Raw genomic sequence first — 54,574 nt, 5'->3', positions numbered from 1 at the left:
GTCGCCGTCCGGGAGGCCGGGTGTGGCGCCCGCCGTGATCAGCAGCTCCACGATCTCCTGGTGCGCGCGCCCGCCGTCACCGAGGATCACGGCCTCCAGCAGGGCGGTCCAGCCGAGGCGGTTGACGTGGTCGACGTCGATGTCGGTCTCGCGCAGCACGGCCCGTACGTAGTCGACGTGACCGCGTTCGCAGGCCGGGATGAGGGAGATGCCGCCGAACCGGTTGGTGCGCCTCAGGTCGGGGCGCGCGGGCAGCAGGGTCCGCATCATGGCGACGCTGCCGGTGACGCCGGTGACCAGCCACGGGCTGTCGTCGCGGTCGTCCTGGGCGTCCGGGTCGGCGCCCGCCGCGAGCAGCGCCGCGGCGACCGGTACGTGGTCCCCGATCGCCGCGAGCAGCAGCGGGGTGCGGCGGTGCCGGTCGCGGGCCTCGACGCGGGCCCCCGCGGCGAGCGCGGCGCGCACGGAGTCGGCGTCACCCTGTTCGGCGGCGGTCAGCAGGGTGCGGTCGGCTTCGCTGAGGGTGGGCATGACGGTACTCCAGGGAGCGCGCTCGGGGACGTACGGGAAGAGGGGCGGCGGCACACGGTACGGGGAGGGGCCGTGTGCCGCCGCTCGCGAGGGGCCTCGGGGCTTGCCGGGGGCTACTTGCCGAGCGCGTCCACACCGGCGCGGGCAAACTTCTCGTCCAGGTCGCCTGAGGGGGCACCGGCCACGCCGACGCCCGCGATCGGGGCGCCCCCGGCGGCCACCGGAGCGCCGCCGCCGAGGAACAGCGTGCCGGGGATGTCCTTGAGGGTCGGCGCCTTGTCCAGCCTCTTGACCAGCTCGGACGTGGGGGCGTTCCAGGAGACGGCGGTGAACGCCTTCTTCTGCGCCGCCTCGTAGGCCTGCGGTCCCGCGCCGTCGCCGCGCAGCGTCAGGATGGTGTTGCCGTCGCGGTCGACGACGGCGACGGAGACCTTCTGGTTCTCCTTCTTCGCGGCGTCGAGCGCGGCCTCGGCGGCCTTGGTGGCGGACGCCAGCGTCAGGTGCGTGGTCGTCGTCGTGGTGCTGCCCTTGGCGGCGGCGGCGGCGGTGGCGGTGGCGGCGGCCGGGGCGGCCGGGGCCGAGGCGTTCGCGGAGACGGCACCGACCGTACCGGCGGCGACGGCGGCGAGGACGGCACCGCCGGTGAGGACGGTGGAACGGCGGGAGAGCTTCTGCACGGTGACTCCTGGGCTCGGGGAGGGCGGGTTCGTCTGCTCTCAAGCCTGGGCCCGCCGACGGGCCCGGGCCGTCGGCGTTCCGGCTGCTCAGGGGCTGCCGAGCGGTCGACACGGGGGTCATCCGAACGGTTGACCCCGGGGGCGGGGACGCCCTCGACAATGGAAGGGTTCGGTCGCCGGAACCGTGCGAGTCGAAGGAGGTGCGGGTGGCCGTGGCCGAGAACCAGCGGACGTCCGTCGACCGGCTCGACGACAGCTTCGAGACGGACACCCGGCGCCTGACGGCCGTCATGCACGCCGCGTTCTGCCTCCTGCTGGCCGCCGCCCTCGCCCGTTTCCTGCTGCGTCACCCCGCCGACGGCCGCACCCCGTGGATCATCGCCCTCTGCGCCCTGCTGGCCCTCGTCTACGTCACCGGGCTCACGCGCGACATCGCGGAGCGGTCCACGGTGGGGCAGCGGATCTGGCTGACGCTCGTGGTCGTCGTCTGGGTGGTGCTCGTCGCGCTCGCCCCGAGCTTCGCCTGGTGTGCGGTGCCGCTCTTCTACACGGGTCTGCGGACGCTCCCCGTGCGCGCCGCACTCGTCCTCGTCACCCTGCTGACCGCCCTGGTCGTCGCGGCCCAGGTGCGGCTGGCCGGCCGCTGGGACCCGGACCTGGTGCTCGGGCCGCCCGCCGTCGTCGTGGTCGCCACCGCCGTCTTCCTCCAGATGCGGCGCCAGGCCGTACGCCAGCGCGCCCTCATCGACGACCTGCTCCGCACCCGCCGCGAACTCGCCGCCGCCGAGCGCCGCGCGGGCACCCTCGCCGAGCGCCAGCGCCTCTCCATGGAGATCCACGACAGCCTCGCGCAGGGCATGTCCAGCCAGCGGATGCTGTTGCAGGCGGCCGAACGGGTCTGGGAGTCCGACCCGGCCAAGGCCCGCGCCCACGTACGCGCCGCCGGGTCCGTCGCCGAGCACAACCTCGCCGAGGCCCGCCGGTTCGTGCACGACCTGGCCCCCGCCGACCTGGCCCACGCCCAGGACCTGGAGGGAGCGCTGCGGACCGTCGCCGCCCGCGAGAGCGGCGAGCACCTCACGGTCCGCGTCCACGTCGACGCGGCGCACGAAGCCGCGCCCCGGCTGCCCGACCGCATCCAGTCGGCGCTGCTGCGGATCGCGCAGGGCGCGCTCGCCAACGTACGGGAGCACTCCGGGGCCGCCACCGCGGCGCTCACCCTCACGCTCCTCGACGACCAGGTCGTCCTGGACGTCGCCGACGACGGCCGCGGGTTCACCCCGGCGTCCCTGCCCGGGACACCGCACGGGGTACGCGGCCACGGACTCCCGGCGATCCGGGCCCGGGTCCGCCAGCTCGGCGGGACCCTCACCGTCGAATCGTCCCCGGGCGAGGGAACGGTCCTGTCCGCGTCCGTCCCCCTGCCCCAGGAACCCGGCCCGACAGACCCCCACGGAGGACCCCGCCCATGACCGGACCGGACACGGCACCGACGACCCGGATCCTGCTCTGCGACGACCACGCGGTGGTACGCGCCGGGCTGCTCGCCCTCCTCGACAGCGCCGAGTCCATCGAGGTCGTCGGCGAGGCGGGCACGGGCGAGGAGGCCCTGGCGCTGGCCGCGCGGCTCACCCCCGACGTGGTCCTGATGGACCTCCAGCTCGGCGCGGGCATCGACGGGGTCGAGACGACCCGCCGGCTCACGTCCGGGCCCGGCGCACACCCGCACGTCCTGGTCCTGACCACCTACGACACCGACGCCGACATCACCCGCGCCATCGAGGCGGGCGCGACCGGCTACCTGCTCAAGGCCGAACGCCCGGAAGAACTGTTCGCCGCGATCCACGCCGCCGCGCAGGGCCGTACGACCCTGTCCGCCCCCGTCGCCAGCCGCGTCATGGCGCAGATGCGCACCCCGCGCCCGACCCTCACCGACCGTGAGCGGGACATCCTCGCGCAGCTCGCGCACGGCCTGGGCAACCGGGAGATCGCCCGAGCCCTGTTCATCAGCGAGGCCACGGTCAAGACCCACCTCGGCCGGATCTACGACAAGCTGGGCGTGGACACGCGGGCGGGCGCGGTCGCCGTGGCCAAGGAGCAGCGGCTGCTGCCCTGAGGGCCCCCTCCCCCTCGTCTCGCGCGGCGGGTCCACCGGCCGGGGCATGACACCATTTCCCCGTGCTCGACATCGGTTACGCCCTCTCCCGCCGCTTCCCGGACCCGCCGCAGACGGACTACCGCCGCGCGGACGTCCACGCGCTGCGCCACGACCTGTTCTGCGGCGACGTGTACCTGGCCGACACGAAGGCGGACCGGGAACTGTCCACAGCCTGGGGATGGGTGCCCGTGCTCGACTTCGCCTGGGCGCTGTGCGACATCGTCGAGCAGCTCGACCGCGACCCGCGCGGCAGCCGCAGCGCCACCCCGCAGTACGCGGACCTGGACTTCACCGAGTCCACGGACCGCATGCTGTTCGAGCGCCGCTTCGGCTGGGTCGACGTGGAGGCCGACTGGATGCCGGGCCACGAACCCCCGCTGACCTTCTCCCACGCCGAACTGCGCCGCGAGGCACGGGACTTCCTCCACGACCTCGTCGCCGACCTCGCCGACATGCATGAGGACCTGGCGGAGAACCCGGTGATCTGGGACCTCCAGGCCCGCTTCCCCCGCGTCCCCGACCGGCCCTGAGAGCCTGTCTAACCGACCACCCGCACCCCGAGCTGCGCCGCGAACGCCGGTGCCAGGTCGAAGAGCTGGGGCGGGGAGATCACCGCCCCGCCCAGCCGGTCCACGCCCCGCGCGATCCCCAGCTCGGCCGCGCCCCGCAGGTCGACGTCGGTCATCGTCACGCCCGTGAGGTCCGCCCCCTTGAGGACGCAGCCGGGGAACTCCACCCGCTCCAGGCGCGCGCCCCCGAAGTCCGGCTCGACCAGCACACAGCCGTCGAACACCACGTCCTTCAGCCGCGCTGTGCGCAGGTTCAGATAGTCGATCTTGCCGCCGCGGACGACCACGCGCTCCAGCACGCCGCCGTGCAACTGCACCCCGCCGAGCCGCGCGTCCGTCACCTCCACGTCCCGCAGCGTCGCCTCCGACAGGTCCGTGCCCACGCCGCGGATGCCGGTCAGCGTCGAGTCCAGGAAGCGCGCACGGCGCAGCGCCGTCCCGTCGAGGCCGCACGCCACGAGCGCGCAGTCCATGAACCGCGCCCCGGCCCCCTCCTGGCCGCCGAGGTCCGCGCCGCCGAACTCCAGGCCGTCGTAGTCCCCGTCCGGTTCGAGCCGGGCGCCGTCCTCCCAGGGCACCAGCGGGGGCAACCGCACCTGCGCCCGCCGCGCCCCACGCACCTTCGCCGCCGCTGCACCGCTCCTGTCCACCATGCCCCCATGCTGCCCGCCGCCACTGACACCGGACCGGGCCCGCCGGAATGTCGGTCACGCCGCCGCCCCCTCCCACGTGCCTGAATCGACCATGCGCCTTTTCCTGCGCCGCCTGCGCACGTCCGCGTGGTCGTACGTCCGCCGCGCCCCCGGCACGTACCTCTGGCTGCTCGCGCTCTGCGTCACCACGGTCGCCGTGCACCACATGGACCCCCACGTCGAACACGACTTCCTGCGGCAGCGCTCCACCAACCTGCACGAGCTGTCGCAGCACCCGATCCGCGTCCTCGTCTCCTCGGCGCTCTGGCTCGACGGCGCCGACTGGTGGCCCTACGCCCTGCTCTACACCCTCCTGCACGCCCCGGCCGAACACTGGCTCGGCACCCCCCGCTGGCTCGCCGTCGTCGCCGCCGCGCACGTCCTCGCCACCCTCATCAGCGAGGGCGCCCTGCTGTGGGCCATCAGCGTCGGCCACGCCCCCGCGTCCGCCGTCAACACCCTGGACGTCGGCGTGAGTTACGCCCTCGCGGGCAGCATCGGCATCCTCACCTACCGCCTCGTCCCACCCTGGCGCCACCTCTACCTCGCCGTGGTCCTCACCCTCTACGCGGCCCCCCTCGTCACCGGCCGCACCTTCACCGACCTCGGCCACTTCACCGCCGTCCTGATCGGCCTCGCCTGCCGGCCGCTCTGCCGGGGCCGCGACCACCCCCTGCCGCGAACCCGCCCCGCCCAGTAACCTCCACCGCCATGAGCAGCGAGAACAGCACCACCGGCGGCGGAACGGGCCCCGTCAACGGCGGCATATCGTTCTGGTACGCCGACGACGGCATCCCCCGGGCCCGCGAACCCCTCACCGGCGACGCGACCGCCGACGTCGTGATCGTCGGCGGCGGCTACACCGGCCTGTGGACGGCCTACTACCTGAAGAAGGCCGCGCCCTTCCTCCGCATCACCGTCCTGGAACAGAAGTTCTGCGGCTACGGCGCCTCGGGCCGCAACGGCGGCTGGCTCTACAACGGCATCGCCGGCCGCGACCGCTACGCCGCCCTGCACGGCCACGACGCGGCCGTCCGCCTCCAGCAGGCCATGAACGACACGGTGACCGAGGTCATCGACGTGGCCCGCGCCGAGCACATCGACGCGGACATCCACCACGGCGGAGTCCTCGAAGTGGCGTACACCCCGGCCCAGTTGGCCCGCCTCAAGGCCTTCCACGCCACCGAGCTCGGCTACGGCGAGAAGGACCGCACGCTGCACGGCGCCCGGGAGACGACCGACCGCGTCCGCGTCGCCGGCGCCGTCGGCTCCACCTGGACCCCGCACGGCGCCCGCCTCCACCCGGTGAAGCTCCTCAAGGGCCTGGCCCGGGCGGTGGAGGCCCTGGGCGTCACCCTCCACGAGTCGACGCCCGTCACGGAGATCAGGCCGAAGCACGCCGTCACCCCCTACGGCACCGTCCGCGCCCCCTACATCCTGCGCTGCACCGAGGGCTTCACCGCGTCCCTCAAGGGCCGCCGCCGCACCTGGCTCCCCATGAACTCCTCCATGATCGCCACGGCCCCGCTCACCCCCGCCCAGTGGGCGGACATCGGCTGGGAGAACCGGGAAACGCTCGGCGACATGGCCCACGCCTACATGTACGCGCAGCGCACCGCCGACGGCCGCATCGCCCTCGGCGGCCGGGGCCGCCCCTACCGCTACGCCTCCCGCACCGACCACGACGGCCGCACCCACCCCGCCACCGTCGACGCCCTCACCACCATCCTCTTCCGCCTCTTCCCCCAGCTCACCGGCGTCCCCGTCACCCACGCCTGGTCCGGCGTCCTCGGCGTCCCGCGCGACTGGTGCGCCACCGTCACCCTGGACCGCTCCACGGGCCTCGGCTGGGCGGGCGGCTACGTCGGCTCCGGCGTCGCCACCTCCAACCTCGCCGCCCGCACCCTGCGCGACCTCGTCCAGCAGGACTCCGGACAGGGCGGCCCCACCGACCTCACCACGCTCCCCTGGGTCGGCCACAAGGTCCGCAAGTGGGAGCCCGAACCGCTCCGCTGGCTCGGCGTCCACGGCATGTACGCCACCTACAACGCCGCCGACCACCGCGAACGCACCACCCACACCCCGCACTCCAGCCGCCTGGCCAAGGCGGCGGACCGCATCGCGGGCCGGGGCTGACACACGACAGAAGCCCAGGTCACGAGGTGACCTGGGCTTCTGGACGGAGCCCCCTATCGGATTCGAACCGATGACCTACGCATTACAAGTGCGTTGCTCTGGCCAACTGAGCTAAGGAGGCGGGGCGCGGCGCGAGGCGGCGCGCGATCCGAGTCGCTCCACCTTACACAGAGAGCTTTTCCCGGTGCCACGACGTTGTGGTGCCACCGGTACGAACCCGGCCGGTCGCGCGGGTTCGTACAACCTTTATCAACTGTGCGCGGTCTCCTGTGCGTCACCTGTTCACCCGTGCATCACCTGTTCGCATGCGTCACGGGTGTCCACAGTTCGCCAGAACCTCCGGAGACCTCTCGTGCATCAACGCTTCCGTACCGCTCTCGCCACCGGCGCCGTCGTCGCCCTGACCGGAGGGCTGCTCGTCGGCGCCGCCGGGGCGGGGTCCGCCGCCTCGCCGAAGGTGGAGAGCGACTTCAACGGTGACGGCTACCGCGACGTCGTGGTGTCCGCACCCGGCGCCCGGGTCGCGAACCTCCCCCGGCCGGGCACCGTCTCCGTGCTGTACGGGTCGGCGAACGGAGCGAGCGCCGCCCACCACCAGACCCTCGACCAGAACACCCCGGGCATCCCGGGCGCGGCCGAGGCCGGGGACTACTTCGGCACGGCGACCGCCGCGGGCGACTTCGACTCCGACGGGTACGCGGACCTCGCGATCGGCGTCACCAAGGAGGACGTCGACGGCGACACCGACAACGGCCTCGTCCAGATCGTGTGGGGCTCGCCGTCCGGGCTGACCGGCGGCGCCGACGTGGTCGACCCGGCACCGACCCAGCACGACCGCTACGGCCAGTCCCTCGCGGCCGGCGACTTCGACGGCGACGGCCGCACCGATCTGGCCGTCGGCACGTCCTCCGGCACCCTGCACGTCTTCTCCAAGGGCATCTCCCGCAAGGGCAAGCCAGGCGCCCGGGCCGCCCTCACCCTGCCCCTGTACTCCAACACCCACGCCGGCATCCTCAACCTGGTGGCCGGCAGCGTGAACAAGGACGGCCGCGCCGACCTCCTCGTCACCGGCCAGAGCCGCAACGTCTCCGGCGGCAAGCACCACGAGGTCAACTACTACCTGCCCGGCGCGAGCGGCGGCCCCAAGGCGTCCGCCGCCAAGCTGATGCCCAGCGGCTCCAACAGCGCGATCGGCGACATCGACGGCGACGGCTACGGCGACATCGCCACCGGCACCTGGTGGGCCACGGCCGGTCCGGACAAGCTCCCCGGCGGCAAGGTCGTCGTCACGTACGGCGGCAAGAGCGGACCCTCCACGCGCACCCAGACCATCACCCAGGCGTCCGGGGCGATCCCCGGCGACCCCGAGGCGTGGGAGAAGTTCGGCGCGGACGTCGCGCTCGGTGATGTCGACGGCGACGGCAGGATGGAGCTGGCCGTCGGCACCCCCGACGAGAACCTGCGGGTGGCCCCCGGCGGCAGCGGCGTGATCTACGGGGCGGGCACCGTGACCGTGCTGCGCGGCTCGGCGTCCGGCGCCGACACCACGAACGCCGTGCAGTGGCTGTGGCAGGGCACTGCCGGTGTTCCCGACAGCGGCTGGCGCTCCGGGAGGTTCGGCGGCGAGGTCCACCTGGCCGACCTGGACAAGGACGGCAAGGCCGACCTGCTCTCCGGCGCGCGCGGCGACAACAACTCGGACGGCTCGCTCACCACGCTGCCCTCCGACGGCACGGCGATCGGGACGGCCGGCGCCCAGTACATCGGCCCGAAGGACCTCGGCATGGACTGGGTCGGCATCCCGCAGCTCGGCACGGCCGTGAACGGCTCGCGCCCGGTGGACACCGTCTACTGACCGTCGCCGAATTCGCCTGCTCCGCACTACTGACAGACGGACCCCCACCGGGTACCGTCCAGATCAGTTCACCCGCGTGGACTACACCAGTTCCTCCTCTACAACGGATCGTCCGGCACGTTCCTGCCGGTGAAGGGGGCTTCACAGCCATGGCTTCTGTCACGTTCGACAAGGCGACCCGCGTCTACCCGGGTTCCACCAAGCCCGCCGTCGACGGTCTGGAGATCGAGATTGAGGACGGCGAGTTCCTCGTCCTCGTCGGTCCATCCGGTTGCGGCAAGTCGACCTCCCTGCGCATGCTCGCGGGCCTCGAGGACGTCAACGGCGGAGCGATCCGCATCGGCGACCGCGACGTCACGCACCTGCCGCCCAAGGACCGGGACATCGCCATGGTGTTCCAGAACTACGCGCTCTACCCGCACATGTCCGTCGCCGACAACATGGGCTTCGCGCTCAAGATCGCCGGTGTGAACAAGGCGGAGATCCGGCAGAAGGTCGAGGAGGCGGCGAAGATCCTCGACCTGACCGAGTACCTGGACCGCAAGCCGAAGGCGCTCTCCGGTGGTCAGCGCCAGCGGGTGGCGATGGGCCGCGCGATCGTGCGTGAGCCGCAGGTGTTCCTCATGGACGAGCCGCTGTCGAACCTCGATGCCAAGCTCCGTGTGTCGACCCGTACGCAGATCGCCTCGCTCCAGCGCCGTCTCGGCATCACCACGGTCTACGTCACGCACGACCAGGTCGAGGCCATGACGATGGGCGACCGCGTCGCGGTCCTCAAGGACGGTCTGCTCCAGCAGGTCGACAGCCCGCGCAACATGTACGACCGCCCGGCCAACCTCTTCGTCGCGGGCTTCATCGGCTCCCCCGCCATGAACCTGGTGGAGGTCCCGATCACCGACGGCGGCGTGAAGTTCGGCAACTCGGTCGTGCCGGTCAGCCGTGAGGCCCTCAAGGCCGCCTCCGACAGGGGCGACACCACGGTGACGGTCGGTGTCCGCCCCGAGCACTTCGACATCGTCGAGCACGGTGGCGAGGCCGCGAAGACCCTCACCAAGGACACCAGCGACGCCCCCGCGGGCCTCGCCGTCTCGGTGAACGTCGTGGAGGAGCTCGGCGCCGACGGCTACGTCTACGGCGCCGCGCAGGTCGGCGGCGAGCACCAGGACCTGGTCGTCCGCGTCAACGGCCGCCAGGTGCCCGAGAAGGGCGCCGAGTTGCACGTCGTGCCGCGTCCGGGCGAGACCCACGTGTTCTCCACCTCGACGGGCGAGCGCCTCTCCGACTAATACGCTTCTCACAGCGAGGGCCCCGCACTTCGGTGCGGGGCCCTTCGCGTGCGCCCGCGGTGTCGACAAATACCCCGGCAAGTAAGACATATAGGCCACTGGCGTCAACGCGTAAGCAAAGAAACCTAGTTACCCGTCCCTCGGTCGAGTGACTAAATGTCGCCAAATCATCACCGACCGCTACGCTCACTCGCGTGACGCACTCCGCTGACTACACCCAGAAGCCGCGCCGAGCCCGGGGCCAGGGCCCCGCCCGCCGCGCCGCCCGCACGCTCGCGTTCGTCCTGCCGGTGATGTTGGTGCTCTCCGGGACCCTAGCGGTCACCCGAGTCAACTGGTCCGGGAGCTCATCGGACTCCATCCTCACGGCTTCCTCACACGATGTCTCGGCCCGCGCCAAGTCGCGCGCCCCCCAGGACGTCCTGCGCGACCGTCTCCTCCAGGAACTTCAGGAGGAGAACCCCGGTGTCGCGCTCACCCATCTCCAGCAGGAGGTCGACCGGCGTCCCTCGCTCGCCAAGCACTGCATGTCGATCGCGAAGGCCCTGGGTCGTGCCGCGGTACAGGCCTACGGTCCGGCGCGCGCCCAGTCGTACGCCCGGCCGGTCTGCGACACCTCCTTCGCTTCGGGGGTGGCCGGTTTCAGGGCCTGAGCCCTCGACAGCCCTGGTGGGCCGTGCGCACGTACAGTTCCGGTCATGACGACCGCCGAACCGGCCGCGCACGGCCCTCACGCATATCCCGACCGGCATGCCCACCGCCCGACGCAGGCCGTCGTCCTGGCGGGCGGCCAGGGCTCGCGGCTGCGCCCGTACACCGACGACCGGCCGAAGCCGATGGTGGAGATCCCCGGCACCGGGACGCCGATCATCGGCCATCAGCTCACATGGCTCGCCGAGGAGGGCGTCACCGACGCGGTGGTCTCCTGCGGGCATCTCGCGGAGGTGCTCCAGGAGTGGCTGGACCAGGCGGACCTGCCGCTGCGGGTCACGACGGTCGTCGAGAAGGAGCCGCTGGGGCGCGGTGGCGGCCTGAAGTTCGCGGCCGCGCACCTGCCGCACCAGGACCGGCCCTGGTACGCGACCAACGGGGACATCTGGACCCGGTTCTCGCTGCGGGAGATGGCGGACTTCCACCATGAGCGGGAGGCGACGGCGACGCTGGCGCTGGCCCGGCCGCGCATCCCGTGGGGCGCCGTGGAGACGGACGCGTTCGGTCACATCACGGACTTCGTCGAGGCACCGCCGTCGCCGTTCCTGATCAACGCGGGTCTGTACGTCTTCTCCGCCGAGTTCGCCTCGCTGCTGCCGGACGTCGGGGACCACGAGCGCACGACGTTCCCGCGCCTGGCCCGCGCCAAGCGGCTCGCCGGTTTCCCGATCCCGCAGGGTGCGTACTGGCGGGCGATCGACACGGCGAAGGACCTGCGGGAAGCCGCCAAGGAGCTTGCCGCGCAGACCCGTTGAGACTTATCTCCCGGTACGTCGACGGGGCCCCGCACGTGGTGCGTGCGGGGCCCCGTCGTCGTGGCGGTCGGGCGGAGTGGGGTGTCAGCCGAGCAGGCCGCCCACGAGCCTGCTGTTGCCGCCGCCCTCGGAGCCGCCACCGCTGCTGCTGCCGCCACCGCCGCCACCGCTGCTGCTGCCGCCGCCCGAGGAGGAGGCGGCGCCGGTGTCGGGGCCGCCGGTACCGGCGCCGGTCGTGCCGCCGGGGGCGGGGCCGCCGGTGGTGCTGGCGGGCGGCTGCTGTGGCGTGGTCTGCTGCGGCGGCGCCTGGCCTGCCGTGGCGCCCTGGGTGGGCGCTGCCGTGGTGCCGCTGGCCGTGCCGGCCTCGCGCGTGGCGTCGGGCGTGCCGGCCGCGTCCGAGGGGCTCGCCGTGGCGCTCTGCGTCGGAGCGTCGGAGGCCGCCGGGCTCTTCGAGTGGCGCTGCTTGTGGCCGGGCTCGGAGGGCAGCGGGGAGCCGGGGATCTCGTTGCGCGGGGTGTCGCCCGGGCCGGGGGCGGTGACGCGGTCGGCGTCGCGGACGGCGCCGCCGAGCAGGGAGCCGATGAGCAGGGTGGAGCCGATGACGAGGGTCGCGATGACGGTGCCGCGGCGCAGCACGTAGCGGCGCAGGTCCCACAGGGTGGTGCGCGGTCCGAGGCGGCGCCAGGCGCCGCCCGCGAGGCGTCCGTCGATGGAGTAGACGGGGGCCCCGGCGATGATCAGCGGTGACCAGGCGGCCAGGTAGATGATGTCGGGCGCGTCGTAGGCGGGGACGGTCTTCCAGCTCACCGTGAGCAGGAGCGCCGCCGAGAGCAGGGCGCCGATGACGGCGGTGACCCGCTGCCACAGGCCGAGGACGGTGAGGACACCGACGATGACCTGGAGGAAGGCGATGACGAGTCCCGCGCCGACGGGGTGCTGGAGCGCCCAGTCCCGCATGGGTTCGGCCATGTCCCAGGGGTGCAGGGAGTTCAGCCACTTGACCATGGAGCCGCGCTCGCCGCCGTCGAAGTAGACGGGGTCGCAGAGCTTGCCCATGCCGGCGTAGATGGAGATGAAGCCGAGGAAGACGCGCAGCGGCAGGAGGACGACGCCGAGGTTCATCCGGCGGCCGGGGTAGTAGGCGTGGCGGACGGGCCCGTAGCGTCGCGCGGCGGTGGTCTCGCCCGCCGTGTCGCGGTCGGAGTCGTCGAACTCGTCGTCCTCGTAGGGGAACTGCTCCAGCTCCCCGGTCTCCTCGAAGGCGCTTCCGGCCTGGCGCATCTGCGGCAGGATCCGGGTGCCGGGGCCGCTGTCGCCCTGGCGGGGGTTGATGATGACGGAGGTCTCTTCCGGGTCCCCCGCGTACAGCCCGTCGGCGAGAGCGTTCGGGTCGACGCGCGGGATGACCTGGGTGGCACCGCCGTCACCGCCGTCGGCGCCGGGGTCGCCCACGCGGCGCGCGGACTCCAGCAGGCCGCTGGCCGCCAGGTCTCCGGCGCCGCTCATGACGACGGGGCGGCGCCGGGCCCCGGGTGTCCCGGCGGCCGTGATGACGGGGACGCGGGCGGTCGTCGCGCCCGCTCCGGCCACGCCCATGGCGCTCACGTGCCGTGCGATGCGCGGGAGTTGTGTCTGCTGCGCCCTGGGGAGCTGCACGCGGAAACTCGCGTGGTTGACGATGACCTGCGCCGGGTCGCACGGAACCTTCACCATGCTCAGCGCGGGAGCGTCGTCGAATCCCGACGAGCGGTCCCCCGAGGGTGTGCGGGGCGTTCTGGTGTCCACACTCATCTAACCGAGTGATGTGTGTTTAGGACACTGCCTTGACCGCACCCAAATGTCCGGGCCCCGTCAAGGTGCGGGGGCCCGGACGGAACGGGCCCGTCAGGCGCGGCGGCGTGCCGCCTCGTAGAGGACGACTCCCGCCGCGACACCGGCGTTCAGCGACTCGGCGCCGCCCGGCATGGGGATGCGGACCCGGTAGTCGCACGTCTCGCCGACGAGGCGGGACAGGCCCTTGCCCTCGCTGCCGACCACGATGACGACGGGCCCGGCGAGCGCTTCGAGGTCACCGATCTCGCGGTCCCCGTCGGCGGCGAGGCCGACGATGGCGACACCGGCCTTCTTGTACTGCTCAAGAGCCCGGGTCAGGTTGGTGGCGCGGGCCACCGGGGTGCGGGCGGCGGTACCGGCCGAGGTCTTCCAGGCGCCCGCCGTCATCCCGGCGGCGCGCCGCTCGGGCACGAGCACGCCGTGGCCGCCGAACGCGGAGACGGAGCGGACGACGGCGCCGAGGTTGCGCGGGTCGGTGACCCCGTCGAGGGCGACGATCAGCGGGTCCTGGCCCTCGTCGAAGGCGGCGGCGACGAGGTCCTCCGGGTGCGCGTACTCGTACGGCGGGACCTGGAGGACGAGGCCCTGGTGGTTGAGGCCGTTGGTCATGCGGTCCAGCTCGGGGCGGGGGGCCTCCATGAGGTGGATGCCGCCGCGCTCACCGGCGAGCTGGAGCGCTTCGCGCACGCGCTCGTCGTTGTCGATGAACTGCTGGACGTAGAGCGTGATGGCGGGCACGCCCTCGCGCAGCGCCTCGACGACGGGGTTGCGGCCGACGACCATCTCGGAGGTGGCCTTGCCGCGCGGGCCGCCGGTGCGGCTGGTGGGGCGGCGGGCGGCCTGCTTGGCCGCGGCGTTGGCGACACGGTTCTTCTTGTGGCCCTTGCGTGCCTCGGCGGGCGGGGTGGGGCCCCGGCCTTCGAGGCCCTTGCGCCGCTGGCCGCCACTGCCGACCTGCGCGCCCTTCTTGCCGGACATGCGGCGGTTGTTGTTGGCGGCCATGACCTACCTGTCTCTTACGTGAATGTGTCTACGTCTAGGGGTGTACGTCTATGCAGTGTGCCGCCCGACGGCGCGGGCGGCACATCCGGGGGCTCAGCGGGGGCCGAGGCTCCAGCGGGGCCCGGTCGGGCTGTCCTCGATGACGAGCCCGGACTGGCCGAGCTGGTCGCGGATGGCGTCGGCGGTGGCCCAGTCCTTACGGGCGCGCGCCGATTCGCGCTGGTCGAGCACGAGCCGTACGAGGGTGTCGACGACGCCGTGCAGGTCCTCGCCGCGGTCGGTCTCACCGGCCCAGTGCGGGTCGAGCGGGTCGAGGCCGAGGACGTCGAGCATGGCGCGCACCTCGGCGAGGCGGGCGACGGCGGCTTCCTTGTCGTCGGCGGCGAGGGCCGAGTTCCCCTGGCGCACGGCGGTGTGCACGATGGCGAGCGCCTGCGGCACGCCCAGGTCGTCGTCCATGGCCTCGGCGAAGGCGGGCGGCACCTCGTCGGCCGGGTCCACGATCCCGCCGGCCTTCTCGGCGACGCGCTGGATGAAGCCCTCGATACGGGCGAACGCGGACTCCGCCTCGCGCAGCGCGTCCTCGCTGTACTCGATGGTGGAGCGGTAGTGCGGGGTGCCCAGGTAGTACCTCAGGACGATGGGCCGCCAGTGCTTGACCATCTCACCGACGAGGACGGAGTTGCCCAGCGACTTGGACATCTTCTCGCCGCTCATGGTCACCCACGAGTTGTGCACCCAGTACTTCGCGAACTCGTCGCCGTACCCCTTGGCCTGCGCGATCTCGTTCTCGTGGTGCGGGAAGATCAGGTCGATGCCGCCGCCGTGGATGTCGAAGGCGGAGCCCAGGTACTTGTGGGCCATCGCCGAGCACTCCAGGTGCCAGCCGGGCCGGCCGCGGCCCCAGGGGGTCTCCCAGCTCGGCTCGCCCTCCTTGGCCGCCTTCCACAGGGCGAAGTCGCGCGGGTCGCGCTTGCCGGTCTCGCCCTCGCCCGAGGGCTGGCGCAGGTCGTCCAGGTCCTGGTTGGACAGCTCCAGGTAGCCGGGGAAGGAGCGCACGTCGAAGTAGACGTTCCCGTCGGCCTCGTAGGCGTGGCCGCGCTCGATGAGGCCGCGCATCATCTCGACCATCTCGGTGACGTGACCGGTGGCGCGCGGTTCGTACGTCGGCGGGAGGCAACCGAGCGCGGTGTAGGCGTCGTTGAACGCCCGCTCGTTCTCGTAGCCGATCGACCACCAGGGGCGGTTCTGCTCCGCGGCCTTCTTGATGATCTTGTCGTCGATGTCCGTCACGTTGCGCACGAACGTCACGTCGTAGCCGCGGTACGTGAACCAGCGGCGCATGATGTCGAAGTTGAGCCCCGACCGGATGTGCCCGATGTGCGGGGCCGCCTGGACGGTAGCGCCACACAGGTAGATCGAGACACAGCCCGGCGTGAGCGGGGTGAAGTCACGAGTCTGCCGGGCGCTGGTGTCGTACAGGCGAATAGTCACCCCTCCAGGGTAGTGGCCCCGGAGGGGTGCCATGGGCCCGCCGGTGACTCAGGCTCTACAGCCCGCCGACGACCTTGCGCGCGCGGACCCGTACGACGACGCGCTCCGTGTCCTGGGCCGAGGCCGGATTGAACTCGGCGTACTTCTTGCCGGTGTACTTCAGGGAGAGCTCGTCGATGAGTTCCTGGCCGCCCTCGGTGGTGAGCTCGGCGGTGCCGCGGATCTCGGCGTAGGTGTAGGGGTTGTCGGCGGGCTGGACGAGGACGGTCACGCGCGGGTCGCGGCGCAGGTTCTTCTCCTTGCGCCGGTCGACGGTGGTGGAGAAGAGGACGTCGTCGCCGTCGCGTTTCACCCAGACCGGGGAGACCTGGGGGCTGCCGTCGGGCTGGATGGTGGCGACGTTGATGAAGACCTTGCTGTCGAGCAGCGCCTTGAGCTCGTCGGACAGGTGGGCGGTCATGGCCTCACTCCTTCTCGGAGAATTCCGTCGGATCGGGCGGGGTCGTCCGACGCCTACCCGATCCTGGGGCAACACCGTGGGGCGGCGCGGCATTTCCGGGAATCGAGTGGCCGGGTGTCGTCGCGCGGGCGAGCAGCGCCCCGGTGAGCGGCACCGCCGCCAGTGCCGACCAGAGCAGCGGCGCGGGCAGGGCGAGGAGCGCGCCGGTGGCCGCGCTGCCGCCGAGGACGGCGAGCCCGGAGACGGAGGAGAGCGCGCCGGTGGCGAGGCCCAGACGGCGCTCGTCGACCAGGTCGGGGACGAGCCCGCGGGCCGCGGGGACCAGCAGCATCTGCCCCAGGGTGAGCAGGACGATCAGCGCGCAGGCGGGCAGGTAGGCGTACGGGCCGCGGTGCGGGAGCCACGCGGCGCTCGCCGCGACCGCGGTGAATCCGGCGGCCACGAGCAGGAGGCCGCGGGTCAGCGCGGTGCGCGGGGCGAGGCGGGCCGCGGACCAGCGGGTGACGGGGAGCTGGGCGCCGACGACGAGCAGCGAGGAGAGCGCGAACAGGGGGCCCACGGCGTCCTGGGAGCCGGTGGTGCGGGTGAGTTCGACGGGCAGGGCCAGGTAGAGCTGGTTGTACGCGATGAGGTAGCCGCTGTAGGCGAGGCAGAGCGCGAGGAAGCGGGGCCGGGCGAGGACGGCGCGCAGGGCGCCGGTGGGGGCGGGGCGCCCGCGGGTCTGCCGCGCGGGCGCCCGGTGGGGCATGAGCCGGGCGTGTCCGGCGAGGACGGCGACGAAGACCAGGGCGCCCGCGAGGCAGGCGGCGCGGAACCCGGCGAGGAGCAGGGCCGTGCCGAGCAGCGGGCCGAGGAAGGCGCCCGCCTGACCGGCGGCGGAGAAGACGCCGAGGACGTGGGCGCGCGGGGTGCCGGTGGCGCGTTCGTGGCGGACGGCTTCACGGGCCGTCTCGGACTCGACGGCCGGGGAGAACAGGGCGGCGGCGAACCCGATGAGGACGACGGCCGCGACGACGGTGGCGGTGCGGTCGGCGAACGCGAGCCAGCCGAACCCGGCGATGCGCAGCGCGCAGCCGGTCAGGACGACGGGCCGGGGCCCGAACCGGTCGGTGAGCGCGCCGCCGACCACGAAGAGTCCCTGCTGGCTGAAGGTGCGCAGGCCCAGGATCAGCCCGACGGCCCAGCCCGTGAGGGCGAGGCTGTCGGTGAGGTGCGTGGCGAGGTAGGGCAGGACGGCGTAGAAGCCGATGTTGAAGGCGAGCTGGGTACCGGCGAGCAGTCGCAGGTAGGGCGGGAGTTCGCGCGGGCGGAGCCGGTGGGAGCCGCCCGTGGGGGGCGTGAGGGCGGGCCGCTTCACCGGCGGCGCCCCGCGGACGCCAGGATCGCCAGCGCGCCGACGCAGGCCAGGGCCGCCGCGGGCGCGAGGACGGACCAGGGGGCGCGTTCCGCGTAGGGAAGGTTCTCCGTCAGGAGGCGGCCCCACTCGGGGGTGGGCGGCTGGGTGCCGAGGCCGAGGAAGCTGAGGGAGGCGAGGGCGAGGGTCGTGGGGGCGAGGCGGAGCACCGCGTGACGGGCGACGGGCGGCAGGACGCCGCCCAGGACGTGGTGGCGCAGGATGTACAGGCGCCCCGCGCCGTGCACGGTCGCCGCTTCCACGTGGCCGGACGCCCGTTCCGTCTCGGCGAGCGCGGCGGTGTGGGCGGCGAGCGGCGCCCAGCCGACGGCGGCCACGGCGACGGCGGCCCCGGCCTGGCCCGCGCCGAAGAGGCCGGTGACCAGGAGCCCGGCGAGGATCGCGGGCATGGCGTTGGCGACCTCGGTGAACCCCGCGCTCCAGCGGACGAGGCCGATGGCCACCCCGGCGACGAAGCTGAGCGCGCACACCGCGGCGGCGACGGCGAGCGTGCGCAGGGCGCCGTGGCCGAGCCGGGCGAGGACGTCCCGGCCGAGCGCGTCGGTGCCGAAGGGGTGGGCGCCGCAGGGCGCGGAGAGGCGGGCGGCGAGGTCGACCTGGAGGGGGTCGCGCAGCAGCCCCCAGATGATCACCGCGAGGAGCGCGGCGGCGAGGGCCCCGGCCGCGTAGAGGCGCGCGGGTCCGGCGCCGGGGGTGCGGGCCAGGCCGGGCAGCGCGCCCGCCTCCAGGGCCGGTCCGAGGAGGCGGCGGCGCAGCAGGCCGACGATGACGGCCGCGGCGGCGCCGAGCGCGAGCAGGACGAGGAGGCAGCCCTGGAGGAGCGGCAGGTCCAGGTCGAGGGCGGCGGCGACGGCGGTGCCGCCGAGCCCGGGGATCGCGAAGACCGCCTCGACGGCGGCGGCTGCTCCGGTCAGGCCGACCACGGTGAGGCCCGCCTGGGGCAGGACGGCGGGCAGGGCGCGTCGCGCGGCGTGCCGGGCGATACGCGCGCGGGGCAGGCCGTTCGCCCGCCAGGTCCGCACCCAGGGTTCGGCGAACGCGGCGGGCAGCGCGTCCTGGCCGAGCCGCCCGAGGACGGCCCCGGCCGGGATGCCGAGGGCGAGGGCGGGCAGCACGGCGGAGGCGGGGGACTGCCAGCCCTGCGCGGGGAACCAGCCGAGCCGGACGGCGAGGAGCGTCGCGAGGACGGAGGCGAGGAGGAACTCGGGGAGCGCGGCGAGGACCCCGGCGCCGACCCCCGCGGGCGGCCGGGTGGCGCCGCGCCGCAGGGCGGGCAGGCACAGGGCGACGGCCACGACGACGGCGACGACCATCGCGTACCCCATCAGCGACAAGGACACGCCGAGGGCGGCGCCGACGTCCGCGCCGACGTCGGCACCGGTCACCCAGGAGGCGCCGAGATCGCCGTGGAGCAGGCCCCGCGCCCACTGCCCGAGGAACGCGAACGGGCCCTCGCCCAGACCCAGTTGGTCGCGCACCTGGGCGAGCTGACCGGGGGTCGTGGGCGCGTCGCCGTAACGGGCGTGGAGCACGGTCAGCGCCGGGTCGGTGCGGGTCAGCCAGGGCAGCAGCGCGGTGAGCAGGAGCAGCCCGGCCGCCGCGGCCACCCGGCCGGCGCCGACGCTCGCGTTCTTCATCGGGCGCGGGTCTCCAGACCGACGAACTGTCGCTCGTAGGGGTCGAGGACGACTCCGCGCACCCCGGCGCCGACGCCCTGGAGATGTTCCTCGTGGACGACGGGCACGGCGGCGTCGGTGCGCAGGATGGCGGCCTCGGCGACGAGCACGGCCCGCTGCCGCGCGGTGCCGTCGAGCGCGGCGGCCTTCCGCACGGCGGCGTCGACGGCCGGGTCGCTGAGCTGGGAGACGTTGAAGCTGCCGCCGCTGGTGAAGTCGGAGGCGAGGTAGGAGACGGGGTCGCCGGTGTCGAGCGCGGTGGAGCGCGACATCAGGAACGCGTCGTACTCCCCGGCGAGCGCCCCGGACTCCAGACGCGCGTAGTCCTTGACGACGAGCCGGACCTCGAACCCGGCGCGCCGCAACTGCTGCTGGAGGGCCGCGGCCACCTCGGGCAGTTCGGCCCGGTTGGTGTACGTGGCGAGGGTGAGGCGCTGCCCGCGCGGTGTGGCGGCCCGCGCGCGCCCGGTGACGGGGAGCTGTTGGCCGTCGGCCCAGGCGAATCCGGGGCCGAGGAGGCCGGTGGCGCGTTCGGCGTAGCCCTCGTAGACGCTGCCGGCGAGGGCGGAGGTGTCGATGTGGTGGCGCACGGCGGCCCGCAGCGCGGGGTCGGCGAGCGGCCCGCCGCGGGTGTTCAGGTACAGGGTGGTGGTGCGTACGGTGGCGACCTTGCGGGCGCGGTCGCCGAGGTTCAGGGCCTGGGCGGCGGGGACGAACTCGGCGAGCTCGATCTGGCCCGAGCGCAGGGCGTTGGCGCGGGCGTTGTTGTCGGCGACGAAGGTCACGTCGACGCCGCGCGCCGCCGCCTTCCCGCGCCAGTGCCCGTCGAAGCGGTCGAGGGTCGCGGACACGGCCCCGTCGAGCCGGACCAGCGTGAACGGGCCGGTGGCGTGCCCGACCGGGTCGACCGCGCCGTCCTTGCCGAAGGCGGCCGGGGAGAAGACGGCGAGGGAGGGGTTGGCGAGCCGGGCGGGCAGCAGCGGGTCGGCGGTGCCGGTCGTGATCCGCACGGTCCGCTCCCCCGCCGCGCGGACCGTCAGCCGCACGTCGCTGAGCACGCGCGGCGTGACCTTCGCCCGCCCGGCGGCCCGCAGCGCGCCCACGACGGCTTCGGCGGTGACCCGGCGGCCGTCCTGGAAACGGGCGTCCCGCAGCGTGAACTCCCAGGTGGTGGCGGTCGTACGGGTCCACTCGGCGGCCAGCGCGGGGTGGATGACCCCGTCGGTGTCCATGCGGGTCAGCCCGTCGACGACGGCGAGCCGGCTGAGGAGGAGACCGTCGTCGCCGTACGGGGACAGGCCCTGGGTCGGGGCGAAGGCGAGGTCGACGGCGATCCGGCCACCGCGCGCGGTGCCGGTGAACGAGCCGCAGGCGCTGGTGAGCCCCGCCCCGGCCGCCGCCAGCAGGAAGCCGCGGCGGCGCATCACAGGGCGGCGGCGACGGCGGGAACGCGTGCGGGCAGCGGCAGTTCGAAGTGGACGATGCCCTGTCCGCCGCCGGGCAGGTCGCGCTCGTCGCAGACCTCCTGGGCGAGGGAGCGCCAGAACGGTTCGGCGCCGGGCACGGCCGGGTCGGTGTGCAGGTAGAGCGAGGTGTAGCCGCCGACCGACGCGGCGAATCCGGTCAGCTCGTGGACGAGGGCGCGGGCGAGGCCGTGGCGCCGGTGCTCGGGGCGTACGTAGACGCGGCTGAGCTGGGCGGTGGTGCCGGCGGGGAAGCGGTGGGCGACCGAGGGCGGGTTGGGCGGCGTGGCGGGCGCCCGGTCGCGGACCCCGCCGGTGGCGACGATTTCCCCGCTCGGCAGGTGCTCGGCGACGAGCAGGGTGCAGCGTGCGGGGCGGAGGTAGGCGGCGGCCGGGTCGATGATGTCGGCGTGCCAGCGCGGCACGTACCCGGACCGCAGGTCGCGGTAGACGGTGTCGAGCATGACGGCGCGGGCCCCGTCCACGTCGCCGTCACCGGCCACGCGGATCTCGTACTCACCCATCACCTGACACTGCCTTCACCACGACCGGACACTTGCACACCCATGCTAACTGCAACAGATATGCAGTAAGAGTCCGGCCGGGGGTGACGCCTACGCCCGCACCACCAGCGCGGTGGCGATCGCCATCAGGCCCTCGTCGCGCCCGGGAAAGCCGAGCCCGTCGGTGGTCGCGCCCGACACGGAGACCGGCGCCCCGGCCGCCTCGGACAGCACCTTCTGCGCCTCGTCGCGCCGCTTGCCGATCTTGGGCCGGGGACCGACGACCTGGACCGCGACATTGCCGATGACGAATCCCGCCTCCCGCACGATGCGCGCCGCCTCGGCGAGCAGCGTCAGGCCACCGGCGCCGGACCACTCGGGCCGTCCGGTGCCGAAGTGCTGCCCGAGGTCACCGAGCCCGGCGGCCGAGAACAGGGCGTTGCAGGCGGCGTGCGAGACGACATCGGCGTCCGAGTGCCCGGCGAGACCGGGGCCCTCGCCCTCCCACAGGAGCCCGGCGCACCACAGCTCCCGGCCCTCCTCGAAGGCGTGGATGTCGGTGCCGATGCCGACCTGCGGCAGCACCGGCACGGGCCGCGCCCGCTGATCAGAACCCATCGGTGGCCCTCCTGCGGGCGAGTACGGCCTCGGCGAGCAGCAGGTCGAGCGGCCGGGTCACCTTGAACGCCTCTTCGTGCCCCGGCACCAGGACGACCTGGAGGCCGAGCTTCTCGACCATGCCGGCGTCGTCGGTGACGTCGTCGGTGACGGTCTCGTGGGCGCGTACGAGCGTGGCGTGCTCGAAGCCCTGCGGTGTCTGGACGGCGCGCAGCCGGGCCCGCGGCGGCGTGGCGACGACGGGCTCGGGCGAGCCGTCGTCGGCCGGCCCGACCTCCTTGACCGTGTCGACGAGCGGCAGGGCGGGGACCACGGCGGGCGCCCCGTCGCGTACGGCCTCGATGACCGCGTCGACGGTGTCGACCGGGACGAGCGGCCGGGCCGCGTCGTGGACGAGCACGATGTCGATACCGGGCGGCAGCGCGTCGAGCCCGAGCTTCACGGACTCCTGGCGCGTCCTGCCGCCGGGCACGACGACGATGTCGGTCCTCTCGGGAAGCGCGTGATCGGCGAGCAGCGTCTTGACCTCGGCGGCGCCGTCCGGTGGTGCGACGACCACGACGAGGGAGACGGAGCGGGACGCCGCCATGGCGCGGACGGCGTGAATCAGCATCGGTGTGCCGCCCAGCGCACGGAGCGCTTTGGGAGCGCCAGGACCGAGGCGCACGCCCCGTCCGGCGGCCGGAATCACGGCTGCGGTGCGGGCGCCACCAGCAACGGGACGCGTTTCGTCAGACATCGGTTCCGTTCAGGTTTGTACGCTCGGGGGTGGTGGGTATGGCCACATCGTGTCGGGCGCGACTACTTGACCGGACCCTTCCGTGACACTGGTCGAGCCAGGTGCCCGGGCCCGGCACACCCGGTCGGGGGTACGAACATGCCGCAGCGCCCGGCGACACCATAAGGGTCAGCGGGCACCACGGCATTGTTCTTACGCGACAAATGTCTTATGGGACAACGACGCGTATCAGGACGCGAGAACCTCGTCGAGCAGGGCCTCGGCCTTGTCCTCGTTCGTGTTCTCCGCGAGAGCGAGCTCGCTCACCAGGATCTGGCGAGCCTTGGCGAGCATGCGCTTCTCACCCGCGGACAGTCCGCGCTCGCGCTCCCGACGCCACAGGTCACGCACGACTTCCGCGACCTTGATGACATCGCCGGAGGCGAGCTTCTCCAGGTTTGCCTTGTAGCGGCGCGACCAGTTCGTGGGCTCCTCGGCGTACGGCGCGCGCAGTACCTCGAAGACCCGGTCGAGCCCGTCCTGACCGACCACATCACGCACGCCGACGAACTCCGCATTGTCCGCTGGCACACGCACCGTCAGATCGCCCTGGGCGACCTTCAGCACCAAGTAGGTCTTGTCCACGCCTTTGATCTGGCGAGTTTCGATAGCCTCGATCAGCGCGGCCCCGTGATGGGGATAGACCACGGTGTCGCCAACCTTGAACGTCATGTGACAGGTACCCCTTCCGTGGCTATCCAGGGTAACACGGAAACTGCGGGTTCTGAATGGCGTTTTCGCAGGTCAGGGCATATCTCGGGGCTTGACAACAACAACAGGAACGTGCTGCGAAGGGGTAGCGGAGCACGGTATTCGCAGGTCGGAGCCGCTCTCCCGCGGCCCCGAAAGACGTGCGTCACAGACGCCGGAACGCGGCCCCGCAGGGGCAAACATCCCATTTTGCGTAGTTCGAAGCGATGAACTTCCGCTGCTCCGTTCGGGACGGCGCACACCCGCTCGAGGGGATTCCGGAATTGATCACCGTGATTCCCGGCATCGGATGATCGTTTTTCTGGACCCCCATGCATTCCTTACCGGAAATCCGCACACGCCGGTGGACAGCGGCTTTTTGAATGGTGAACGTGGTGCCAATGGTGACGGTGAGGAGCACGAGGAACACGGTGAGCGCGGGGAAGGCGACACGCGTGCGTGCCGGTCTCTCGACGGCCCGGAGGCCCATCGGAGGCGCTCCGGGGGCGGGTCGGGTGCGGTGACGTGCGAAGGGCTCGGTAGCCTAAGGCCGCTGACAGTCCCTTAGGACGGCTTTACGACCCGTGCAGCCGTCCGCTCCGCCCACGTTCAAGGAGATGCCGCCGCCGTGAGCAGCAGCCTTCGACGCGGCGCCCTCGCCGCCGCCTCCCTCGCGTTCTCGATCGCCTCCCTCGCTGCGTGCGGCGCCGGCAACGACGCCCAGACCCTTCAGGTCAAGCCGGACAACGCCGCGGCCACGGTCGGTGACATCAAGATCCAGAACGCCACCGTCATCACGCAGCCGGACCGCTCGTCCAAGGGCCCGGCCGTCGTGACGGCCACGCTCTTCAACAACGGTTCCGCCGACCAGACCCTCGACTCGATCAAGGTCGCCGGTGTCGACAAGACCGCGAAGCTGACGGGCGCCGAGGGCGGCTCGAAGGTCACGGTCCCGGCCGGCGGTTCGATCATCCTCGGCGGCGAGGGCAACGCCACCGCCGAGCTGCCCAACGACCGCACCGCGATCCTCGACGGGAACGCCCAGTCGGTCACCTTCGCGTTCAGCAGGACCGGCGACGTGAAGCTGAAGGCGTTCGTGGTGCCCGCCGAGAGCTACTTCGAGAAGTGGGGGCCGAGCGAGGTGCCGTCGACGCCGACCGCCTCGACGTCCTCCTCGCCGTCCGAGGGCGCATCGGGCTCCGCCTCCCCCTCGGACACGGCGTCCCCCTCCGACAAGGCCTCCGACAAGGCCTCCCCCTCGGACTCCGCGTCCGGCTCCGCCTCCGCGGACACCGAGGACCACTGAGTAGCCGGGGCGGGCCCGTACGCACCGCCCCGCGTGCCGCACAACGCCTGAGGGCGGACTCCCCGACCGGGGAGTCCGCCCTCAGGCGTTGTGCGCGGGCTGAGCCGCCGGTGGCCTACGGCTCGAACTTGTAGCCGAGGCCGCGCACCGTCACCAGGTAGCGCGGCGCCCCCGGGTCCGGCTCGATCTTGGCGCGCAGGCGCTTCACGTGGACGTCCAGGGTCTTGGTGTCGCCGACGTAGTCCGCGCCCCAGACCCGGTCGATGAGCTGCATACGGGTCAGGACGCGGCCCGCGTTGCGCAGCAGCATCTCCAGGAGGTCGAACTCCTTGAGCGGCAGGTCGACCTTGGAGCCGGAGACCGTGACGACGTGCCGGTCCACGTCCATCCGGACCGGGCCCGCCTCCAGCGCCTGCGGGGCGACCTCCTCGGGCTCGCCGCGGCGGCGCAGGACGGCCCGGATACGAGCGACCAGCTCACGGGAGGAGAAGGGCTTGGTGACATAGTCGTCGGCCCCTATCTCCAGACCGACGACCTTGTCGATCTCGCTGTCCTTGGCGGTCACCATGATGACCGGGACGTTGGAACGGCCGCGCAACTGGCGGCAGACTTCGGTGCCCGGCAGGCCGGGCAGCATCAGGTCGAGCAGGACGAGGTCGGCGCCGTTGCGCTCGAACTCGTCCAGGCCGTCGGGGCCGGTGGCCGCGATGGCGACCTCGAAGCCCTCCTTGCGGAGCATGTAGGACAGGGCGTCGGAGAAGGACTCCTCGTCCTCGACGACAAGCACTCGGGTCACGGAAGGACCTCCGGGGCAGGGGCGGCGGGAATGGATTCGTAGGCGGTGGAGCGGTCGGGCCCGTGTGCGGCGTGTTCGTCGTGTTCGTCGCGTACGTCTCCGGGGCCGGTGGCGAGTGAGGTCTTCTGCGGGGCGCGGGTCGCGGCGGCCTCGGGCAGCCGCAGCGTGAAGGTGGAGCCCTGTCCCTCGGAGCTCCACACCGTGACCTCCCCGCCGTGCGAGGCGGCCACGTGCTTGACGATGGCGAGGCCGAGGCCGGTGCCGCCGGTGGCCCGGGAGCGGGCCGGATCGACGCGGTAGAAGCGCTCGAAGACGCGCTCCTTGTCCTTGTCGGAGATGCCGATGCCCTGGTCGGTGACGGCCACCTCTATGAGGTCGCCGCCCGGCGCGTTCACCCGGCGTGCGGCGATGCCGACGCGGGTGCGGGCCGGTGAGTAGTTGACCGCGTTCTCGACCAGGTTGCCGAGGGCGGCGGCGAGCTGGCCGCGGTTGCCCCAGATCTGGAGGTCGGCCGTGCCACCGGCGGCCATGGTGATCTGCTTGGTGGCGGCGGGCTGGCGGCAGCGGTCGATGGCCTCGGCGACGAGCTCGTCGACCCGGACCGGTTCGGCGTCCTCCAGCGGGTCGTCGTTCTGCACCCGGGACAGGTCGATGAGCTCCTGCACGAGGTTGGTCAGGCGGGTCGCCTCGATCTGCATGCGGCCCGCGAACCGCTCGACGGCCTCGGGGTCGTCGGAGGCGTCCATGACCGCCTCGGAGAGCAGCGACAGCGCGCCCACCGGGGTCTTCAGCTCATGGCTCACATTGGCGACGAAGTCGCGTCGTACGGCCTCGATGCGCCGGGCCTCCGTCAGGTCCTCGACGAGGAGCAGCACCAGGCGGGAGCCGAGGGGGGCGACCCGGGCGGAGACGGCGAGGGCGTCGCCGCGGCCGGTGCCGCGCCGGGGCAGGTCCAGTTCGACCTGCCGTATCTCGCCGTCGCGCCGGGTGTCCCTGGCCATGTGCAGCATGGGTTCGACGGCGAGTTTCCCGCCGCGTACGAGTCCGAGGGCGTACGCCGCCGAGCTGGCCTTGACCACGCTGTCGCCCTCGTCGAGGACGACGGCGGAGGAGCGCAGGACCGACAGGACCGTGTCGACGCCGGGCGGCAGGACGGGGTCTGTGTGCAGGGAGGTGCGGGTGGGGCGTTTCTGGTCGCGTTCGCTCCAGCGAAACGCCAGCATGGCGATGACACCGGTACACACTCCGGCGATCGCTGCCGCTGCGGCGACCGCCGCGTTCACGTCCATGTCTTCAGGTTATGCGGCCCGACCAGGTCCTCCACAGCCGTCCGGGTGGTAGCTCGAACACTCGTCGCCCAGAGTTCACCTTGGATACGGGGTCGGTTCACTTCAGATGCCGGATCCCGACGCGTACGGCGCCCACCGTGGGACCGTGAGGCTGACCCGGGCTCACGACAGAGAGAGGGAACGTTCGTATGCGTGACGCGTACCACGAGGAACTTGACTCGATCGGCGAGGGCCTGGTCGAGATGGCCCGTCTTGTCGGGTCGGCGATCGGGCGCGCCACCACGGCCATGCTCGACGCCGACCTGAAGCTCGCCGAGAACGTGATCGCCGCCGATCAGAAGGTCGACGATCTCCAGCACGACCTGGAGGCGCGGGCCATCGCGCTGCTCGCCCGGCAGCAGCCGGTGGCGACGGATCTACGGATCGTGGTCACCTCGCTGCGAATGAGCGCGGACCTGGAGCGCAGCGGCGACCTGGCACAGCACGTCGCCAAGCTGGCGCGGCTGCGCTTCCCCGAGCGGGCCGTGCCGCACGACCTGCACGCGACCATCCTGGAGATGGGCCAGTTGGCACAGCGCCTGATGGCGAAGGCCGCCGAGGTCATCATCACCAAGGACGTCGATCTGGCGATGCAGTTGGAGCAGGACGACGACGAGATGGACCTGCTGCACCGCACGCTCTTCCAGCACCTCATGGACGAGAAGTGGAAGCACGGCATCGAGACGGCCGTCGACGTGACGCTGCTCGGCCGCTACTACGAGCGCTTCGCGGACCACGCGGTGTCGGTCGCCAAGCGGGTCGTCTACCTGGTGACGGGCGAGCACGCGGATGTGCAGGCCGCCTCCTCGTCGGTCTCGGCGGTGGAGAGCGCCTGACGCCTCTCGGCACCTGTGCGCAGCGGGGCCCCGCACCTCACCGGTGCGGGGCCCGTCGTGTCAGCCGCTGCAACCGCCGCACTGGCAGGGCGCGCCGGACTGGCAGCCACAACCGCAGCCCGAGCCGCAGCCGCAGGCGCCGAGCAGTGTCGTCTGCGGTGCGGAGCGGTTCACTTGACCGGAGCCGACGGGCACTTCGGGTGTCCTGTCGGGCCTGGGGGACTCGGCAGCCATGGGTTCCCTCCTCGGTGGGCCTCCGCGGTGAAGGACCTCACCCATTGCATGCCCGGCGGGGCGGGCGCATCAACGGCGCACACGGGCAGGCCGGGCCGCCCCGCTCACCCCCTGCCCCACCGGAAACCCCCTCCCCGTCTGTCACTGCCACGTCATACGCTGCGCCATGGCAGCCGCGCCCCGGGCTCCGTCCGTGCGACTCGACCCGGGCGCCGCGCGGCGCTCTCATCTCCCGGCCGTCCACCGCAATTCCTTGCACTTCTCCAAGTAACCGCTCGCGGTGGCAGGCGCCCCGGGCCCGGACGTGCCGTGTGCCCGGGAGCGCCGAGGGCCGAGGCGCCGGAGTGCGCCCGGGCCTCAGTCCTGATGGACGACGTTCGTGCCGGGACCACCGGAGAGGGTGTCCCGGCCCGGGCCGCCGTACAGCTTGTCGTTGCCGCTGTTGCCGTACAGGGTGTCGTCGCCGCTGTTCCCGTACAGGATGTCGTCTCCCTTGCCGCCGTACAGGAAGTCGTTGCCGGTCCCGCCGTGGATCTGGTCGTTGCCGTCGTCGCCCGACAGGTTCTGGTCGTCGGCGCCGCCGTGGATCACGTCGTTGCCGGGGCCGCCCGCGACGGAGCTGGAGTCGCCGTCGGCGTCGAGCGTGTCGTTGCCGAGCCCGCCCTGCACGACGGCCTCGCCGCCACCGGCGTGCACGGTGTCGGCGCCGTCGTCGCCGAGGACCACCGCGGCGACGCCGACGGTGACGATGTCGTCGCCCGCACCGCCCCGGACGGAGTTGCCGTCGACACTGCCGGTGTCGGTCAGCCGGTCGGCACCGGCGCCCAGGTCGACCGAGGCGAAGTGGTAGGTCTGACCGGTGGCGTTGTCGTAACGGACGACGTCGTTCCCGTCGCCGAGGTGCAACTCCAGGGTGGCGTACGGGTCCTGGCTCTCCAGAGTGGTGACGGTGCAGCGCACCTTGGTGCGGTCGGCGGCATCGGGGTACGCGCAGCCGTCCCCGGCGTCGACCGGGACGACATCGTCGATGACATAGGTGATGTCCGCGGAGCCGTCGGCCCCGGTCGCGGTGACGACCGCCTGGTTGGCCTGGCCGGAAGCGGCGGTGTAGGCGACGAAGTGGCCGCTGGGGTCGAGCGCGGCGGTGGCCGACGGGGTCGCGGCACCGGCGGTGCCGACGAGGACGACCGGGGCGACAAGGCCCAGAGCGAGCGCCGAGGCACCGCGTAACATCCGGCGGCCGACGAGGTGAGAGGAGACTGAGGACATTGCGGGACCTCCGTGGGGTGGGTGTGCAGCACGCTTACGTCCTCAAGTGACCGCGCCTCCAGGCGATCGGTTGCATGCCACACAAACCCGCCGACGGGCGCCCATACCTCGCCTGACCTGCCCCGATTCCCGTCTCGTCGCCGACGGTACAGCTATGCGCCGGACACGCTTCGGCGGAAGTTCATGCCCCCGGAGGGGATTTGGGGCGGCGCGGCCGTCCCGGTCCGCGAAACCCGGTCGACGCCCCTGTCGGATGCCTGAGACGACGCGCCTTCTGGCAGGGGGCCGTCACCAACCTGCTCAACCAAGGTAGGAGGGGGCGGGGGCGTGCCATGAAAATGCCTCCCCTCTGCGCTCTCGGCGCAGGTGGGAGGCATGATCGTTGCAGCTACTTCTTCTTGCCCTGGTTCTTGACCGCCTCGATCGCCGCCGCGGCCGCGTCCGGGTCCAGGTACGTGCCGCCCGGCTTGACCGGCTTGAACTCGGCGTCGAGTTCGTAGGAGAGCGGGATGCCCGTCGGGATGTTCAGGCCCGCGATGTCCGCGTCCGAGATGCCGTCGAGGTGCTTGACGAGGGCGCGGAGGCTGTTGCCGTGGGCGGCGACGAGGACCGTGCGGCCCGTGAGGAGGTCGGGGACGATGCCGTCGAACCAGTACGGGAGCATCCGGACCACGACGTCCTTGAGGCACTCCGTCTGCGGGCGCAGCTCCGGCGGGAGCGTCGCGTAGCGCGGGTCGGAGAACTGCGAGTACTCGGCGTCGCGGTCGAGCGGCGGCGGCGGGGTGTCGTAGGAGCGGCGCCACAGCATGAACTGCTCCTCGCCGAACTCGGCGAGGGTCTGGGCCTTGTCCTTGCCCTGGAGGGCGCCGTAGTGGCGCTCGTTCAGGCGCCACGAGCGGTGGACGGGGATCCAGTGGCGGTCGGCGGCCTCGAGCGCGAGCTGCGCCGTGCGGATCGCGCGCTTCTGGAGCGAGGTGTGGACCACGTCAGGGAGCAGGCCGGCGTCCTTCAGCAGCTCACCGCCGCGGACCGCCTCCTTCTCGCCCTTCTCGTTCAGGTTGACGTCCACCCAGCCGGTGAACAGGTTCTTCGCGTTCCATTCGCTCTCGCCGTGGCGGAGGAGGATCAGCTTGTACGGTGCGTCGGCCATGGGGCCAAGACTAATCGGCCCGCCTAGGTCGTGCCGATTGACGGTCCCCGTCAATTGACTGGCACGCGCGCGTGCCCGGGTCGTAAGTTACGTAAACCTTCCGCACCACTTACATCACCCCCGGGGGACGCACCCATGTCAGTCACCGCGCTCAGACGTGCCGCCAAGGAGTCCGTGGCCGGTCTCCCCCGCGCGTTCTGGTGGTTGTGGACCAGCACCCTCGTCAACCGGCTCGGCGGGTTCGTCCTCACCTTCCTCGCGCTGTACCTGACGGCGCAGCGCGGTTTCTCGGCGGCGTACGCCGGTCTCGTCGCCTCGCTCATCGGGCTCGGCGGGGTCATCGCCTCGATGCTGGGCGGGGTGCTCGCCGACCGGCTCGGGCGGCGGCCGACCCTGCTCGGCGCGCAGCTCGCGACCGCCGTGACCGTCGCCGTCCTCGCCTTCGTGCGCGACCCCGTGTCGATCGCCGTGACCGGTTTCGCGTTCGGCCTCGCCTCGAACGCGTCGCGGCCCGCGATCCAGGCGATGATGGCCGACATCGTGCGCCCCGAGGACCGGGTGCGGGCCTTCTCGCTCAACTACTGGGCGATCAACCTCGGGTTCGCGATCTCCTCCGTGTACGCCGGTTTCCTCGTCGCCCACAGCTACACCCTCGGCTTCCTCGTGGAGGCCGTCATGACGCTGGCCTGCGCCTGCGTCGTCTTCGTGAAGGTGAAGGAGTCGCGGCCCGAGCGCACCGTCGTGGCCGGCGCCGCCCCGCGGACCACCGTCACCATGGGGACCGTCCTGCGCGACCGGCGCTTCATGCTCATGGTCGGCCTCTCCTTCCTCGTCGCGGTCGTCTTCACGCAGAGTTCGGTCGGGCTGCCGATCGTCATGGGCCAAGAGGGGTTCTCCAGCGCGGACGTGGGTCTGGTCGCCGCCGTCAACGGCGTCATCATCGTGGCCCTCCAGATCCCGCTGACCCGCTTCATCGAACGCCGCGACCCCGGCCGCCTGCTGACCGTCTCCTCGCTGCTCATCGGCTACGGATTCGCCCTCACCGCCTTCGCCGGGTCCCTCGCCGCATACGCGCTGACCGTCGCGGTGTGGACGCTGGGCGAGATGGTCAACGCGCCCACCCAGTCCGGGCTCGTCGCCCGGCTCGCCCCCGCCGAGGGCCGCGGCCGGTACCAGGGCGTCTATACGACGTCGTGGTCGGCGGCGGCGCTCGTCGCACCGCTCGCGGGCGGCTGGGTCCTCGACTCCGCCGGGGCCGGCTGGCTGTGGGCGGGCTGCGCGGTGCTCGGCACGGGCACGGCGGTCGGGTACTGGGCGCTGATGCGCGGGCTGTCCGGGCGGACCGAACCGGCACCCGTGCCGGTCCCCGTCGCCGACCCGGCGCTCGAAACGGACCCCGGCACCGTGCGCCAGGTGGCCTGAACCAGGCCGCCGCCCCTGCGTACTTGGCCCTCACACCGTGTCAGGCGCTGGACTCGGAGACACCATGTTCACCATCGGGGACTTCGCCCGGCACGGCCGCGTATCGGTCCGGGTGCTGCGCCACTACGACGCCACCAGCCTGCTGCGCCCGGCCCATATCGACCCGGCCACCGGCTACCGGCACTGCCACGCCGCCCAGTTGACCCGTCTCAACCGTGTGATCGCTCTCTAGGACCTCGGCTTCACCCTCCGGCAGGTGCGGGACATCGTGGACGAGAAGGTCACCACGGAGGAGCTGCGGGGCATGCCGCGGCTGCGGCGGGCCGAGTGGGAGAGGGCCATGGCCGCCGCGGTGGCACGGCTGACGCGGGTCGAGGCGAGGCTCCGAGCGATCGAGAGCGAGGGGCAGATGCCCACGAACGACATCGTCGTCAAGGACGTCCCCACCGTGCGGGTGGCGCACCTCACCGCGACCGCCGCGAGTGACGAGCCGGAGGCCGTCGGGCCCGTCGCCGGACCGCTCTACGACGAGCTGTTCCGGCGTCTGGACGTGGCGGGTATCGCGGTCGGCGGGCCCGGGGTGGCGTATTACGAGGACGCGCCCGAGGGGGACGGCCGGATCGTGGTCCACGCCGCGGTCCAGGTCTCCGCCACCCTCCCGGAGGGCCACCGGGAGGGCGAGGCGGGTCGGGCGGGTTCCCTCCAGGTCGTCGATCTGCCGTCCCCGCACCCGGCAGCGACCATCGTGCACCGCGGCTCGATGGACGGTGTGGTGCCCACGGCGCAGGCGCCGGCGCGCTGGATCGACGCCAACGGCCACCGGTCGGTGGGCTACCCGCGCGAGGTCAGCCTGGAGTGCCCGGAGAACCGTGCCGACTGGGTCACGGAACTCCAGGCGCCCGTGGTGCGGGCTTGACGCGAGCGCGCGACGGGTACGGGACCGTACATGTCCGACGTCTCCAGGACCGACGAGCCGCCCAGAACGCTGGTGGGCGGTGTCGAGGTCTCCGTGCCCAACAGCATCCCCGCGATCCGGGCGGCGCTGCCCCTGCGGCGCCGCCCGGAGTTCGACCGGGCCATCAACGCGGCCGGGGTCGATGAGATCCACGCCGTCATGCGGCACTGGATGCTGGAGGCGGTGCCCGATCCGGAGGCCGACGCGATCCTCGCCCGGCTCGCCCGGGACGAGGCGGAGAGGCGGGGCCCGGCTTGAGCCGTCGCCGCAGGCGCAGCGCCTGCCGTATCGCGTACGCCCCGCCCGCCGACGATACCCTGGCCAAGATGGCGGACCCGGACGGGTTCCGCGAGGAGATGGCCCGCACGCTCGCCCATGACCCGTACGGGCACGGTTCCACCTCGGTGGCCGGTGAGCGCGACCGCCGCGAGGCGACGGTCGGCGGGGCGATCGTCCTGTACTACGTGTCGGGGACCGTGCTCACCGTGACCGTCGTCCGGATGGTCGCGCTGGGCTGACCGGCCCGGCTCAGAGTCGCCGTTGGGCCTCGTACAGGTTCGCCGGCCGGACCTCGTCCGTCGTCCCGTACAGCTCCAGCCGGGAGTGGAGGTCGCCGGGGAAGTCCGGCACGTCGATCTGGCCGAACTCGCGGACCGTGTTGAGGCCGACCGTCGCGCTCCACGGCGCGAGCCCGTCGATCTTCATGAGGCCGGCCCGTTCGTTGGTGACCCTGATGTTCCAGTGGGTGAAGCGGGCGCCGAACAGGGGCCCCGCGGAGGCGTCACCGCCGTGCTGACCGGTGTTGTCGACCGTGATGTCCGTACGGACGTTCGCGAACGGCATGCCCCGGTGCGAGTCGAAGGTGCCCATCTCCATCCGGCCGCTCGACCAGACGTTGTACGAGGACAGCCCCTCCACGTTGATGCCGTGGAGCTGCGTGCCCGCGGGCGCGTCGACCGTGCGCCGCTCGATCACGAAGTCCTCGACCAGGTTGTCGTGCGAACCCTCGCGGCAGTAGTACGGGTGGTGCGCGCCGCGCCCGGTGACCCGGGTGCGGCGCAGGGTCGAGGCGGAGGCGGCGATGAACCCGAAGCCGTTGTCGACGTTGCGCACGGTGACGTCGTCGACCCGGCAGTCGTACGTGCACTGGAGGGCGAGCCCGTTGTAGCCCTTGTCGAGCAGGTGCGGCGCCTGCGGGGTCTCGACCGCTTCGAGCGTCAGGCCCTCGACGCCCGCGCCGGTCAGAGCGGTGACGTGGGTGGTGAGCCGCGGGTCCCATTCGGGGCGTACGTCGAGGGGCAGCGGGCGTTCGAAGGTGACCCGGTTCCGTCGTACGGAGGCGATGCGCACGGGCCACTCGTAGGGGACGTAGGAGGTCAGTTTGGTCTTGTCGTCCCAGGTGTAGGACTCGGGGCCGGGGCCGCCGCCCGCCATGTGCTCCAGGAGCGTGTGGTCCGCGTCGTCGGCGAGGCGCAGCAGGACGAGGTCGCCCGCGCGGAGTCGGCGGGCGTCGGCGACGGTGACGGACCAGGAGCCGCGCCCGGCGGGCTCGACGGTGGTCAGGGTCTGCCAGGCGTCGCGCCTGTTGCCGGTCCAGCCCTCGAACGGCCAGGTCTTCGCCCTGATCGCGGCGGTGAGCGTACGGAACCGGTCCTCGGGGCAGAGCCAGATCAGGCCGCCCGCCCAGGACCAGGACGACTTGTCGCCGCCGTAGCGGGAGCCGTAGACGCCGATGAGTTCGGTGAGGTTCTTGGTGGCGTACAGCGTGGTGCGGCTGCTGCCCGCGCCCTTGAGCACCACGTCGTCGTGGCCGATGTGGATGAGGTCGTCGATGCGGTACGTGCCCGGGCGCAGGAGCACCGTGCCCCCGCCGGCCCTTCCGGCTGCGGTGAGGGCACGGTTGATCGCGGGGGCGCTGTCGGTCGTGCCGTCGGCGACCGCGCCGTAGGACTCGGCCCGCAGGACGCGGCCCGGGCGGTCGGAGCGGCGGCGGCCCGCGCGGCCGACGTACGGGATCTGCGGGTGGGTGAACGGGGTCTCGGTGAACTCCCGCCAGATGTGCGGGACTTCGCCCACGGATTCGCGCCCGGTCGCGGCTGCCGCTCCCGTCCCGGTCACGGCGGTGGCGGCCACCGCGATCGCCCCGCCCAACACGCCGCGTCTACTGAGGTCCCGCACCGCTGCCACCCTTCATCGACCCATGCGTCCGCGAACGTACATGTACATGAACGACGTTCACGTGAGTGCCGGGCGCGAGCATGCCACGGTGCCCGCTGGCGCGGAAGAGGTCGTGCAGCGGTTACGCGTGGACGGTGAGGCGGCGTCGGGTCACGAGGAAGGGCGCTCGATCAGATGAGTGAACGCATCCAGGTTGCGGGTCGATTCGCCGCGCGCGACCCGCCACTCGTACTCCTTGCGGATCGCGCTCGCGAAACCGAGCTCCAGGAGGGTGTTGAACGCGCCGTCGGCCGCTTCCAGGACCGAACCGAGGAGCCGGTCGAGCTCGTCGGGTGTGACGGCGGCGAGCGGAAGCTTGCCGGTGACGTAGATGTCACCGAGCGGGTCGACCGCGTAACTCACGCCGTACAGGCGCAGATTGCGCTCCAGGAGCCAGCGGTGGACGCCGCTCTCGTTCTCGTCCGGGTGCCGGATCACGAAGGCGTTCAGGGAGAGACTGTGGCGGCCCAGGCGCAGCGAGAGCGTGGTGGAGAGCTTGCGCGTGCCCGGGAGTGTGACCACGTAGGAGCCCGGTTGCGGGCACTCCCATTCCAGCTCGGCGTCCTTGAGCGTCGCCTCGATGATCTCCGCGGCCTTGGGGTGGTCAGCCATGGTGCGAGGGTACGTGACGGCGGTGTTCCTGCATGGCGGCGGTGTAGACGTCGGCCGTAGCGGAGGCCGCCGTGTCCCAGCCGAAGTTCTGGGCGTGCCGGGCCGCGGCGGCGCCCAGGCTGTCCACGAGGTGGGGATGGTCGGCGAACTCCCGCAGCACGCGCGCGTAGTGGGCAGGTTCGTGACCGTCGACGAGGAAGCCGGTCTCCTCGTGCCGTACGGCTACGGGAAGGCCACCCACCGACGCGGCGAGGACGGGCGTCCCCGCGGCCTGCGCCTCTATGGCGACGAGCCCGAAGGACTCGCTGTAGGACGGCATGACCAGGAGGGACGCGGCGCGGAACCAGTCCGCGAGCTGGTCCTGGCCGACCGGCGGATGGAAGCGGACCACGTCCGCGATGCCGAGCCGGGCCGCGAGCTTCTGGAGGGCGGCGGGCTTGGCGAGGCCGCTGCCGCTCGGGCCGCCGACGACCGGCACGACGAGCCGCGACCGCAGCTCGGGCCGCTCGTCGAGCAGCACGGCGACGGCCCTGAGCAGGATGTCGGGGGCCTTCAGCGGCTGGATGCGGCCGGCGAAGAGCGGCACGAGGGCGTCCTGCGGCAGGCCGAGCCTGGCCCGGGCCGCGGCGCGCCCGTCGGCGGGTCGGAAGCGCTCCAGGTTCACCCCGGGGTGCACGACGGCGACCTTGCCGGGGTCGGCCTCGTAGTGGCGGACGAGTTCGTCGGCCTCCTCGGCGGTGTTCGCGATGAGGCGGTCGGCGGCGCGCACGATCTGGGTCTCGCCGATGACGCGGGCCGCGGGCTCGGGGGTGTCGCCCTCCGCGAGCGCCGCGTTCTTGACCTTGGCCATGGTGTGCATGGCGTGCACGAGCGGCACGCCCCAGCGCTCGGCGGCCAGCCAGCCGACGTGCCCGGACAGCCAGTAGTGCGAGTGCACGAGGTCGTAGTAGCCGGGGCGGTGACCCGCCCACGCCTGCATCACGCCATGGGTGAAGGCGCACAACTGGGCCGGCAGCTCCTCCTTGGCGAGCCCTTCGTAGGGCCCCGCGTCCACGTGCCGGACCAGCACGCCGGGGGCCAGCTCGACCTCGGGGGGCAGGCCGCCGGTGGTGGCCCGGGTGAAGATCTCCACCTCGATGTTGATGGCGGCCAGGCGCTTGGCCAGCTCCACGATGTACACGTTCATACCGCCCGCGTCGCCCGTCCCGGGCTGGTGCAGGGGTGAGGTGTGCACGCTCAGCATGGCGATCCGGCGGGGACGCCGGAAGCCGCCGGGGAACCTCAGCCGGGCCGGCGGAGCCCCGGAACGGCGGAACCTGGTCACGTACTGGCTCACGTGGCGGGCCCTCCTCGATGGGGCGTACAAGCGGTACAGCGGGCACGGCTCGGGGAGGGCAGGGGCCCTCCTCCAAGGGCGGCAACGCCGGAGCACGCTCCTCCATTTCCAGTTTGCCGAATCATTACCGTTCGGGCCTCAACCAAAGTGCGTTCCCGCGCACCGCATACCCTCGTAGCCATGAGCCCGCGTACCCCTTCCCGACCCGTGGGAACGGTGACGCGCGGAACCACCAACCCCAACCGGCTACGCCGCATGGACCGCTGGATCGCCGCCACGCACGGCGCCGCGCTGCGCCGCGCCGCCGACCCGGTCGCCGTCGACCTCGGCTACGGCGCCGCGCCCTGGACGGCTGTGGAGCTGCTCGCCCGATTGCGTGAAACCGCGCCCCACGCGCGCGTGGTCGGCATCGAGATCGACCCGGCGCGGGTCGCGGCCGCGAAGCCCTACGAGCGGGACGGGCTCACCTTCCGGCACGGCGGCTTCGAGCTGCCCCTCCCGACGGCGCCCGTACTGATCCGCGCCGCGAACGTGCTGCGCCAGTACGACGAGGACCAGGTCGCCGGGGTCTGGGAGCGGCTGTGCGGGCGGCTCGCGCCGGGCGGTCTGCTGGTGGAGGGAACCTGCGACGAGATCGGGCGGCGGCACGTGTGGGTGGCGCTCGATCCGCGCGGGCCGCGCACGGTGACCTTCGCGACCCGGCTCGGCTCCCTGCACGCCCCCTCCGACCTCGCCGAGCGGCTCCCCAAGGCGCTGATCCATCGCAACGTCCCCGGCGAGCCGGTCCACGCCTTCCTGCGGGACTTCGACCGGGCCTGGGCGGCAGCCGCGCCCTACGCCTCGTACGGGGCGCGGCAGCGCTGGATCCGTACGGCGCGGGACCTGTCGGCCGACTGGCCCGTGGCCGACGGGCCCGCGAGGTGGCGGCAGGGTGAACTGACCGTGACCTGGGCGGCATTGGCTCCGCGCCCTCCGTTCACCGGCTGATCGGCCGCCGCTCATCGGTTCGGGGGAACGATCACGGCGGTCCGTTCGTCACACGGTGCGGGGTCTGTCGCATTCGGCGCTCACGTGGCACCATCCCCGGAGCACACGCATGTTACTGACGGTTAATCAGGTTGGTCGTGGTTGGTCGTGGTTGTGGGGGCGGAGCGGATGAGCAAGCGGAGCACGTGGACGATGGCGGCCGTGGCGCTGGTGTGCGCCGTGACCGTACTGACGGCCCCCGGCGCGGCCTACGCGGCGCCGATCCCCGAGCCGACCCCGCCGAGCGGCGCGGCATCCGCCCCGAGCGCCGCGGAGACGCGTGACCTCGAAGCCGTCCGCAAGAAGATCGAGAAGCTGTACCACGAGGCGGCGGTCGCCACCGACGCGTACAACGCGGCGGAGGAGAAGGCCGACAAGCAGTCCGTCGAGATCGTGAAGCTGGCCCAGAAGATCGCGGCGGGCCAGAAGAAGCTGGACCGCATCAAGGGCGGCGCGGGCGCGGCGGCCCGCGAGCAGTACCGCTCGGGCGGGGTGCCGCGCGAGGCCCGGCTCATGCTCTCCGGCGACCCGCAGCAGTTCCTCGACAACGCGGGCCGTATGTACCAGGGCCAGCAGGCCACGAAGAACCTGCTCTCCGAGCTGAAGCGCACCCAGAAGGACCTCGCCGACTACGCCGAGGACGCCTCCGCCAAGTGGAAGGACCTGGAGGAGGGCCGCAAGAAGAAGGCCGCGGCGAAGAAGCGGGTCGAGAAGCAGATCAAGGAAGCGCAGACCCTGGAGAACCGGCTCGAGAAGAAGGAGCGCGAGCGGCTCCAGAAGCTGGAGGAGGAGGCCGAGCAGAAGGCGCAGACGGCCTGGCTCTCCTCGGGCGTCCTGAAGGAGATCGACGGCAAGGCGACGAAGTCCGGCAAGGCGGCCGTCGCGTTCGCCACCGCCCAGCTCGGCAAACCGTACGTGTGGGGCGCCGAGGGCCCGAAGTCGTACGACTGCTCGGGGCTGACCTCACAGGCGTGGGCGGCGGCCGGGCGGCCGATCCCGCGCACGTCGCAGGAGCAGTGGAAGCAGCTCAAGCACATCGGCGTCGCGGACATGCGCCCCGGCGACCTGATCATCTACCACGACGACGCCAGCCATGTCGGCATGTACATCGGCGAAGGCGCGATCATCCACGCACCGCGCCCGGGGCGCAGCGTGACCGTCGCCGGGGCCGGGTCGATGGCGATACTCGGAGTGGTGCGCCCGGACGCGTGAGTCGCCGCGAGCCGCCGCTGGGCCGGTGACCTGGGACACGTGACCCACCGCACGCGCCCCGTGGCGGTTCCGGCGCCCCGGCGTGATGTTCGTCATCCCCCGGTGGCACCCGCGGCTCGCGAACCCGCCCCATTCCGGTACCGGACGCGGCATATGACTCCGGCCGACCGGCGTTCACCATTCCGTTGAAGCGCCGGGTACCGCTAAGGTCCCCGTCTGGTGGACGAGGACCTTCGTCCCACCGCGCCCTCGGGGGAGGGAAGGAAACCGAGCGATGCCCGTACCCGTACCGCGGCAGAGAGCCATCCCCGCCGTGGAAGGTGGCCAGGCTGCGCCGACTGCACCCGATACACCGCCCACGACGCCCACACGGAACACGACGCACACACCGATCACGCCGCACCCACCGCGCCCGACGGCCACGCCGCACGCGTCGGCCGCCACGACCGCACCCGCCTCGGCGACCGCACCCGCCTCGGCGGACCGTCAGGGCGCGCCGGTACGTCAGAGCGCACCGGCCCGTTCCGGCTCCTCGGCGACGACCGGTTCCTCGACGCTGACGTTGCTGGTCATCGAGGACGATCCGGCCGGTTCGTTCAGCATCCCCGAGATGCCGGACGCCGCGGGCAGGCCGATCCGGGTGCGAACCGCCCGCAACCTCACCGAGGCCGAGCGGCTCCTCACCCATGACGTCAACTGCGTCCTGCTCGACCTCGCGCTGCCAGGTCCGAAGGCCGACGCCGACGCGGACACCGACGAGCTGGAGACCCTGCGGCACGTGCTGCGCCTCGCGCCCCGGCACGCCGTACTCGCGCTGACGACGTCGGGCGACGCCGAGCGCGCCGCCGAGGCGGTACGGGTGGGCGCCCAGGACTATCTGTTCCGCGACGAACTGGACGCGCGACTCCTGGGCCGCGCCGTCCGCTACGCCGTCGAACGCAAGCGCGCCGACATCGCCCAGCGCAAGCTCACCGAGTCCCGTATCCGCGCGCAGGAGAACGCCCGCCTGGAGCGCGGCCTGCTGCCGACCCCGCTGCTCGACGGCTCGCCCCTGCGCTTCGCGGCGCGCTACCGGCCCGGCCGCTCGCGCGCGCTGCTCGGCGGCGACTTCTACGACACGGTGCGCACGTCCGACGGCACCGTCCACGCGATGATCGGCGACGTCTGCGGCCACGGCCCCGACGAGGCGGCGCTCGGTGTGGAACTGCGGATCGCCTGGCGGGCGTTGACCTTCGCGGGCCTGTGCGGCGACGAACTGCTCTCCACCCTCCAGCAGGTCCTGGAGCACGAGCGGGAGAACGACGAGATCTTCGCGACGCTGTGCACGGTGGACATATCGCCGGACGGCCGTCGCGCGGGCCTGTGCCTGGCGGGCCATCCGGCACCGCTGATCGCGAGCCCGGAGCGAGCGGCGACACTGCTCCCGCACGAGAACGGCGGTCCGGCGCTCGGACTGCTGCCGAGGGCCCGCTGGCCGCGTACGCAGGTGGAGTTGGGGGCGTCCTGGAGCCTCATGCTCTACACGGACGGTCTGATCGAGGGTCGGATCGGCGAGGGCAACCAGCGCCTCGGCCAGGAAGGGATGCTGGAGCTGATCCGGCGTCGGCGGGCCGACGGCCTGGGCGGCGAGGAGTTGCTGGAAGCCGCCATGAACGAGGTGCGTGACCTCAACGGCGGCGACCTGACGGACGACGTGGCGATCCTGCTCCTGGACCGCTGAGCCCAGGGCGCCTTGCCGGGGCTCAGCGTCCGCCGTTGTAAGGCCCGTACGGTCCGTCGCTGCTGGAGCCGCGTCCCCTGCGGCCCCCGCCACCGGAGATCTGCCGGACGGCGGGCCGCACGTCCACCATGTACACGATGGTCGCGACGAGACCGATGATCGGCAGGAACGACAGGATCGGGAACAGCAGGTTCACGACGAACACGAGACCGAGGATGATCAGCCAGAACGGCTTGGTCTTCTTGTCCGCCGCTCGGTAGGCGTCCTCGCGCCGGACAGCGGCGTCGATGAGCGCGAAGCCGCTGAAGACGATCAACGCCATGCTCAGCAGCCACATGAAGTTGGCGAACCCCTGCATCAGCACAACGCCACCACCAAAATCGTCTTCTTCAACGGTCCTACGGGTTCCTGACCGGGTCCCCGTGTCCACGGGGCCCACGGCCTCTGGCCACCGTACCCGGCCGACGAGCCGGGCACGCGGTACGTGCCCGGCTCGTGATGCGGCGGGTTACTTCTCGGGCGTCGCGGGGTCCGTCGAGGCCGTGGTGGCCGTGGGAGCCGGGCCGTCGGCGGAGGAGCCCGTGTCCGTGCTCTTCTTCGCGGTGGCCGTCTTCTTGACCGGCGCCTTCTTGGTGGTGGTGGCGGCCTTCTTCGGGGCCGGGGCGGCGGCGGCCCCGGACTGCGGGCCGGGCTCGGGGTCGGGCTCGACGGCCACGGCGATCTCGTTGATCTCCTCGGCGGCCTCACCGCGCCAGGCCTTCACGGCCTCCTCGCCGTGTTCGGCGACCTTCTCGTAGGCCTCGCGGGCCTTGACGGCGGCTTCGGCGGCCAGGCCGACACCGCGCAGGGCGAGGTCCTGGGCGCTCTCGCCGAACTTCTTGAGGTCGGTGTCGAGGACGGCGACGAGTTCGCTCACCTTCGCGGCGACCGTGGCCTGGGCCTCCTTGGCCCGCGCCGCCGCCTTGTCCTGCACTTCCTTGGGGTCGGTGTTGCGCACGGCCTCGAAGCGCGCGGGCGCCTCGGCCCGCAACTGCTCGACGAGCCCCGGCACCTTCTTGGCCTGCTGGAACGCCAACTCGGCGGTACCGGCGGCGAAGTAGAGCGGGGTCGGGTCGGAGAAGGTCTTGCGCAGGTCGTCCTTGATGGCCATGGCGTGGTCCTCCGGGATCACATGTCTACTGCTTGCTCGAGGGCTCGGCATCGCCTTCGTCGCCGCCTTCGTCGCCGGCGCCGGCACTGGTTCCGTTCTCGTGCCTGAATGACTCGTAGATCTGCAACATGACGTGCTTCTGACGCTCGTTGAGGGAGGGGTCGGCGAGAATCACCGCACGCGTCTCCACCTCGTCCCGCTCCCGCTCCGCGTCGAGGATGCCGGCGCGCACGTACAGCGTCTCGGCGGAGATCCGCAGCGCCTTGGCGACCTGCTGCAACACCTCCGCGCTCGGCTTGCGCAGCCCGCGCTCGATCTGGCTCAGATAGGGGTTGGACACACCGGCGGCATCGGCGAGTTGACGGAGCGACAGTTGCGCGTTCCGACGCTGTTCACGCAGGTACTCGCCGAGACTTCCGACGTTGAGCGATGCCATACGTGGATACTGCCCCATCCCCGCTAACTCTTGCAAGCATTTGCTTGCAAAAGTGTTCCATGCCACGTGCCGGCCCATGGTGAGCCCCGCCCACTTCTCCAGGTCTTCCCTCTCCGCGCTCTCGCGCGGCGCCCTGCGAGTTCATCGCCACGACCCCGGGCCCGGAGGTCAGCGCTCCGTTCGGGCCGTTCCTGCCCGTCGACCTCGGCAACGGCGTGACGCTCGACTACTACGAGAAGCACGACGAGCCGATCCAGCCCCAGCACTCCGCGTTCCTCGTTCCCGACGAGCGGTTCGACACCATGGTCGCCCGTCTGGAGGTGGTCGGCGTCGTTCACTACGCCGACCCTCATCACACCGAACCCGGCCGGATCAACCGCCTCTTGCTACCGAGCCGGTTCCGGCCGGGCGGGGGCCGGGTGGCGCAGGACCAGGAGTGCCACCGCGAACGCCGCGCCGATGAGGGCGGCGCCGACCGCGAAGGCGAGCCGGTAGCCGTCGGTGAGCGCGGCCTCGCGTGAACTCCCGGAGGACAGCAGGGACTTCGTGCGGGTCGCCGCGAGCGTGGACAGGACGGCGACGCCGAGGGCCATGCCGATCTGCTGGGTGGTGTTGAAGAGGCCGGAGGCGAGCCCCGCGTCCTCCTCCCCCGCGGCGGACATGCCGAGCCCTGCGAGCGCCGGGAGGACGAGGCCGCCGCCGGAGATCAGCAGCATCACGGGGAGCAGGTCGAAGACGTAGGAGCCCTGGACGGGGACCCGGGCGAGGTAGCCGAGGGCGGCGGCGAGCAGGACGAGGCCCGCGAGGAGGACCTGGCGCTCTCCGAACCGCTGGGAGAGCCGGGCCGAGACGCCGAGGGATACCACCCCGATCATGAGGGCGGCGGGCAGCATCGCGAGGCCCGTCTCCAAGGCCCCGTATCCGAGCACCTGCTGCATGTAGAGGGCGGCGAGCACCTGGAAGGCGAACATCGCGGCGAGGGTGAGGATCTGCGTGACGCCGGCGCCGACGACGGCCCGGGTGCGCAGGATGCGCAGCGGCATGAGCGGGGTACGCGCCCGGGCCTGCCGCACGACGAATCCGGCGATCAGTGCCGCCGAACCGCCGAGCAGCCCGACCGTGCGGCCCGAGCCGGCCCCGTACTCCTCGATCTTGACGACGCCGTAGATCCCGAGCATCAGTCCGCCGGTGATCAGCAGCGCGCCCCACGCGTCGGCCCCGGCGCGCAGTCCGAGGCCGCGGTCGGCGGGGAGCGCGGGCACGGCGAGGGCGAGGACGGCGGCGCCGATGGGCAGGTTGATGAAGAAGATCCAGTGCCAGTCGAGGGCGTCGGTCAGTACGCCGCCGAGGACCTGCCCGATCGAGGCCCCGGCGGCGCCGGTGAAGCTGAACACCCCTATGGCGCGGGCCCGTTCGCGCGGGTCGGTGAAGAGGGTGACGAGGATGCCGAGGCCGACCGCGGCGGCCATGGCGCTGCCGACGCCTTGCAGGAACCGGGCGGCGAGCAGCACTCCCGGGCCGGTGGCGACGCCCGCGAGGAGCGAGGCGGCGGTGAACACGGCGGTGCCCGCGAGGAACATCCGCTTGCGTCCGACGAGGTCGCCGAGGCGCCCGGCGAGCAGCAGCAGGCTGCCGAAGGCGATGAGGTAGGCGTTGACCACCCAGCTCAGGCCGCCGGGCGTGAAGTCGAGGTCGTCCTGGATGGCGGGCATCGCCACGGTGACGATGGAGCCGTCGAGAATGATCATCAGGGTTCCGGTGGCGATGACGCCGAGGGCGAGCCAGCGGGAACGGGTGCGAGGTGTCGCGGGTGCGTGGAGTACGGCGGACACGGCGAGGGCCCTTCCGGTCGGGCCGCCGCCCACTCCGGGCGGCGACAACGGCACGACCGTAGCAGATAGTTTTGTTGCAGACGATATTTCTCGGAACCAGTTGTGAACTATCCTGGACGCCATGACCGCCATGACGCCCGCGCCCACCCGGACCAGGCCGGACCTCTCCTACCTCCTGGACCACACCAGCCACGTGCTGCGCACCCGGATGGCGGCGGCGCTCGCCGAGATCGGGCTGACGGCACGCATGCACTGCGTCCTCGTGCACGCGCTGGAGGAGGAGCGCACCCAGAACCAATTGGCCGAGATCGGCGACATGGACAAGACGACGATGGTGGTGACCGTCGACGCCTTGGAGAAGGCGGGGCTCGCCGAGCGCAGGCCGTCGAGCACGGACCGGCGGGCGCGGATCATCGCGGTGACCGAGGAGGGCGCCCGGACGGCCGCGCGCAGCCAGGAGATCGTGGACGGGGTCCACGAGGAGGCGCTGGCCTCGTTCACGGCCGCCGACCGGGAGGTCTTCCTGCGCCTGATGAACCACCTCGCCACGGGCCACCTCGCCACCCCGGCCCCGGGCCCCACCCCGGCACGGCGCCCACGTCAGCGCGGCTGAGAGCCCTTCGCCCCGGCCCTATCCGGCCGCGAAGGGCAGATCCCGGGCGCACACGACGTCTAGGCGCGACACCGCCCGGGTCAGCACGACGTACAGCCGCTCCATCCCCCGGGCCTCCGCCTCGGTGATCGCGGCCGGTTCGACGGCGACGACATGGTCGTACTCCAGCCCCTTGGCGACGGCCGCCCCGAGCACGGTGACCCGGGCCCCCAGCTCCTCGGGCCCCGCCGTCGCCACACCCGCCGAGTCCAGCGCGTCGCGTACCCGCGCCACGTCCGCCTCGGCCGCGATCACCCCGACCGATCCCTCGTGCGCGAGCGCCCGCCGCACGGCCGCGACCGCCCCGGCCACCACGTCCGGCACCCTCTCGACACGCACCTGCCCGTCGCGGCGCAGGGACCGCGCGGCGGGCACGTCGACGTCGATGTGGTCCAGGACCCGGTTGGCCAGCGCGACGACGGCGGCCGGGACCCGGAACCCCGTCGTCAGCGGCACCACGGTCGCCCCCGGTTTGCCCAGGTGGTCCAGCAGCTCGCCCCAACTCCGCGCCGCCCACGGCGTGGTGCCCTGGGCGAGGTCACCGAGCACGGTCAGCGAACCGAAGGCTGCGCGCCGCCCGACGGCCCGCGCCTGCATGGGTGACAGGTCCTGCGCCTCGTCGACGACGATGTGCCCGAACCCCTCGGGGTGATCGAGCAGCCCCGCGATCTCGTCGAGCAGCACGAGGTCGGCGGCGGACCACTTGGCGGACTTGTACGAGCGCGGGGGCCGCGCCCAGAGCAGCGCCTTCTGCTCCGCACCGTCCAGCACCCCGTCGGCCGCCCGGCCCAACTCCTCCGCGCAGGACAGGAGTCGGCACAGTACTTCCTCCGGTCGCACCCGGGGCCAGGCGGCGTCCACGTAGGCGCTCATCGCCCGGGACCGGCCGATCTTGTGCAACCAGAGGTGCGTCGCGGTCACACCCCGGCGCTCGGCCCGCTCCTGGATGTACCGCACGGCCCGGCTGCGGACGCGCTCGCGGCCCACGGCGTACGGCGGGTCCTCCTCCCGTACGGTCTCCACGATCCGCCGCAGCTCCGGGAGCGGCACCCGCCACCGGTACGCGCCGTCCGGCACGGCGAGTTCGCCCGCGGGCCCCTCGGGCGAGACCCGCGCGTACAGCGCGCGCCGCACCACCTCCGCCATCCGTACGTCGTGCTTGACGACGGCCGCCGCCTCCTCGTCCCGGCCGCGCGCCTCGCCGCGGGCGAGCAGTTCCTCCACGGTCGACTGGCGCACGCCGCCCTCGCCGAGCGCGGGCAGGACGGCGGAGATGTAGGAGAGGAAGGTCCGGTTGGGGCCGAGGACGAGCAGGCCGCTCCGCCGGAGCCGCCGCGGGTAGGTGTAGAGCAGGTACGCGGCCCGGTGCAGGCCGACAGCGGTCTTTCCGGTGCCGGGCGCGCCCTGCACGCACAGGGAGGTGGCGAGCCCTTCGCGGACCAGGTCGTCCTGCTCGGGCTGGATGGTGGCGGCGATGTCCCGCATGGGGCCGACGCGGGGACGCTCGATCTCCCCGGTGAGGATGCGGCTGCCGGTGCCGCTCTCCCCGGCGGCGAGCCGTTCGTCCTCGATGCCGGTCAGGTCGGCCGAGTCACCGAGGCTGCCCGGTGCCCAGCCGAACCGGCGCCGTACGTCCACACCCTGTGGATCCGCGGCACCGGCCTGGTAGAACGCCCGCGACACCGGGGCCCGCCAGTCGACGACGAGGGGCGGGGCCGCCGGATGCTCGGAGATCCGCAGCCGCCCCACGTGGTAGCTCTGCCCGGCGTGCTCACCGGACGGCCCGAAGTCGAGCCGGCCGAAGAACAGCGGGGCCTTCGGGAGTTCCCTGAGTTCCTTGGCCTGGCTGCGCAGTCGGTGGCCGAGCACTTCGGCGTCGGCGCCGGACGCCGAGGCGTTCTCGCCGATGACGACCTGTTCGTCGGCGCCCTCGATCATCGCGGCGAGGGCGGCGCGGCAGGCGTCGTGGAAGCGGCGTTCGGCGTCGAGGGAGGGCTGGCTCATACAGCCAGGCTAGCCTAAAACGTAACCGAGTTACGTTTGTGACCGATCTCCACTATCGCCCGCACGAGCCCTCACCCCGCGTGAACCCTCACCCCGCATGAGCCCTCACCCGCGGAACCTGTCCGGCAAGCCGTCCGCCAACTGCCCGAACCCCAGCTCGGCGGCGCGCACCGCGTCCGCCTCCACGTCGTCGGCCGACTCCCCCGCCCGGATCCGCCGCACGTTCTCCTCGGCCAGGATCCGCTGCACCGCCACGATCTGCCCGGCGGCGAGCCGCGCCTGGACCGGCGGCCCACCGAGCGCCTCCGCCAGCGCCCGCTCCGAGCGCTCCTGGTACCCCAGCAACCTCGCCACCAGGGACGGCGTCCCGTACAGCAGCCGCTGGTAGGCGAGCACCGCCGGATGATCACAGAGCCCCGTCACCGGATCGCGCCGCCCGAGCCCGGCCAGAAAACGCTCCCGCAACGCCTCGACCGGCGCCTGCCCCTCCGCCCGGCCCGCCACGACCCGGGCCGCCTCGTCCTCGTGATCGGCGAACCGGTGCAGCACCAGGTCCTCCTTGGCCGGGAAGTACCGGAACAGCGTCGGCTTCGACACCTCCGCCGCGGCGGCGACCTCCGCGACCGACACCTTGTCGTACCCCTTCTCCAGGAAGAGCCGGACAGCGGTGTCGGAGAGGACCTGCCGGGTGCGCTGCTTCTTGCGCTCACGCAGGCCGGGGGTGGGGGCGGGGTCGGGGGCGGTGGGGCTGGTCATGGTTGTGCAGGGTAGCCGCGACACCACTGCGCGAGCGCGGCGGAGATGTGCCGTACGGAGGGGACGCCCTCAAGACCCAGCGGCAGGGCACCGTGCGCCAGCACCCCGTGCAGCCCGAGCGCCGCGCGCCACAGGCGGGCCGCCTCCGGCGTGCCCTCGGCGCGCAGCTCCAACCCGCGCCGGATCACGTCGGTGAACACCGACTGCGCGCGCTTGAACCCCAGCAGGAGCGGGAGATCGCGGCGCCATCCCGCCGACGCGCCCGGCCTGACCTCCTCCACGGCCTCGCACCACAGCCGGGTCACCTCCCGCTCCTGCGGCAGCGGGTAGCCCATCAGGTGCAGATGGGTGGCCAGGTCATAGAGCGGATCGCCGATCATGGCCAGCTCCCAGTCGATGACCCACAGTTCGCCACCGGCGTCGACGATGAGGTTCCTGCGGTGGAGGTCGCCGTGGACCAGGCACAGGGGGCGCTCGCGCAGGCCCGCGACGAAGCGGCGCAGCCTTCGCAGCGCGTCCCGGTCGACCCCCAGGGCGAGGAACAGTCCGCCGAACGCGTCGGCATGGGCCTCGTAGACGCTCTCCTCCACGAAGGACATGAGGCCGTCGAGGCAGGCGCCGGTGTCGCGTTCGTCCGCCCGGCCCGGCGGGGTGTGCCCGCGCTCCATGCCCACCGTGCGGTCGGTGACCGAGACAAGTTCCCGGAACACGTCCACGATCTGGAGCACCAGACGGCCCGGCACCGGGTCCCCCGGGGGACAGAGCCGGGCCAGCGTCTCGCCCTCGATGAAGCGCTGCAGTCCGGCGCCGCCGACCTCGATGAACTCCGGCACCCGGCGCACCCGCCGGCTCACCGCGCGGACGACGTCCGCCTCCGAGGCGAAGCACCGGCGGTCGAACCGGACGAGACCGGCCCGAGCCGCCCGGCTCTTCCAGCGGACCTGCCGCGCGCCCTGGCCCGCCCGCAGCGGAAAGACGTAGGTCTCGTGGTGCGCGCCCGTCAGCGGCCCCTCGACCACCGAGGCGTCACCACAGAGCTCCACCGCCGACCGCCAGGCCGCACTGGTGCCGCCGTTCCCGGAACCCCCCATGGGAAGTCAGCATCGACGCCCCGGCGAGCGGCCGCAACGGTGTGGTGAGCCACCCCTCACACGTCGGCGGACGGCTGGATCCCTCGGTCGGCGTGCCATGCGTACAGCGCGGCGCGCCCCGTCGCCAGGTCCGGGCTCTCGCCGTCGAGGCCCAGCGGCTTCCAGGCCCGTTCCATCGCCCGGCACACCCGCCGCGCGGCCTGGTCGACATCGTCCTCCGTCGGCGCGTCGCCCAAGGAGAGCGCCGCGCGCATCACGTCCGGGAAGACCGACTGCACATGCTCGAAGTCCAGGTACCACGACAGGTCGGTCTCCATCCCGCGTGTCATGGGCTCGTGCCCCGCCTTGCACATGGCCTCGGCCCAGAAGTCCGTCATGGCCCGCCGCTCCGCGTCGTCGTACTCCATCCGGACGAGATGTGTGGCCAGCTCATGGAGCGGGTCGCCGTAGCACGCCAGCTCGAAGTCGATCACGCACAACTGTTCGCGTCCGCCGGGTGCCCGCGCGACCACCACGTTGCCCCGGTGGACATCGGTGTGCAGCACGGCGAACGGACGGTGCGTCAGCCCGTCGCGCGGATCGTCGGGAAGGCGGCACATGAACTTCTCGATCGCGTCGCCCGGGATCCCCACGGCGTGGAACAGCGCACCGAAGGTCTTCTCGTTGACGCGGTGGACCTTGTCATCGGCGAACTTGGCGAGCCAGCCGAGGAACTGGCGGCTGCTGCCCGGCTCCGGCCAATAGGACTCGGGCAGCTCCGGCAGCGCGTGGACGGGCACGGAGGCCAGCCGCGCGAAGAAGTCCGCCAGGGCCCTCAGCCGCTCCTCGCCCACGGGACCGGACGGACGGACCACCGACAGCGGGTCCCCGACCAGATAGGAGTGCAAGGACCACTCCCCGAAGTCGGCGAGGCACCGCGGGACCTGGGTGAGGCTGCCGTCCAGTGCCCGCAGCACCTCCGACTCGCGGCGCCACAGTCGCGGCACCACCTCCACGGTCTCCACAGGGGTACGGAACTTGCCGCTGACCCCGAACACCCGCCCGCCCACACCGAGCAGCACAGCCAGGGGGAATCCCAGCGGCGCGATCAGGTTCTGGTTGTGATAACCCGCGGTGATCTCGCCCTGCCGGGCACGTCGCCGCCCCTCCGCGAGCTTGCGGACCAGCGCCTGACGGGCCCTGCGGCGCAGAGGTGACGACATGAGCGCACAGAGTAGCGGCTGGTGCTGCTGGTATCACGGCGTGTCACTATGTGGACGGCATCGATTCTTGTCGTCCGGCGACGTGTCTTCCTGCCTCCCGCGGCGGCGCCTCCCGCCCGATCGGGCACCGGTTCATTTCACCGGCCAGGCGACCTCTTCCCAGACCCGGTCGAACGTCAGTTGTTCGGCCTCCATCAGCGCCTGTCCCTGACCGCCGTCCGCCTTGTCGAAGACGAACATCTCGGTGTCCGCGCCCTCCACGTCGCGCAGCATCACCGGCTCCGGATAACCGTCGACGTCCCGCAGGTACTTGCCGGGAATGTAGTGGCCGAGCAGGAGTTCCCGCCGGTTCAGCAGATACACCTTGCGTATCGGGGTGCCGCGCAGTGTCCGGAACTCCACCCGCACCTTCACACCGACGTCCTCGCCCAGCTTCATGAGCACCTGCTGGAGGATGGTGCGGTGCGAGCTGCCCTGGATGCGGTTGCGCAGGTCTATCGCCTCGTCGAGGGCGGCGTCGTGGCCCCAGCCCATCGCCGGGGAAGGGTAGTCCAGGCGCTGGTCGGCCCGCGGCAGCATCACGCGCACCTCGATCGACCGGGGCACGAACGTCCGCTCGTAGACCTCCCGCAACGGCTGCCCGAGCGAGAGCACCAGCGTCTCCGCCGTCAGGCTCACCACATCGAGCCGGACGTCCCGCGCCTGGAAGGCGGTCACCAGACGCGGCCCGAGGATGCTGCGCGCCGACTGCACCACATGCGGGCGCGCACCTGCCACCGGGGCGACCTTCGGCGGCGATCCCTTGCTGACACTCGTCAGCATCCCGGCGGCCTGGAGTCGCTGCAACGCGGCACGCACCGTGCCGCGTTCCACGCCGTACCTCTCCGCCAGCGCGGCCTGGGTGGGCAGCCGGTCGCCGGGCTTGAGCTCTCCGGACCGGATCCGTTCGCGCAGGTCGTCGGCGATCTCTTCGGGAGTGGTGAGGGGGGCGGTCCTGATCTTGTCGTTCACCGCGACCTACTTCCCTACCGCCGTGCCAAGGTGCCTCGACCTTACGTCAGTTGGCAGCCAACTCGCCCGGCCTTACCGGCCCGGTCCGGAACTGTCCCGTCCGGGCAAGGAGCGCACGATCTCCAGGACCGGCGCCAGGGTCCTCACCACATGAGCCGCCCCCACCGCTCGCAACCGCGCTTCCTTCTCGTCATTGCGCGCGTAGCCCAGGAAGGGGACGCCGGCCGCGTGCGCCGCCGCGTGGTCCGAGGGTGCGTCGCCGATCATCAGGGCGTCGCCGGGCGCGGCACCCATGGCGGCCAGCGCCTGGCGGAGGCGGTGCGGATGGGGCTTGAGCAGGCTCAGGTCCTGCGTACGGCCGTAGATGTGCTGCTCGAAGCAGCCGGACAGGCCGCGGCTGTCGATGTACTGCCGCGCCGCCTCGGGCGAGTTGTTGGTCGTGACGGCGAGCCTGGCACCGACGGCGTGCCAGGTCAGGATGAGCGGGTCGGCCCAGGGCGTCGGCCAGGCCGTGGGGACGGCTTGCAGCTCCTTCTCGGTGAGACGTTTCTCCAGGTCCCGTACGAGAGCGCGGTCCGGCTGCGGGCCCTGCCCCTCGCGCTCGTCCGCACAGAGCGCGCCGCCCAGCCTCCGCGCCTCCAGCCATTCCTCCTCCCACTGCGCCTTCACCGGCTCGTCCAGTCCCGCGAACAGGCGACAGATCGGGCCGTCGAAGTCGAGGAGCACATGGTGTGCGCCCCTGACCAGCTTCGCCGTAGCCGGGGTCACCGCGTCTGAAGTCGTCGCATCTGAGGTCACTAGGAGAGTGTCAGGTCGGACGTGATGGTTTCCCAGAGGGCGGTGAACCACTTCTGCGACTCCTCCACGAACGCCCGGTCCCGGTGGCCCGCGCGCTTCTCGAAGGAGAACAGCAGGGCCTGGGAGCCGGTGGCCGCGTACATCTCCAGCTTGGTGCCGCTGTCGATCTCCTCCTCGCGGCGCGTGACCATGTAGTAGGAGAGGAGCGCCTCCGCGTCGTTGAGCAGGTAGAGCTTGACGGGGGGCGTGAACGGCAGCGCGCGGAAGGTGACCTGGACGTCGATGCCGTGGGAGGAGCGCAGGGAGCGCAGGTTGTGGCGCAGGACCTGGCCCTGGGCGTTGCGGGTGGCGAGCCAGCGCTGGTGGACCGCGGCGTCGTCGGCCCGGTCGGTGCCGTCGGTGCTGTCGGGGACCGGGACCGGGAAGGCGAGGTCGATGTCGCGGCTGGGCAGGAGGATACGTACGTCGATGGACTCGGGACGCATGCGGCCCTCGTGGATGAGGCGCAGCGGTTCACCCAGTGCCAGCATCAGCGTCTCGGAGGTCATGCAGACGGCGTCGATGCGCACCTTGGGCGAGGCGAACGCCTCCACCAGGCGGGGGGCGAGCGCGACCATGGTGGGCTGTGGTTCGTCGCGGCTGGGGGCGGCGGTGGCGACGCGTGGCGGGCTGCCCTTGCTGACGTTGCTCAACAGGCCGTCGGTCTGGAGGAGTTGGAGAGCCTGGCGGACCGTGCCGCGCTCCACGCCGAACTCGTCGGCGAGGGTGGCCTGGGTGGGCAGCCGGTCCCCGGCCTTGAGCTGGCCGGCCCTGATCCGCTCCCGCAGGTCGTCGGCGATCTCCCGAGGCGAGAGCCTTCTGCTTCCGTTCAGCGTCGCATCCACCATGTCAGCCATGTCTCCCACGCTCCGGGGTCACGACCAAATGGTACAACTGCCTGCCACTTGGCGGGAGTTGTTGGTGACTTGTTTATTTCTCTCGACCAAGTGGGGACAACAGTAGTGTAGTTGGTTGCCAACTTCGACCAACCAGCACCAGGCGATGCCGTCGTCGAAGAAGGAGGAAACGTCATGGCCTTCCTGAGCCTCCTCTCCGCGGTGTTCGTGATCACCTTCGAGCAGCTCGTCCAGTGGCACTACGGTCCGGCCGGCATCGCCGGTCTGCTCCTGCTGGCCATCGGCGCCAAAGCCAGGAACGCCACGTGCGGTTCCATCGGCGGTGTGCTGCTCGCGATCATGGTGGCCGGCCCCGCGCTTCAGTGAGGACCCGAGAAGCGTTGTCTAGGAACCGAGCGTCAACTCCGAACTGATGGTGTTCCAGAGGCTGTTGAACCACAGGTGGGACTGCTCCGTGAACGTCGTGTCCCGCAGTCCCGCCCCCTGGTCGAAGACGAACAGCTTCTGCCGGACCCCCTGCGCGTCGTAGACGTCCACCCGCTCGTGGTCGATCTGCTCCCCGTGCCGCGCCAGCGTGTAGTACGCGAACAGCGCCTCCACGTTGTTGAGCAGGTAGAGCTGGACCGGCGGCGTGAACGGCAGCGCGCGGAACGCCACCTCGACGTCGATGCCGTGGGTGGAGCGCAGCGCCAGCAGGCCGTGCCGCAGCACCTGCCCCTGCGCGTTGCGCTGCGCGAGCCAGTCGCGCTGGATCCTGGTGCCCGTCACCCCGTCCGCCTCCACCGCCGCGTCGGCGGGCGCCGGGAAGGCGAGGTCGATGTCCCGGCTCGGCAGCAGCACCCGCACCCGCACCTTGGCCGGTTTTATGCGCCCCGCGTGGATGTGGCGCAACGGTTCGCCCACCGCGAGGGTCAGCGAGACCGACGTCAGGCACACGGCGTCTATCTCCACGTCCGGCTGCCGGAAGGCGGCCGCGACCTTCTGGGACAGCGCCACCATCGTCGACTGCGGAAGCGCGCCGGGGCCGCCGGACGCGAGCTGGGGCGCCTCCGCGACGGTGGCCGGGCTGCCCTTCGAGACGTTGGCCAGCAGATGCTCGGACTGGAGGATGCGCAGCGCCTGCCGCACGGCGGACCGCTCCACCCCGAAGTCGTCCGCCAACTGCGCCTGTGTGGGCATGCGTTGGCCAGGACGGAGATGCCCGGAACGGATCCGGGCGCGCAGCTCGTCGGCCACTTCACGGTATGTCCACCGCGTCGGCCGCGGCTCGGGCCGTCCATTGACGGCGGCATGTTCCGCGCTCACAGCACAACGCTACAACTTCCCGCCATCTTTGGGGAGTTGAGGAGAAGGTGGTTATGAGTCGTGTCAGCGGAGATAAGTAACAGTGAGTTGGTGACCAACTTGAGCGACATGGTCGGACAACCTCGGGGGTTGGCGTCGGCCACACAGGTTGGTCTACGTCACCACCATGGCGTAGGAGTTGGTCACCACTCGGACCCGAAGGAGGTAAGTCCCATGCCGGTCTTCGCCATCCTCATCGCCGCTCTTGCCATCGGATTCGAGCAGCTCATCCAATGGAAGTACGGTCCGATGGGCATCATCGCCTTCGTCGTGCTCTCCGTCGGACTCAAAGCCAAGAACACCATGATCAGTGGCATCGGGGCCGCCATCCTCGTCATGCTGCTGGCCCAGAGCGGCTGACCGGGCTCCCTTCCGGAGGGGAGCCGGGAGCCCGGTCGGTCTTCCGAGGAGAGGTCTCTCGGAGAAGCTCTCAGAACACGTCGGGGCACCACGGTCGCCGCGGCGTGCGCAACAGGGCGTCGGCCGTCGCGGCGGCGCCCGCCTCCTCCTCCACCACGCGTCCCAGGGCGGCGAGCCGCACCGCGGACGCGTCACCCAGCCACAGCGCCCCCAGTTCACCCACGTCCAGGGTGAGATGGGGGCTCCTGTCGCTCGGCTCGCACACCGCCCCCTCGGGCGTGGCCGCAAGGCGGAACCGGCCCTGCGTGAACCCGGCCGGGTC

Annotated in this window: 55 protein-coding genes, 1 tRNA gene and 2 pseudogenes (2 of these 58 running past the window's edge); 22 read left to right on the top strand and 36 right to left on the bottom strand. The window is 72.2% G+C overall.

Features of this window, described 5'->3' with window-relative positions; translation table 11 throughout:
- Together ACIRF8_RS00575 and ACIRF8_RS00570 are read right to left on the bottom strand one after the other, a co-directional pair.
- Positions 1-531, bottom strand: partial view of an ankyrin repeat domain-containing protein gene (locus tag ACIRF8_RS00575; protein ID WP_404209413.1) — the 5' portion only. 75 nt of this gene lie to the left of the window's left edge; only the first 531 of its 606 coding nucleotides appear in the window; it begins with the start codon at positions 529-531; its stop codon lies beyond the left edge, outside the window.
- Between the two features lie 113 nt (positions 532-644).
- Positions 645-1,208, bottom strand: a complete 564-nt coding sequence (locus ACIRF8_RS00570) for a heme-binding protein (RefSeq protein WP_404209411.1) — start codon at positions 1,206-1,208, stop codon at positions 645-647.
- A gap of 290 nt (positions 1,209-1,498) precedes the next feature.
- Between ACIRF8_RS00570 and ACIRF8_RS00565 the strand changes: the two genes are divergently transcribed.
- The 3 genes from ACIRF8_RS00565 (at position 1,499) to ACIRF8_RS00555 (ending at position 3,896) form a co-directional block, all read left to right on the top strand.
- Positions 1,499-2,680 carry a sensor histidine kinase gene (locus ACIRF8_RS00565; RefSeq protein ID WP_404212190.1) on the top strand — a complete coding sequence of 394 codons (1,182 nt, stop codon included), beginning with the start codon at positions 1,499-1,501 and terminating at the stop codon, positions 2,678-2,680.
- Positions 2,677-3,324, top strand: a complete 648-nt coding sequence (locus tag ACIRF8_RS00560; RefSeq protein ID WP_404209409.1) for a response regulator — start codon at positions 2,677-2,679, stop codon at positions 3,322-3,324. Before ACIRF8_RS00565 ends, ACIRF8_RS00560 begins: the two co-directional genes overlap by 4 nt.
- 62 nt (positions 3,325-3,386) lie before the next feature.
- Complete coding sequence (locus ACIRF8_RS00555) at positions 3,387-3,896, top strand: hypothetical protein (RefSeq protein WP_404209407.1); 510 nt, start codon at positions 3,387-3,389, stop codon at positions 3,894-3,896.
- Between the two features lie 8 nt (positions 3,897-3,904).
- On the opposite strand, the gene ACIRF8_RS00550 is transcribed toward ACIRF8_RS00555, so the two are convergent.
- Positions 3,905-4,588, bottom strand: a complete 684-nt coding sequence (locus ACIRF8_RS00550; RefSeq protein WP_404209405.1) for a pentapeptide repeat-containing protein — start codon at positions 4,586-4,588, stop codon at positions 3,905-3,907.
- A gap of 91 nt (positions 4,589-4,679) precedes the next feature.
- On the opposite strand from ACIRF8_RS00550, the gene ACIRF8_RS00545 reads away from it, so the two are divergent.
- Both ACIRF8_RS00545 and ACIRF8_RS00540 read left to right on the top strand, forming a co-directional pair.
- The gene (locus ACIRF8_RS00545; protein WP_404209403.1) at positions 4,680-5,327 is read left to right on the top strand and encodes a rhomboid-like protein; all 648 of its coding nucleotides are present in this window, start codon (positions 4,680-4,682) and stop codon (positions 5,325-5,327) included.
- An 11-nt stretch (positions 5,328-5,338) separates the two neighbouring features.
- Positions 5,339-6,763 carry an NAD(P)/FAD-dependent oxidoreductase gene (locus tag ACIRF8_RS00540; RefSeq protein WP_404209401.1) on the top strand — a complete coding sequence of 475 codons (1,425 nt, stop codon included), beginning with the start codon at positions 5,339-5,341 and terminating at the stop codon, positions 6,761-6,763.
- Positions 6,764-6,810: 47 nt separating this feature from the next.
- Here the strand turns inward: ACIRF8_RS00540 and ACIRF8_RS00535 are convergent.
- A tRNA-Thr gene (locus ACIRF8_RS00535) sits at positions 6,811-6,884 on the bottom strand.
- A gap of 231 nt (positions 6,885-7,115) precedes the next feature.
- Here ACIRF8_RS00535 and ACIRF8_RS00530 point away from each other — a divergent pair.
- The 4 genes from ACIRF8_RS00530 to ACIRF8_RS00515 all read left to right on the top strand — a co-directional run bounded on the left by ACIRF8_RS00530 (position 7,116) and on the right by ACIRF8_RS00515 (position 11,370).
- On the top strand, positions 7,116-8,618 hold the full coding sequence (locus tag ACIRF8_RS00530; RefSeq protein ID WP_404209399.1) for an FG-GAP-like repeat-containing protein: 1,503 nt from the start codon (positions 7,116-7,118) through the stop codon (positions 8,616-8,618).
- A gap of 149 nt (positions 8,619-8,767) precedes the next feature.
- Complete coding sequence (locus tag ACIRF8_RS00525; protein WP_404209397.1) at positions 8,768-9,904, top strand: ABC transporter ATP-binding protein; 1,137 nt, start codon at positions 8,768-8,770, stop codon at positions 9,902-9,904.
- Positions 9,905-10,098: 194 nt separating this feature from the next.
- Entirely contained in the window at positions 10,099-10,557 is a 459-nt protein-coding gene (locus tag ACIRF8_RS00520; RefSeq protein ID WP_404209395.1) for a hypothetical protein, read from the top strand.
- A gap of 45 nt (positions 10,558-10,602) precedes the next feature.
- Positions 10,603-11,370 (top strand): NDP-sugar synthase, encoded by a 768-nt coding sequence (locus tag ACIRF8_RS00515; RefSeq protein ID WP_404209393.1) that lies wholly within the window; start codon positions 10,603-10,605, stop codon positions 11,368-11,370.
- Between the two features lie 84 nt (positions 11,371-11,454).
- Here ACIRF8_RS00515 and ACIRF8_RS00510 read toward each other — a convergent pair whose 3' ends face one another.
- The 12 genes from ACIRF8_RS00510 to ACIRF8_RS00455 form a co-directional block, all read right to left on the bottom strand.
- Positions 11,455-13,155, bottom strand: coding sequence for a DoxX family protein (locus ACIRF8_RS00510; RefSeq protein WP_404212188.1), 1,701 nt, complete (start codon positions 13,153-13,155; stop codon positions 11,455-11,457).
- 99 nt (positions 13,156-13,254) lie between these two features.
- The gene (rlmB, locus tag ACIRF8_RS00505; protein WP_404209391.1) at positions 13,255-14,205 is read right to left on the bottom strand and encodes a 23S rRNA (guanosine(2251)-2'-O)-methyltransferase RlmB; all 951 of its coding nucleotides are present in this window, start codon (positions 14,203-14,205) and stop codon (positions 13,255-13,257) included.
- Between the two features lie 93 nt (positions 14,206-14,298).
- Positions 14,299-15,699 carry a cysteine--tRNA ligase gene (gene cysS, locus ACIRF8_RS00500; RefSeq protein WP_404209390.1) on the bottom strand — a complete coding sequence of 467 codons (1,401 nt, stop codon included), beginning with the start codon at positions 15,697-15,699 and terminating at the stop codon, positions 14,299-14,301.
- A gap of 55 nt (positions 15,700-15,754) precedes the next feature.
- Positions 15,755-16,159 carry a PPOX class F420-dependent oxidoreductase gene (locus ACIRF8_RS00495; protein WP_404209389.1) on the bottom strand — a complete coding sequence of 135 codons (405 nt, stop codon included), beginning with the start codon at positions 16,157-16,159 and terminating at the stop codon, positions 15,755-15,757.
- 4 nt (positions 16,160-16,163) lie between these two features.
- Positions 16,164-17,516 (bottom strand): MDR family MFS transporter, encoded by a 1,353-nt coding sequence (locus ACIRF8_RS00490; protein WP_404209388.1) that lies wholly within the window; start codon positions 17,514-17,516, stop codon positions 16,164-16,166.
- A complete protein-coding gene (locus ACIRF8_RS00485; protein WP_404209386.1) occupies positions 17,513-19,210 on the bottom strand; it encodes an ABC transporter permease subunit in 1,698 nt (565 codons plus the stop codon). The genes ACIRF8_RS00490 and ACIRF8_RS00485 overlap by 4 nt, the downstream gene beginning before the upstream one ends.
- Positions 19,207-20,673, bottom strand: a complete 1,467-nt coding sequence (locus tag ACIRF8_RS00480) for an ABC transporter substrate-binding protein (RefSeq protein ID WP_404209384.1) — start codon at positions 20,671-20,673, stop codon at positions 19,207-19,209. The genes ACIRF8_RS00485 and ACIRF8_RS00480 overlap by 4 nt, the downstream gene beginning before the upstream one ends.
- Positions 20,673-21,236, bottom strand: a complete 564-nt coding sequence (locus ACIRF8_RS00475; protein ID WP_404209382.1) for a GNAT family N-acetyltransferase — start codon at positions 21,234-21,236, stop codon at positions 20,673-20,675. The genes ACIRF8_RS00480 and ACIRF8_RS00475 overlap by 1 nt, the downstream gene beginning before the upstream one ends.
- Positions 21,237-21,326: 90 nt before the next feature.
- Complete coding sequence (gene ispF, locus ACIRF8_RS00470; protein WP_404209380.1) at positions 21,327-21,833, bottom strand: 2-C-methyl-D-erythritol 2,4-cyclodiphosphate synthase; 507 nt, start codon at positions 21,831-21,833, stop codon at positions 21,327-21,329.
- Complete coding sequence (gene ispD, locus ACIRF8_RS00465) at positions 21,823-22,572, bottom strand: 2-C-methyl-D-erythritol 4-phosphate cytidylyltransferase (RefSeq protein ID WP_404209379.1); 750 nt, start codon at positions 22,570-22,572, stop codon at positions 21,823-21,825. Before ispD ends, ispF begins: the two co-directional genes overlap by 11 nt.
- A gap of 228 nt (positions 22,573-22,800) precedes the next feature.
- On the bottom strand, positions 22,801-23,283 hold the full coding sequence (locus ACIRF8_RS00460) for a CarD family transcriptional regulator (RefSeq protein ID WP_003953493.1): 483 nt from the start codon (positions 23,281-23,283) through the stop codon (positions 22,801-22,803).
- 184 nt (positions 23,284-23,467) lie between these two features.
- Positions 23,468-23,722: a hypothetical protein gene (locus ACIRF8_RS00455; protein ID WP_404209377.1), complete on the bottom strand. Its 255-nt coding sequence runs from the start codon at positions 23,720-23,722 to the stop codon at positions 23,468-23,470.
- A 207-nt stretch (positions 23,723-23,929) separates the two neighbouring features.
- On the opposite strand from ACIRF8_RS00455, the gene ACIRF8_RS00450 reads away from it, so the two are divergent.
- Positions 23,930-24,607 (top strand): DUF461 domain-containing protein, encoded by a 678-nt coding sequence (locus tag ACIRF8_RS00450; protein WP_404209375.1) that lies wholly within the window; start codon positions 23,930-23,932, stop codon positions 24,605-24,607.
- Positions 24,608-24,722: 115 nt separating this feature from the next.
- Here the strand turns inward: ACIRF8_RS00450 and ACIRF8_RS00445 are convergent, their stop codons facing one another.
- Together ACIRF8_RS00445 and ACIRF8_RS00440 are read right to left on the bottom strand one after the other, a co-directional pair.
- Positions 24,723-25,403, bottom strand: coding sequence for a response regulator transcription factor (locus ACIRF8_RS00445; RefSeq protein WP_018527980.1), 681 nt, complete (start codon positions 25,401-25,403; stop codon positions 24,723-24,725).
- On the bottom strand, positions 25,400-26,692 hold the full coding sequence (locus ACIRF8_RS00440) for a sensor histidine kinase (protein ID WP_404209373.1): 1,293 nt from the start codon (positions 26,690-26,692) through the stop codon (positions 25,400-25,402). Before ACIRF8_RS00440 ends, ACIRF8_RS00445 begins: the two co-directional genes overlap by 4 nt.
- Positions 26,693-26,880: 188 nt before the next feature.
- Here ACIRF8_RS00440 and phoU point away from each other — a divergent pair, with 188 nt between their 5' ends.
- Entirely contained in the window at positions 26,881-27,567 is a 687-nt protein-coding gene (gene phoU / locus ACIRF8_RS00435) for a phosphate signaling complex protein PhoU (RefSeq protein WP_404209371.1), read from the top strand.
- Between the two features lie 591 nt (positions 27,568-28,158).
- Here the strand turns inward: phoU and ACIRF8_RS00430 are convergent.
- Entirely contained in the window at positions 28,159-29,070 is a 912-nt protein-coding gene (locus tag ACIRF8_RS00430) for a calcium-binding protein (RefSeq protein ID WP_404209369.1), read from the bottom strand.
- 388 nt (positions 29,071-29,458) lie between these two features.
- Entirely contained in the window at positions 29,459-30,220 is a 762-nt protein-coding gene (locus tag ACIRF8_RS00425) for a phosphoglyceromutase (protein ID WP_404209367.1), read from the bottom strand.
- Positions 30,221-30,355: 135 nt separating this feature from the next.
- Between ACIRF8_RS00425 and ACIRF8_RS00420 the strand changes: the two genes are divergently transcribed.
- From ACIRF8_RS00420 to ACIRF8_RS00405, 4 genes and pseudogenes are all read left to right on the top strand, one after another.
- Entirely contained in the window at positions 30,356-31,642 is a 1,287-nt protein-coding gene (locus ACIRF8_RS00420; RefSeq protein ID WP_404209366.1) for an MDR family MFS transporter, read from the top strand.
- A gap of 64 nt (positions 31,643-31,706) precedes the next feature.
- Positions 31,707-32,558: pseudogene (locus ACIRF8_RS00415) on the top strand (MerR family transcriptional regulator).
- 30 nt (positions 32,559-32,588) lie between these two features.
- A complete protein-coding gene (locus ACIRF8_RS00410; RefSeq protein ID WP_404209365.1) occupies positions 32,589-32,855 on the top strand; it encodes a hypothetical protein in 267 nt (88 codons plus the stop codon).
- A gap of 68 nt (positions 32,856-32,923) precedes the next feature.
- Positions 32,924-33,115, top strand: a complete 192-nt coding sequence (locus ACIRF8_RS00405; protein WP_404209364.1) for a hypothetical protein — start codon at positions 32,924-32,926, stop codon at positions 33,113-33,115.
- 10 nt (positions 33,116-33,125) lie between these two features.
- Here ACIRF8_RS00405 and ACIRF8_RS00400 read toward each other — a convergent pair whose 3' ends face one another.
- The 3 genes from ACIRF8_RS00400 to mshA all read right to left on the bottom strand — a co-directional run bounded on the left by ACIRF8_RS00400 (position 33,126) and on the right by mshA (position 36,762).
- Positions 33,126-34,775 (bottom strand): glycosyl hydrolase family 28-related protein, encoded by a 1,650-nt coding sequence (locus ACIRF8_RS00400; RefSeq protein ID WP_404209362.1) that lies wholly within the window; start codon positions 34,773-34,775, stop codon positions 33,126-33,128.
- Between the two features lie 150 nt (positions 34,776-34,925).
- Entirely contained in the window at positions 34,926-35,426 is a 501-nt protein-coding gene (locus ACIRF8_RS00395; RefSeq protein WP_404209360.1) for a YbjN domain-containing protein, read from the bottom strand.
- Complete coding sequence (mshA, locus tag ACIRF8_RS00390) at positions 35,419-36,762, bottom strand: D-inositol-3-phosphate glycosyltransferase (protein ID WP_404209358.1); 1,344 nt, start codon at positions 36,760-36,762, stop codon at positions 35,419-35,421. The genes ACIRF8_RS00395 and mshA overlap by 8 nt, the downstream gene beginning before the upstream one ends.
- A gap of 180 nt (positions 36,763-36,942) precedes the next feature.
- Here mshA and ACIRF8_RS00385 point away from each other — a divergent pair, with 180 nt between their 5' ends.
- The 3 genes from ACIRF8_RS00385 (at position 36,943) to ACIRF8_RS00375 (ending at position 40,720) form a co-directional block, all read left to right on the top strand.
- Positions 36,943-37,749, top strand: a complete 807-nt coding sequence (locus ACIRF8_RS00385) for a class I SAM-dependent methyltransferase (RefSeq protein WP_404209356.1) — start codon at positions 36,943-36,945, stop codon at positions 37,747-37,749.
- Positions 37,750-37,917: 168 nt separating this feature from the next.
- A complete protein-coding gene (locus ACIRF8_RS00380) occupies positions 37,918-39,000 on the top strand; it encodes an NlpC/P60 family protein (protein WP_404209354.1) in 1,083 nt (360 codons plus the stop codon).
- A 274-nt stretch (positions 39,001-39,274) separates the two neighbouring features.
- Positions 39,275-40,720, top strand: a complete 1,446-nt coding sequence (locus ACIRF8_RS00375) for a PP2C family protein-serine/threonine phosphatase (protein ID WP_404209352.1) — start codon at positions 39,275-39,277, stop codon at positions 40,718-40,720.
- Positions 40,721-40,742: 22 nt separating this feature from the next.
- Here the strand turns inward: ACIRF8_RS00375 and ACIRF8_RS00370 are convergent, their stop codons facing one another.
- From ACIRF8_RS00370 to ACIRF8_RS00360, 3 genes are all read right to left on the bottom strand, one after another.
- The gene (locus tag ACIRF8_RS00370; RefSeq protein ID WP_404209350.1) at positions 40,743-41,078 is read right to left on the bottom strand and encodes a DUF2516 family protein; all 336 of its coding nucleotides are present in this window, start codon (positions 41,076-41,078) and stop codon (positions 40,743-40,745) included.
- 150 nt (positions 41,079-41,228) lie between these two features.
- Positions 41,229-41,870: a hypothetical protein gene (locus tag ACIRF8_RS00365; RefSeq protein WP_404209348.1), complete on the bottom strand. Its 642-nt coding sequence runs from the start codon at positions 41,868-41,870 to the stop codon at positions 41,229-41,231.
- Between the two features lie 25 nt (positions 41,871-41,895).
- Positions 41,896-42,306, bottom strand: coding sequence for a helix-turn-helix domain-containing protein (locus ACIRF8_RS00360; protein ID WP_404209346.1), 411 nt, complete (start codon positions 42,304-42,306; stop codon positions 41,896-41,898).
- 137 nt (positions 42,307-42,443) lie between these two features.
- Between ACIRF8_RS00360 and ACIRF8_RS00355 the strand changes: the two are divergent.
- A pseudogene (locus tag ACIRF8_RS00355) lies at positions 42,444-42,689 on the top strand (VOC family protein); the annotation flags it as partial.
- A 3-nt stretch (positions 42,690-42,692) separates the two neighbouring features.
- On the opposite strand, the gene ACIRF8_RS00350 reads toward ACIRF8_RS00355, so the two are convergent.
- Positions 42,693-44,054 (bottom strand): MFS transporter, encoded by a 1,362-nt coding sequence (locus ACIRF8_RS00350; protein ID WP_404212186.1) that lies wholly within the window; start codon positions 44,052-44,054, stop codon positions 42,693-42,695.
- 205 nt (positions 44,055-44,259) lie between these two features.
- Between ACIRF8_RS00350 and ACIRF8_RS00345 the strand changes: the two genes are divergently transcribed.
- Positions 44,260-44,751 carry a MarR family winged helix-turn-helix transcriptional regulator gene (locus ACIRF8_RS00345; protein WP_404209344.1) on the top strand — a complete coding sequence of 164 codons (492 nt, stop codon included), beginning with the start codon at positions 44,260-44,262 and terminating at the stop codon, positions 44,749-44,751.
- 18 nt (positions 44,752-44,769) lie between these two features.
- Here the strand turns inward: ACIRF8_RS00345 and ACIRF8_RS00340 are convergent, their stop codons facing one another.
- From ACIRF8_RS00340 to ACIRF8_RS00310, 7 genes are all read right to left on the bottom strand, one after another.
- Positions 44,770-46,794 carry a HelD family protein gene (locus ACIRF8_RS00340; RefSeq protein WP_404209342.1) on the bottom strand — a complete coding sequence of 675 codons (2,025 nt, stop codon included), beginning with the start codon at positions 46,792-46,794 and terminating at the stop codon, positions 44,770-44,772.
- A gap of 105 nt (positions 46,795-46,899) precedes the next feature.
- A complete protein-coding gene (locus tag ACIRF8_RS00335; protein ID WP_404209340.1) occupies positions 46,900-47,550 on the bottom strand; it encodes a TetR/AcrR family transcriptional regulator in 651 nt (216 codons plus the stop codon).
- Positions 47,547-48,641, bottom strand: coding sequence for a phosphotransferase family protein (locus ACIRF8_RS00330; RefSeq protein ID WP_404209338.1), 1,095 nt, complete (start codon positions 48,639-48,641; stop codon positions 47,547-47,549). Before ACIRF8_RS00330 ends, ACIRF8_RS00335 begins: the two co-directional genes overlap by 4 nt.
- A 56-nt stretch (positions 48,642-48,697) precedes the next feature.
- Positions 48,698-49,843 carry a phosphotransferase family protein gene (locus tag ACIRF8_RS00325; protein ID WP_404209336.1) on the bottom strand — a complete coding sequence of 382 codons (1,146 nt, stop codon included), beginning with the start codon at positions 49,841-49,843 and terminating at the stop codon, positions 48,698-48,700.
- 132 nt (positions 49,844-49,975) lie between these two features.
- The gene (locus tag ACIRF8_RS00320) at positions 49,976-50,854 is read right to left on the bottom strand and encodes a GntR family transcriptional regulator (RefSeq protein WP_404209334.1); all 879 of its coding nucleotides are present in this window, start codon (positions 50,852-50,854) and stop codon (positions 49,976-49,978) included.
- A 72-nt stretch (positions 50,855-50,926) separates the two neighbouring features.
- Positions 50,927-51,652, bottom strand: a complete 726-nt coding sequence (locus tag ACIRF8_RS00315) for an HAD family hydrolase (protein WP_404209332.1) — start codon at positions 51,650-51,652, stop codon at positions 50,927-50,929.
- Positions 51,652-52,548 carry a winged helix-turn-helix domain-containing protein gene (locus ACIRF8_RS00310; RefSeq protein ID WP_404209330.1) on the bottom strand — a complete coding sequence of 299 codons (897 nt, stop codon included), beginning with the start codon at positions 52,546-52,548 and terminating at the stop codon, positions 51,652-51,654. The genes ACIRF8_RS00315 and ACIRF8_RS00310 overlap by 1 nt, the downstream gene beginning before the upstream one ends.
- 174 nt (positions 52,549-52,722) lie before the next feature.
- Here ACIRF8_RS00310 and ACIRF8_RS00305 point away from each other — a divergent pair, with 174 nt between their 5' ends.
- The gene (locus ACIRF8_RS00305; RefSeq protein WP_404209328.1) at positions 52,723-52,914 is read left to right on the top strand and encodes a hypothetical protein; all 192 of its coding nucleotides are present in this window, start codon (positions 52,723-52,725) and stop codon (positions 52,912-52,914) included.
- An 18-nt stretch (positions 52,915-52,932) separates the two neighbouring features.
- On the opposite strand, the gene ACIRF8_RS00300 is transcribed toward ACIRF8_RS00305, so the two are convergent.
- A complete protein-coding gene (locus ACIRF8_RS00300; RefSeq protein WP_404209326.1) occupies positions 52,933-53,853 on the bottom strand; it encodes a GntR family transcriptional regulator in 921 nt (306 codons plus the stop codon).
- Positions 53,854-54,066: 213 nt separating this feature from the next.
- Between ACIRF8_RS00300 and ACIRF8_RS00295 the strand changes: the two genes are divergently transcribed.
- Positions 54,067-54,252, top strand: a complete 186-nt coding sequence (locus ACIRF8_RS00295; RefSeq protein ID WP_404209324.1) for a hypothetical protein — start codon at positions 54,067-54,069, stop codon at positions 54,250-54,252.
- A 70-nt stretch (positions 54,253-54,322) separates the two neighbouring features.
- Here the strand turns inward: ACIRF8_RS00295 and ACIRF8_RS00290 are convergent, their stop codons facing one another.
- Positions 54,323-54,574, bottom strand: the 3' portion of a protein-coding gene (locus ACIRF8_RS00290) for a GNAT family N-acetyltransferase (RefSeq protein WP_404209322.1). 1,029 nt of this gene lie beyond the right edge of the window; the window shows 252 of its 1,281 coding nt (coding positions 1,030-1,281); its start codon lies beyond the right edge, outside the window; the stop codon is at positions 54,323-54,325.

Origin of the sequence: Streptomyces sp. NPDC102406 (genome assembly GCF_044765725.1) — a bacterium.
In the GTDB taxonomy this organism is placed as follows: domain Bacteria; phylum Actinomycetota; class Actinomycetes; order Streptomycetales; family Streptomycetaceae; genus Streptomyces.
This window is presented reverse-complemented; position numbering and strand designations above follow the sequence as displayed.

Bases quoted from the DNA above. Each gene is read 5' to 3' on its own strand.
- ACIRF8_RS00565 (WP_404212190.1), top strand. From the start codon at position 1,499: ATGCACGCCGCGTTCTGCCTCCTGCTGGCCGCCGCCCTCGCCCGTTTC.
- ACIRF8_RS00560 (WP_404209409.1), top strand. From the start codon at position 2,677: ATGACCGGACCGGACACGGCACCGACGACCCGGATCCTGCTCTGCGAC.
- ACIRF8_RS00550 (WP_404209405.1), bottom strand. From the start codon at position 4,588: ATGGTGGACAGGAGCGGTGCAGCGGCGGCGAAGGTGCGTGGGGCGCGG.
- ACIRF8_RS00545 (WP_404209403.1), top strand. From the start codon at position 4,680: ATGCGCCTTTTCCTGCGCCGCCTGCGCACGTCCGCGTGGTCGTACGTC.
- ACIRF8_RS00540 (WP_404209401.1), top strand. From the start codon at position 5,339: ATGAGCAGCGAGAACAGCACCACCGGCGGCGGAACGGGCCCCGTCAAC.
- ACIRF8_RS00525 (WP_404209397.1), top strand. From the start codon at position 8,768: ATGGCTTCTGTCACGTTCGACAAGGCGACCCGCGTCTACCCGGGTTCC.
- ACIRF8_RS00515 (WP_404209393.1), top strand. From the start codon at position 10,603: ATGACGACCGCCGAACCGGCCGCGCACGGCCCTCACGCATATCCCGAC.
- rlmB (WP_404209391.1), bottom strand. From the start codon at position 14,205: ATGGCCGCCAACAACAACCGCCGCATGTCCGGCAAGAAGGGCGCGCAG.
- ACIRF8_RS00495 (WP_404209389.1), bottom strand. From the start codon at position 16,159: ATGACCGCCCACCTGTCCGACGAGCTCAAGGCGCTGCTCGACAGCAAG.
- ACIRF8_RS00485 (WP_404209386.1), bottom strand. From the start codon at position 19,210: ATGAAGAACGCGAGCGTCGGCGCCGGCCGGGTGGCCGCGGCGGCCGGG.
- ACIRF8_RS00480 (WP_404209384.1), bottom strand. From the start codon at position 20,673: ATGCGCCGCCGCGGCTTCCTGCTGGCGGCGGCCGGGGCGGGGCTCACC.
- ACIRF8_RS00475 (WP_404209382.1), bottom strand. From the start codon at position 21,236: ATGGGTGAGTACGAGATCCGCGTGGCCGGTGACGGCGACGTGGACGGG.
- ispF (WP_404209380.1), bottom strand. From the start codon at position 21,833: ATGGGTTCTGATCAGCGGGCGCGGCCCGTGCCGGTGCTGCCGCAGGTC.
- ispD (WP_404209379.1), bottom strand. From the start codon at position 22,572: ATGTCTGACGAAACGCGTCCCGTTGCTGGTGGCGCCCGCACCGCAGCC.
- ACIRF8_RS00460 (WP_003953493.1), bottom strand. From the start codon at position 23,283: ATGACGTTCAAGGTTGGCGACACCGTGGTCTATCCCCATCACGGGGCC.
- ACIRF8_RS00440 (WP_404209373.1), bottom strand. From the start codon at position 26,692: ATGGACGTGAACGCGGCGGTCGCCGCAGCGGCAGCGATCGCCGGAGTG.
- phoU (WP_404209371.1), top strand. From the start codon at position 26,881: ATGCGTGACGCGTACCACGAGGAACTTGACTCGATCGGCGAGGGCCTG.
- ACIRF8_RS00430 (WP_404209369.1), bottom strand. From the start codon at position 29,070: ATGTCCTCAGTCTCCTCTCACCTCGTCGGCCGCCGGATGTTACGCGGT.
- ACIRF8_RS00425 (WP_404209367.1), bottom strand. From the start codon at position 30,220: ATGGCCGACGCACCGTACAAGCTGATCCTCCTCCGCCACGGCGAGAGC.
- ACIRF8_RS00420 (WP_404209366.1), top strand. From the start codon at position 30,356: ATGTCAGTCACCGCGCTCAGACGTGCCGCCAAGGAGTCCGTGGCCGGT.
- ACIRF8_RS00410 (WP_404209365.1), top strand. From the start codon at position 32,589: ATGTCCGACGTCTCCAGGACCGACGAGCCGCCCAGAACGCTGGTGGGC.
- ACIRF8_RS00405 (WP_404209364.1), top strand. From the start codon at position 32,924: ATGGCGGACCCGGACGGGTTCCGCGAGGAGATGGCCCGCACGCTCGCC.
- ACIRF8_RS00395 (WP_404209360.1), bottom strand. From the start codon at position 35,426: ATGGCTGACCACCCCAAGGCCGCGGAGATCATCGAGGCGACGCTCAAG.
- ACIRF8_RS00385 (WP_404209356.1), top strand. From the start codon at position 36,943: ATGAGCCCGCGTACCCCTTCCCGACCCGTGGGAACGGTGACGCGCGGA.
- ACIRF8_RS00380 (WP_404209354.1), top strand. From the start codon at position 37,918: ATGAGCAAGCGGAGCACGTGGACGATGGCGGCCGTGGCGCTGGTGTGC.
- ACIRF8_RS00375 (WP_404209352.1), top strand. From the start codon at position 39,275: ATGCCCGTACCCGTACCGCGGCAGAGAGCCATCCCCGCCGTGGAAGGT.
- ACIRF8_RS00370 (WP_404209350.1), bottom strand. From the start codon at position 41,078: ATGCAGGGGTTCGCCAACTTCATGTGGCTGCTGAGCATGGCGTTGATC.
- ACIRF8_RS00365 (WP_404209348.1), bottom strand. From the start codon at position 41,870: ATGGCCATCAAGGACGACCTGCGCAAGACCTTCTCCGACCCGACCCCG.
- ACIRF8_RS00360 (WP_404209346.1), bottom strand. From the start codon at position 42,306: ATGGCATCGCTCAACGTCGGAAGTCTCGGCGAGTACCTGCGTGAACAG.
- ACIRF8_RS00350 (WP_404212186.1), bottom strand. From the start codon at position 44,054: ATGATCATTCTCGACGGCTCCATCGTCACCGTGGCGATGCCCGCCATC.
- ACIRF8_RS00345 (WP_404209344.1), top strand. From the start codon at position 44,260: ATGACCGCCATGACGCCCGCGCCCACCCGGACCAGGCCGGACCTCTCC.
- ACIRF8_RS00340 (WP_404209342.1), bottom strand. From the start codon at position 46,794: ATGAGCCAGCCCTCCCTCGACGCCGAACGCCGCTTCCACGACGCCTGC.
- ACIRF8_RS00335 (WP_404209340.1), bottom strand. From the start codon at position 47,550: ATGACCAGCCCCACCGCCCCCGACCCCGCCCCCACCCCCGGCCTGCGT.
- ACIRF8_RS00330 (WP_404209338.1), bottom strand. From the start codon at position 48,641: ATGGGGGGTTCCGGGAACGGCGGCACCAGTGCGGCCTGGCGGTCGGCG.
- ACIRF8_RS00325 (WP_404209336.1), bottom strand. From the start codon at position 49,843: ATGTCGTCACCTCTGCGCCGCAGGGCCCGTCAGGCGCTGGTCCGCAAG.
- ACIRF8_RS00310 (WP_404209330.1), bottom strand. From the start codon at position 52,548: ATGGCTGACATGGTGGATGCGACGCTGAACGGAAGCAGAAGGCTCTCG.
- ACIRF8_RS00305 (WP_404209328.1), top strand. From the start codon at position 52,723: ATGGCCTTCCTGAGCCTCCTCTCCGCGGTGTTCGTGATCACCTTCGAG.
- ACIRF8_RS00295 (WP_404209324.1), top strand. From the start codon at position 54,067: ATGCCGGTCTTCGCCATCCTCATCGCCGCTCTTGCCATCGGATTCGAG.